The sequence below is a fragment of the Bradyrhizobium sp. DOA1 genome (genome assembly GCF_001593325.1).
Lineage (GTDB): Bacteria > Pseudomonadota > Alphaproteobacteria > Rhizobiales > Xanthobacteraceae > Bradyrhizobium.
The window spans coordinates 2,018,331-2,066,247 of the sequence record NZ_JXJM01000001.1; the positions used below are offsets into that span (position 1 = coordinate 2,018,331).

The 47,917-nt window shown below is 64.7% G+C and carries 55 protein-coding genes and 1 riboswitch; of the genes, 28 read left to right on the forward strand and 27 right to left on the reverse strand.

Going from position 1 to position 47,917, the window contains the following annotated elements:
* On the reverse strand, nucleotides 1-521 hold a 521-nt coding region (locus tag SE91_RS09360), incomplete at its 3' end, for a flagellar biosynthetic protein FliO (RefSeq protein ID WP_197489563.1).
* 353 nt (nucleotides 522-874) lie between these two features.
* Between SE91_RS09360 and flgB the strand changes: the two genes are divergently transcribed.
* From flgB to SE91_RS09410, 10 genes are all read left to right on the forward strand, one after another.
* Complete coding sequence (gene flgB / locus SE91_RS09365) at nucleotides 875-1,279, forward strand: flagellar basal body rod protein FlgB (RefSeq protein ID WP_061847381.1); 405 nt, start codon at nucleotides 875-877, stop codon at nucleotides 1,277-1,279.
* A gap of 23 nt (nucleotides 1,280-1,302) precedes the next feature.
* Nucleotides 1,303-1,728, forward strand: a complete 426-nt coding sequence (gene flgC / locus SE91_RS09370) for a flagellar basal body rod protein FlgC (RefSeq protein ID WP_060736544.1) — start codon at nucleotides 1,303-1,305, stop codon at nucleotides 1,726-1,728.
* A gap of 16 nt (nucleotides 1,729-1,744) precedes the next feature.
* Nucleotides 1,745-2,053 (forward strand): flagellar hook-basal body complex protein FliE, encoded by a 309-nt coding sequence (gene fliE, locus SE91_RS09375; RefSeq protein ID WP_061847382.1) that lies wholly within the window; start codon nucleotides 1,745-1,747, stop codon nucleotides 2,051-2,053.
* A 108-nt stretch (nucleotides 2,054-2,161) separates the two neighbouring features.
* Nucleotides 2,162-2,425: a flagellar biosynthesis protein FliQ gene (gene fliQ / locus SE91_RS09380; protein WP_060736542.1), complete on the forward strand. Its 264-nt coding sequence runs from the start codon at nucleotides 2,162-2,164 to the stop codon at nucleotides 2,423-2,425.
* A gap of 17 nt (nucleotides 2,426-2,442) precedes the next feature.
* Nucleotides 2,443-3,213: a flagellar biosynthetic protein FliR gene (fliR, locus tag SE91_RS09385; RefSeq protein ID WP_060736541.1), complete on the forward strand. Its 771-nt coding sequence runs from the start codon at nucleotides 2,443-2,445 to the stop codon at nucleotides 3,211-3,213.
* A 13-nt stretch (nucleotides 3,214-3,226) separates the two neighbouring features.
* Complete coding sequence (gene flhB, locus SE91_RS09390; protein WP_008565238.1) at nucleotides 3,227-4,306, forward strand: flagellar biosynthesis protein FlhB; 1,080 nt, start codon at nucleotides 3,227-3,229, stop codon at nucleotides 4,304-4,306.
* Nucleotides 4,307-4,460: 154 nt separating this feature from the next.
* The gene (cckA, locus tag SE91_RS09395; protein WP_061847383.1) at nucleotides 4,461-7,043 is read left to right on the forward strand and encodes a cell cycle histidine kinase CckA; all 2,583 of its coding nucleotides are present in this window, start codon (nucleotides 4,461-4,463) and stop codon (nucleotides 7,041-7,043) included.
* Between the two features lie 322 nt (nucleotides 7,044-7,365).
* Nucleotides 7,366-8,361, forward strand: a complete 996-nt coding sequence (locus SE91_RS09400; RefSeq protein WP_061847384.1) for a Tim44 domain-containing protein — start codon at nucleotides 7,366-7,368, stop codon at nucleotides 8,359-8,361.
* Nucleotides 8,362-8,617: 256 nt separating this feature from the next.
* Nucleotides 8,618-9,298 (forward strand): hypothetical protein, encoded by a 681-nt coding sequence (locus tag SE91_RS09405; protein WP_008565260.1) that lies wholly within the window; start codon nucleotides 8,618-8,620, stop codon nucleotides 9,296-9,298.
* A 140-nt stretch (nucleotides 9,299-9,438) separates the two neighbouring features.
* A complete protein-coding gene (locus tag SE91_RS09410) occupies nucleotides 9,439-10,146 on the forward strand; it encodes a glutathione S-transferase (RefSeq protein WP_061847385.1) in 708 nt (235 codons plus the stop codon).
* 27 nt (nucleotides 10,147-10,173) lie between these two features.
* Here SE91_RS09410 and SE91_RS09415 read toward each other — a convergent pair whose 3' ends face one another.
* The 3 genes from SE91_RS09415 to SE91_RS09420 all read right to left on the reverse strand — a co-directional run bounded on the left by SE91_RS09415 (nucleotide 10,174) and on the right by SE91_RS09420 (nucleotide 11,939).
* Nucleotides 10,174-10,848, reverse strand: a complete 675-nt coding sequence (locus tag SE91_RS09415) for a methyltransferase family protein (protein ID WP_061847386.1) — start codon at nucleotides 10,846-10,848, stop codon at nucleotides 10,174-10,176.
* A 118-nt stretch (nucleotides 10,849-10,966) separates the two neighbouring features.
* Nucleotides 10,967-11,140 carry a hypothetical protein gene (locus SE91_RS36100; RefSeq protein WP_193409737.1) on the reverse strand — a complete coding sequence of 58 codons (174 nt, stop codon included), beginning with the start codon at nucleotides 11,138-11,140 and terminating at the stop codon, nucleotides 10,967-10,969.
* A gap of 325 nt (nucleotides 11,141-11,465) precedes the next feature.
* Nucleotides 11,466-11,939 carry a hypothetical protein gene (locus SE91_RS09420; protein ID WP_061847387.1) on the reverse strand — a complete coding sequence of 158 codons (474 nt, stop codon included), beginning with the start codon at nucleotides 11,937-11,939 and terminating at the stop codon, nucleotides 11,466-11,468.
* 212 nt (nucleotides 11,940-12,151) lie between these two features.
* On the opposite strand from SE91_RS09420, the gene SE91_RS09425 reads away from it, so the two are divergent.
* Entirely contained in the window at nucleotides 12,152-13,807 is a 1,656-nt protein-coding gene (locus SE91_RS09425; RefSeq protein ID WP_008565274.1) for a fumarate hydratase, read from the forward strand.
* A 106-nt stretch (nucleotides 13,808-13,913) separates the two neighbouring features.
* On the opposite strand, the gene SE91_RS09430 is transcribed toward SE91_RS09425, so the two are convergent.
* From SE91_RS09430 to SE91_RS09450, 5 genes are all read right to left on the reverse strand, one after another.
* Entirely contained in the window at nucleotides 13,914-14,834 is a 921-nt protein-coding gene (locus tag SE91_RS09430; protein WP_061847388.1) for a hypothetical protein, read from the reverse strand.
* A 19-nt stretch (nucleotides 14,835-14,853) separates the two neighbouring features.
* Complete coding sequence (locus tag SE91_RS09435; protein ID WP_008566922.1) at nucleotides 14,854-15,150, reverse strand: hypothetical protein; 297 nt, start codon at nucleotides 15,148-15,150, stop codon at nucleotides 14,854-14,856.
* Nucleotides 15,151-15,249: 99 nt separating this feature from the next.
* Nucleotides 15,250-15,804 (reverse strand): inner membrane-spanning protein YciB, encoded by a 555-nt coding sequence (locus SE91_RS09440; RefSeq protein ID WP_060737814.1) that lies wholly within the window; start codon nucleotides 15,802-15,804, stop codon nucleotides 15,250-15,252.
* A gap of 172 nt (nucleotides 15,805-15,976) precedes the next feature.
* Nucleotides 15,977-16,234: a hypothetical protein gene (locus SE91_RS09445; RefSeq protein WP_061847389.1), complete on the reverse strand. Its 258-nt coding sequence runs from the start codon at nucleotides 16,232-16,234 to the stop codon at nucleotides 15,977-15,979.
* A 147-nt stretch (nucleotides 16,235-16,381) separates the two neighbouring features.
* Nucleotides 16,382-17,779, reverse strand: coding sequence for a carotenoid oxygenase family protein (locus SE91_RS09450; protein ID WP_061847390.1), 1,398 nt, complete (start codon nucleotides 17,777-17,779; stop codon nucleotides 16,382-16,384).
* Nucleotides 17,780-17,885: 106 nt separating this feature from the next.
* Here SE91_RS09450 and SE91_RS09455 point away from each other — a divergent pair, with 106 nt between their 5' ends.
* Together SE91_RS09455 and SE91_RS09460 are read left to right on the forward strand one after the other, a co-directional pair.
* Nucleotides 17,886-18,602: a TetR/AcrR family transcriptional regulator gene (locus tag SE91_RS09455; protein ID WP_061847391.1), complete on the forward strand. Its 717-nt coding sequence runs from the start codon at nucleotides 17,886-17,888 to the stop codon at nucleotides 18,600-18,602.
* Between the two features lie 43 nt (nucleotides 18,603-18,645).
* Nucleotides 18,646-19,269, forward strand: coding sequence for a DUF6321 domain-containing protein (locus tag SE91_RS09460; RefSeq protein WP_061847392.1), 624 nt, complete (start codon nucleotides 18,646-18,648; stop codon nucleotides 19,267-19,269).
* Nucleotide 19,270: 1 nt separating this feature from the next.
* Here SE91_RS09460 and SE91_RS09465 read toward each other — a convergent pair whose 3' ends face one another.
* Nucleotides 19,271-19,876, reverse strand: coding sequence for a hypothetical protein (locus tag SE91_RS09465; protein ID WP_061851065.1), 606 nt, complete (start codon nucleotides 19,874-19,876; stop codon nucleotides 19,271-19,273).
* A gap of 165 nt (nucleotides 19,877-20,041) precedes the next feature.
* Between SE91_RS09465 and SE91_RS09470 the strand changes: the two genes are divergently transcribed.
* Nucleotides 20,042-20,608, forward strand: coding sequence for an SET domain-containing protein (locus tag SE91_RS09470; protein ID WP_008564016.1), 567 nt, complete (start codon nucleotides 20,042-20,044; stop codon nucleotides 20,606-20,608).
* A gap of 73 nt (nucleotides 20,609-20,681) precedes the next feature.
* Here the strand turns inward: SE91_RS09470 and SE91_RS09475 are convergent, their stop codons facing one another.
* Entirely contained in the window at nucleotides 20,682-21,080 is a 399-nt protein-coding gene (locus SE91_RS09475; protein WP_061847393.1) for a hypothetical protein, read from the reverse strand.
* 34 nt (nucleotides 21,081-21,114) lie between these two features.
* Entirely contained in the window at nucleotides 21,115-21,345 is a 231-nt protein-coding gene (locus SE91_RS09480; RefSeq protein WP_083543385.1) for a hypothetical protein, read from the reverse strand.
* A 100-nt stretch (nucleotides 21,346-21,445) separates the two neighbouring features.
* Here SE91_RS09480 and SE91_RS09485 point away from each other — a divergent pair, with 100 nt between their 5' ends.
* Nucleotides 21,446-22,267: a helix-turn-helix domain-containing protein gene (locus tag SE91_RS09485; RefSeq protein ID WP_061847394.1), complete on the forward strand. Its 822-nt coding sequence runs from the start codon at nucleotides 21,446-21,448 to the stop codon at nucleotides 22,265-22,267.
* A 53-nt stretch (nucleotides 22,268-22,320) separates the two neighbouring features.
* Nucleotides 22,321-23,145, forward strand: coding sequence for a helix-turn-helix domain-containing protein (locus SE91_RS09490; RefSeq protein ID WP_061847395.1), 825 nt, complete (start codon nucleotides 22,321-22,323; stop codon nucleotides 23,143-23,145).
* Here SE91_RS09490 and SE91_RS09495 read toward each other — a convergent pair.
* Nucleotides 23,133-23,933 (reverse strand): thioesterase family protein, encoded by an 801-nt coding sequence (locus tag SE91_RS09495; protein WP_061847396.1) that lies wholly within the window; start codon nucleotides 23,931-23,933, stop codon nucleotides 23,133-23,135. The genes SE91_RS09490 and SE91_RS09495 overlap by 13 nt on opposite strands.
* Before the next feature lie 168 nt (nucleotides 23,934-24,101).
* Here SE91_RS09495 and SE91_RS09500 point away from each other — a divergent pair, with 168 nt between their 5' ends.
* The gene (locus SE91_RS09500) at nucleotides 24,102-24,767 is read left to right on the forward strand and encodes a DsbA family oxidoreductase (RefSeq protein ID WP_008564040.1); all 666 of its coding nucleotides are present in this window, start codon (nucleotides 24,102-24,104) and stop codon (nucleotides 24,765-24,767) included.
* A 6-nt stretch (nucleotides 24,768-24,773) separates the two neighbouring features.
* On the opposite strand, the gene SE91_RS09505 is transcribed toward SE91_RS09500, so the two are convergent.
* On the reverse strand, nucleotides 24,774-25,943 hold the full coding sequence (locus tag SE91_RS09505; RefSeq protein ID WP_061847397.1) for a GNAT family N-acetyltransferase: 1,170 nt from the start codon (nucleotides 25,941-25,943) through the stop codon (nucleotides 24,774-24,776).
* Nucleotides 25,944-26,132: 189 nt separating this feature from the next.
* Between SE91_RS09505 and SE91_RS09510 the strand changes: the two genes are divergently transcribed.
* Together SE91_RS09510 and SE91_RS09515 are read left to right on the forward strand one after the other, a co-directional pair.
* On the forward strand, nucleotides 26,133-26,561 hold the full coding sequence (locus SE91_RS09510) for a YeeE/YedE family protein (RefSeq protein WP_061851067.1): 429 nt from the start codon (nucleotides 26,133-26,135) through the stop codon (nucleotides 26,559-26,561).
* A gap of 5 nt (nucleotides 26,562-26,566) precedes the next feature.
* Entirely contained in the window at nucleotides 26,567-27,031 is a 465-nt protein-coding gene (locus SE91_RS09515) for a DUF6691 family protein (protein WP_061847398.1), read from the forward strand.
* A 53-nt stretch (nucleotides 27,032-27,084) separates the two neighbouring features.
* Here the strand turns inward: SE91_RS09515 and SE91_RS09520 are convergent, their stop codons facing one another.
* Both SE91_RS09520 and SE91_RS09525 read right to left on the reverse strand, forming a co-directional pair.
* Nucleotides 27,085-27,417: a hypothetical protein gene (locus tag SE91_RS09520; RefSeq protein WP_061847399.1), complete on the reverse strand. Its 333-nt coding sequence runs from the start codon at nucleotides 27,415-27,417 to the stop codon at nucleotides 27,085-27,087.
* Between the two features lie 108 nt (nucleotides 27,418-27,525).
* Nucleotides 27,526-27,930, reverse strand: coding sequence for a hypothetical protein (locus SE91_RS09525; protein ID WP_061847400.1), 405 nt, complete (start codon nucleotides 27,928-27,930; stop codon nucleotides 27,526-27,528).
* Between the two features lie 152 nt (nucleotides 27,931-28,082).
* Here SE91_RS09525 and SE91_RS09530 point away from each other — a divergent pair, with 152 nt between their 5' ends.
* Together SE91_RS09530 and SE91_RS09535 are read left to right on the forward strand one after the other, a co-directional pair.
* Nucleotides 28,083-28,307 carry a hypothetical protein gene (locus SE91_RS09530; protein ID WP_061847401.1) on the forward strand — a complete coding sequence of 75 codons (225 nt, stop codon included), beginning with the start codon at nucleotides 28,083-28,085 and terminating at the stop codon, nucleotides 28,305-28,307.
* 478 nt (nucleotides 28,308-28,785) lie between these two features.
* Nucleotides 28,786-29,079, forward strand: a complete 294-nt coding sequence (locus SE91_RS09535) for an HdeA family protein (RefSeq protein WP_060736529.1) — start codon at nucleotides 28,786-28,788, stop codon at nucleotides 29,077-29,079.
* Nucleotides 29,080-29,218: 139 nt separating this feature from the next.
* Here the strand turns inward: SE91_RS09535 and SE91_RS09540 are convergent, their stop codons facing one another.
* Nucleotides 29,219-29,683 (reverse strand): PaaI family thioesterase, encoded by a 465-nt coding sequence (locus SE91_RS09540; protein ID WP_061847402.1) that lies wholly within the window; start codon nucleotides 29,681-29,683, stop codon nucleotides 29,219-29,221.
* 371 nt (nucleotides 29,684-30,054) lie between these two features.
* On the opposite strand from SE91_RS09540, the gene SE91_RS09545 reads away from it, so the two are divergent.
* A complete protein-coding gene (locus SE91_RS09545) occupies nucleotides 30,055-30,348 on the forward strand; it encodes a hypothetical protein (protein ID WP_060737811.1) in 294 nt (97 codons plus the stop codon).
* A gap of 103 nt (nucleotides 30,349-30,451) precedes the next feature.
* On the forward strand, nucleotides 30,452-30,706 hold the full coding sequence (locus SE91_RS09550) for a hypothetical protein (RefSeq protein ID WP_060736527.1): 255 nt from the start codon (nucleotides 30,452-30,454) through the stop codon (nucleotides 30,704-30,706).
* Nucleotides 30,707-30,716: 10 nt separating this feature from the next.
* Here SE91_RS09550 and SE91_RS09555 read toward each other — a convergent pair whose 3' ends face one another.
* Nucleotides 30,717-30,950, reverse strand: a complete 234-nt coding sequence (locus SE91_RS09555; protein WP_061847403.1) for a DUF6894 family protein — start codon at nucleotides 30,948-30,950, stop codon at nucleotides 30,717-30,719.
* A 150-nt stretch (nucleotides 30,951-31,100) separates the two neighbouring features.
* A complete protein-coding gene (locus tag SE91_RS09560) occupies nucleotides 31,101-31,289 on the reverse strand; it encodes a hypothetical protein (protein WP_060737810.1) in 189 nt (62 codons plus the stop codon).
* Between the two features lie 217 nt (nucleotides 31,290-31,506).
* On the opposite strand from SE91_RS09560, the gene SE91_RS09565 reads away from it, so the two are divergent.
* A complete protein-coding gene (locus SE91_RS09565; RefSeq protein WP_061847404.1) occupies nucleotides 31,507-31,764 on the forward strand; it encodes a DUF2798 domain-containing protein in 258 nt (85 codons plus the stop codon).
* A gap of 743 nt (nucleotides 31,765-32,507) precedes the next feature.
* On the opposite strand, the gene SE91_RS36115 is transcribed toward SE91_RS09565, so the two are convergent.
* The 3 genes from SE91_RS36115 to SE91_RS09585 all read right to left on the reverse strand — a co-directional run bounded on the left by SE91_RS36115 (nucleotide 32,508) and on the right by SE91_RS09585 (nucleotide 33,443).
* On the reverse strand, nucleotides 32,508-32,675 hold the full coding sequence (locus tag SE91_RS36115) for a hypothetical protein (protein ID WP_061847406.1): 168 nt from the start codon (nucleotides 32,673-32,675) through the stop codon (nucleotides 32,508-32,510).
* Between the two features lie 148 nt (nucleotides 32,676-32,823).
* Entirely contained in the window at nucleotides 32,824-33,024 is a 201-nt protein-coding gene (locus tag SE91_RS09580) for a hypothetical protein (protein WP_008564080.1), read from the reverse strand.
* A gap of 230 nt (nucleotides 33,025-33,254) precedes the next feature.
* Nucleotides 33,255-33,443: a hypothetical protein gene (locus SE91_RS09585; RefSeq protein ID WP_061847407.1), complete on the reverse strand. Its 189-nt coding sequence runs from the start codon at nucleotides 33,441-33,443 to the stop codon at nucleotides 33,255-33,257.
* Between the two features lie 533 nt (nucleotides 33,444-33,976).
* Here SE91_RS09585 and recA point away from each other — a divergent pair.
* Together recA and SE91_RS09600 are read left to right on the forward strand one after the other, a co-directional pair.
* Entirely contained in the window at nucleotides 33,977-35,065 is a 1,089-nt protein-coding gene (gene recA / locus SE91_RS09595) for a recombinase RecA (RefSeq protein ID WP_018316624.1), read from the forward strand.
* A gap of 105 nt (nucleotides 35,066-35,170) precedes the next feature.
* On the forward strand, nucleotides 35,171-36,169 hold the full coding sequence (locus SE91_RS09600; RefSeq protein WP_061847409.1) for a hypothetical protein: 999 nt from the start codon (nucleotides 35,171-35,173) through the stop codon (nucleotides 36,167-36,169).
* A gap of 1,140 nt (nucleotides 36,170-37,309) precedes the next feature.
* Here SE91_RS09600 and gcvP read toward each other — a convergent pair.
* From gcvP to gcvT, 3 genes are all read right to left on the reverse strand, one after another.
* Nucleotides 37,310-40,174: an aminomethyl-transferring glycine dehydrogenase gene (gcvP, locus tag SE91_RS09615; RefSeq protein WP_061851068.1), complete on the reverse strand. Its 2,865-nt coding sequence runs from the start codon at nucleotides 40,172-40,174 to the stop codon at nucleotides 37,310-37,312.
* A 181-nt stretch (nucleotides 40,175-40,355) separates the two neighbouring features.
* On the reverse strand, nucleotides 40,356-40,724 hold the full coding sequence (gcvH, locus tag SE91_RS09620) for a glycine cleavage system protein GcvH (RefSeq protein WP_061847415.1): 369 nt from the start codon (nucleotides 40,722-40,724) through the stop codon (nucleotides 40,356-40,358).
* Nucleotides 40,725-40,734: 10 nt separating this feature from the next.
* Entirely contained in the window at nucleotides 40,735-41,880 is a 1,146-nt protein-coding gene (gene gcvT / locus SE91_RS09625) for a glycine cleavage system aminomethyltransferase GcvT (protein WP_061847416.1), read from the reverse strand.
* Nucleotides 41,881-42,024: 144 nt separating this feature from the next.
* A riboswitch (glycine riboswitch) is annotated at nucleotides 42,025-42,115 on the reverse strand.
* Between the two features lie 247 nt (nucleotides 42,116-42,362).
* Here gcvT and alaS point away from each other — a divergent pair.
* On the forward strand, nucleotides 42,363-45,041 hold the full coding sequence (alaS, locus tag SE91_RS09630; protein WP_061851069.1) for an alanine--tRNA ligase: 2,679 nt from the start codon (nucleotides 42,363-42,365) through the stop codon (nucleotides 45,039-45,041).
* A gap of 29 nt (nucleotides 45,042-45,070) precedes the next feature.
* Here alaS and SE91_RS09635 read toward each other — a convergent pair whose 3' ends face one another.
* Both SE91_RS09635 and SE91_RS09640 read right to left on the reverse strand, forming a co-directional pair.
* Nucleotides 45,071-45,574, reverse strand: a complete 504-nt coding sequence (locus SE91_RS09635) for a DUF3455 domain-containing protein (RefSeq protein ID WP_061847418.1) — start codon at nucleotides 45,572-45,574, stop codon at nucleotides 45,071-45,073.
* Between the two features lie 94 nt (nucleotides 45,575-45,668).
* Nucleotides 45,669-46,883, reverse strand: coding sequence for an NADP-dependent isocitrate dehydrogenase (locus tag SE91_RS09640; RefSeq protein ID WP_008564136.1), 1,215 nt, complete (start codon nucleotides 46,881-46,883; stop codon nucleotides 45,669-45,671).
* Nucleotides 46,884-47,223: 340 nt separating this feature from the next.
* Here SE91_RS09640 and SE91_RS09645 point away from each other — a divergent pair.
* Nucleotides 47,224-47,917 (forward strand): RNA methyltransferase (locus SE91_RS09645; RefSeq protein WP_197489449.1); only part of this gene is annotated, 694 nt, incomplete at its 3' end.

The following is a 47,917-nucleotide window of genomic DNA, read 5'->3' on the forward strand; positions in this document are numbered from 1 at the left end:
GGCTCGGGGGGGAAACCGGCCAAAGGCGGCTCGCTGCGCCGCTCGGCCAGCGCCGGTGCCGGCCGGCGTACCTCGTCGGCAAAGGACGGGCGCGAGGGGCGCGGCGGCGGCTCGGGCAATTGCGGCTCGGGATGATCGAGCAGTTCCGGCCGTGGCGCCTCGTCGGCCCAAGCGCCGGAATCGGGCATCGGAGCAAGGCGCGGCGGCGGCTCGGCGGTGTTGGCACGCTGCGGCAGCTGATCGCGGCCATGCGCGGCGCGAACGATGTTGGGCTCGACGACGATGTCGGTGGGGCCGCCGATCATCAGGAGATGCTCGACATTGTCGCGCCGGACCAGCACCAGGCGCCGCCGGCCGTCGACCGCGGCAGCATCGATCACGGCGAGCCGGGGCATCCTGCCGCGCTGGGTGTTGGCGCCCAGCCGGCTGCCGCCGAATCGGCGAACCAGCCATGCAGCGACGCCGATCAACGCCAGAACGGCGATGAACGCGACGATGAAGGTGATAGGGCTGCCTTGCATACTTGTCCCCGACGAATGGCGCTTGTCTCGTGCCCATGGTCAGATGCGCCGACCACCGGCCTACGATGCCCCAAAACTGCGATTTCTTAACGTCCCACGGCAAGTTTTGCCGTCCCCAACTCTTAATAACCCATGAATCGCCCGATCCAAAACGACTTCTTGGCCTGTGCACGCGCCGCCAAGCGGTTGGGTTAATGCTGCTTTTGGGCGTATCGAATCACGGGGCACGCACATTCATGTCCCGTCCGGGGACATATGCCTGTGACATCTTAACCAGCCGTTAACCATACACGCGGCAAATTCTGCCTAGCTCCGGACCTCGAGGTCCGGAATGGGCGGAAGGAGCCGCAACGATGTCCATCAACGACCTCCCGCTGCTGTCGGCGCTGCGAACCAAGATGCAGTGGCATCAGGAGCGCCAGCGCGTCCTGTCCGAGAACGTTTCCAACTCCGATACTCCCAAATTCCGGCCGCGCGACCTGGTCGAGCCGAAGCTCGACAAATCCGGCGCGATCACCGGCGCCATGGGACCCCTGGTGCTGACCCGCACCAGCGGTTCCCACCTACCGCCGCCGGGGGCGGCCTCCGCATTCGACCAGAACAAGAATGTGGGCTTCGAGACCCGGCCTGCGGGCAACGCGGTCGTCCTCGAAGAGGAGATGATGAAAGCGGCCAACAACCAGATGGACTACGCGGCGGCGACCTCGCTCTATTCGAAGAGCCTGCATTTGCTCAAGACCGCGATCGGCAAGGCCTGAGAGAAGCTTAGAGGAGGCGGATCATGGCGAATGACAGCAGCGACTTTGCCCGCTCGATGGCGATCGCGACCTCCGGCCTGCGGGCGCAGGCCGGACGCATGCGGGTGATCTCGGAGAACATCGCGAACGCGGATTCGACTGCGCAGACCGCGGGCGGCGATCCCTACCGGCGCAAGGTGCCGACTTTTTCGTCCGCGCTCGACCGCACGCTGGAGGCCCAGGTCGTCACCCTCGGCAGGATCAAGCCCGATCAGTCCGCCTTCCGGGTCAGGTACGAGCCCAACAATCCGTCCGCGGATGCGAGCGGCAACGTCAAATATCCCAACGTGAACTCGGTGGTCGAGATGACCGACATGCGCGATGCGCAGCGGTCCTACGAGGCCAATCTCAACATCATCAGTGCGACGCGCCGGATGATCCAGCGCACGCTGGACATCCTCAAGAGCTGAACAGGACATCTGAGCCATGGCATCACCGACAATCGCCGCCAATGCTTACGCCAATCTCGCCCGCGTGCTGGAGAACAGCGGCGCCGCCAAGGGCAGCGAGCCGAGCGGGCAATCCTTCGCTTCGCTGTTGAAGGACGCCGTCGGCAGCGTCATCGAGTCCGGTCGCAAGTCCGACGCGCAGGCGGTGGCGATGGCTTCCGGCAAGGCCAACGTGATGGACGTGGTGACGGCGGTCGCCGACACCGACGTTGCGGTGTCGACGCTGGTTTCGGTCCGCGACCGCGTCATCGCGGCCTATGAAGACATCATGAAGATGCCGATCTGATTGGGGAGGGCGACCGGCGAATGGTGAGTGGCGAATAGGCTCTCCCATTCGCCACTCGCCATTCGCTTCCCTCAGTGCCCTCAGACAAAGAACAGCGGAATTCTGCAAATGACCGGACCCGAAACCCTCGACGTCGCACGCGATGCGATCTGGACCATCGTGATCGTATCGTCGCCGCTGATGGTGGTCGGCCTCGTGGTCGGCGTCGTCGTGTCGCTGTTCCAAGCGCTGACGCAGATCCAGGAGCAGACGCTGATCTACGTGCCCAAGATCCTGGCCATCTTTGCCACGATGCTATTGGCGCTGCCGTTCATGGCCGACTCGCTCCACGCCCACATGCTGCGGATCTCGTCGCGAATCATCGGCGGCTAAGGCACAATGCGTAGATCATGCGCATCGACGTCTCGCTGCTGCCGGCGCTCGCCGCTTCATTCATGCTGGTCTTCGCCCGGGTCGGCGCGATGGTGATGCTGCTGCCAGGGCTCGGCGAAACCAACATCCCGACGCGGATCAAGTTGTCGATCGCGCTGCTGCTCACGCTGATCATCCTGCCGCTGCATCGCAACGCCTATCAGGTCGACATGGGCTCGCTTGCGCCGCTCCTGGTCCTGATGCTGCATGAGATCGCGATCGGCATCGTGCTGGGCGCGACCGCCCGCGTGACGCTCTCGGCGCTCCAAGTCGCCGGCTCCGTGATCGCGCAGCAGATGGGACTCGGCTTCGTCACCTCGGTCGATCCGACGCAGGGCCAGCAAGGCGTGCTGATCGGCAACTTCCTGACCATGCTGGGCGTGACGCTGCTGTTTGCCACCGACAGCCATCATCTGGTGATCGCGGCGCTGAACGACAGCTATAAGATCTTCTCGCCGGGCGAGACCGTCTCGAGCGGCGACATCGCCTCGCTGGCGACGCGGGCCTTCGCCGCCGCGTTCCGCCTCGGCCTGCAGCTCTCCGGACCGTTCCTGGTGTTCGGCCTCGTGTTCAACATCGGGCTGGGCATCCTGGCGCGGCTGATGCCGCAGATGCAGGTCTATTTCGTCGGCGTGCCGCTTTCGATCTTCGCGGGCTTTCTGGTCCTCGCCGTGGTGCTCGCCGCGATGATGGGCACGTATCTCGATTACTTCATCGGTGTCATGCACCAGATGATTCCGCTCAAGTGACGGGGGTCGACCGATGGCGGAAGACAACGATCCCGAAAGTCAAACAGAAGACCCGACGCAAAAGCGTCTCGACGACGCACTCGAACGCGGCGACGTCGCCAAGAGCCAGGAGATCAACACCTGGTTCATGATGGCGGGCGGCACGCTCGTGGTCTCGACCTTCGCCGGCTCGGTCGGCAGCGGGCTGCTGACGCCGATGCGCAACCTGCTCGCCAATTCCTGGATGATCAAGACCGATGGCAGGTCTCTGCTGGCGCTGACGCAGCAGATCGAAGTCGCCGTGCTCGCGGCGATCGGCGTGCCGCTCTTGATGCTGACGCTGGCGGCGATTGCCGGCAACATGCTCCAGCATCGCCTGGTCTGGTCCACCGAATCCCTGAAACCCAAATTCAACAAGATCTCGCCCGGGGCGGGCTTCAAGCGCATCTTCGGCAAGCAGGCGGCCGCCAATTTCCTCAAGGGCATCGGCAAGCTGGTCCTGCTCGCCGTGGTCATGACCATGATCCTGTGGCCGGAGCGGCATCGCATGGAGGCAATGGTCAGGCTCGACCCGGCGGCCATGCTCGGCGCCACCACCAGCATGACCATCCACCTGCTCGGCGCGGTGGTGGCCGCGCTCGCGATCGTCGCCATCGCCGACTATTTCTTCCAGTACCGCAGCTGGTTCCAGCGCCAGAAGATGTCGCTCCAGGAGATCAAGGAAGAATACAAGCAGTCCGAAGGCGACCCGCACATCAAGGGCAGGATCAGGCAACTGCGGCAGCAGCGCGCCAAGAAGCGCATGATGGCGGCGGTTCCTAAGGCCTCCGTGATCATCACCAATCCGACCCACTATTCGGTGGCGCTGTCCTACGAGCGCGGCATGTCCGCGCCGATCTGCGTCGCCAAGGGCGTCGACAATCTCGCCTTCAAGATCCGGGAAATCGCGCGCGAGCACGACATTCCGATCGTCGAGAACGTGCCGCTGGCGCGCGCGCTCTACGCCACCGTCGACATCGACCAGGAAATCCCGACCGAGCACTACCATGCGGTCGCCGAGGTCATCGGTTACGTCATGCGCCTGAAGCGCGGATTCGGCGCCGGGCGGGGATAAAATGCCCGAAAAGTACCGGAAATGGCCGTAATCTGGGAATCAGCGTACCTTTCGCGTCTGCTGCCCTTGCACCTCCGGGTCCGATTCAGGCAGGGAGGACCTCGCGCGCCCCGGAGCGCGTTGATTCTCTGCCGACAGGCTACGCCAGCGTAAAATGACTGCTGAGACCGACCACGACCTGTCACGCGAGCCCGTTGCGGCGCATGAGCCGTCGCCGCGCTCGGGCAGTATCGCGCTCGTGCTGCTGGTGGCCGCCGGCCTTGTCGCGGTCGCCGTCGGGCTGATGACGCTCGGCCGCGCGCAGGCGCAGCCCTATATTCTCGGCATCCTCGCCGTGCTGGCGATGGTCGGCCTGTTCAACCTGTTCGCCTTCGCCGCCGGCATCATCCGCTTCGCCGACCGCAATCTCGATGATCCCATCATCGGCCGGATCTCCGATCATGCCTTCGACGGGCTCGCGGTCACCGATAGCCGCGGGCATGTGGTCTATTCCAACGCGGCCTATCTGACGCTGACGGGTGCGACCGGTCCCCAGGACGTGCGTCCCGTCGAGCGCGTCTTCATCGGCAATCCCGATGTCTCCGAAGCCGTGTTCCGCCTGCTCAAGGCCGCCCGCGAAGGCAAACGGCAGCAGGAAGAGGTGCGTATCTCCGGCCATGACGGCAACCAGGGTCGCTGGCTCCGCATGCGGGTCCGCCCCCTCGGCACGGGCAAGCGCGAGGGGAAATATGCGGTGTGGTCGATCGCCGACATCACCCGCGACCGCGAGCGCCAGGAGGACGTGTTCCAGGAGCTCCAGCACGCGATCGAATATCTCGATCACGCCCCGTGCGGCTTCTTCTCGGTCAATCCGGCCGGCGAGCTCGCTTACGTCAATGCGACGCTGGCGAACTGGCTCGACTACGACCTCGCCGAGATCGGCTCGGGCGGCCTCAAGCTGACCGACATCGTCTCCGGCGACGGCGCCTCGCTGTTGACCTCGATCGTCGCGGTGCCCGGCGAGGTCAAGACCGAAGTCTTCGACATCGACCTGCGCATGCGCACGGGCAAGACCATGCCGGTGCGGCTCTATCACAAGCTCGCCTTCGGAGCCGATGGCGCGCCGGGTCCGTCGCGCACGCTCGTGATCAGCCGTGCGCGCGACGAGCGCAGCGACCCGGACCGTGCCGCCGAAGTGCGCTTCATGCGCTTCTTCGACCACACGCCGATGGCGATCGCCACCGTCGATCGCGGCGGCAACGTGGTGCGCGCTAATGCGCGCTACGCCAAGCTCGGGCAGGCGCTCGGGCTCGACAGCGCTTCCAAGTCGATCTTCCGCGCGGTCAATTCGCGCGATCGCCATCTGCTGATCGCGGCCATCAACCAGGCCGCCGAAGGCCAGGCCGACATCGCCCCCGTCGAGGTGGCGCTGGAAGGGACCAAGGAGCGCTGGGGCCAGTTCTTCGTCACGCCGGTCGATGCGGCCGAGAACGAGGCGGAGGCCGCCATCGTGCACATGCTCGAGACCACCGAGCGGCGCGCGCTGGAGAACCAGATCAACCAGTCGCAGAAGATGGAGACGGTCGGCCAGCTCGCCGGCGGCATCGCCCACGATTTCAACAACGTGCTCTCCGCCATCATGATGGCGAACGACTTCCTGCTGAACGCGCACAAGCCGACCGATCCGTCGTTCCAGGACATCATGCAGATCAAGCAGAACGCGACGCGCGCCGCCACCTTGGTGCGGCAGCTGCTGGCGTTCTCGCGGCGGCAGACGCTGCGGCCGCAGGTGCTCGACCTCGGCGATGCGCTTTCGGATCTCACCATGCTGTTGCGCCGGCTGATCGGCGAGAAGGTCAAGCTCGACCTCGTGCACGGCCGCGACCTCTGGCCGGTGAAGGTCGACGTCTCCCAGTTCGAGCAGGTGATCGTCAATCTCGCGGTGAACGCGCGCGACGCGATGCCCGACGGCGGCAAGCTGATCATTCGTACCGCCAACGTCGCCAGCGACGATGCCGGCAAGCTCGCCTACAAGGGCATGCCGGCGGCGGACTATGTACGGATCGAAGTCGCCGACACCGGCACCGGCATCCCCGCCGACATTCGCGACAAGATCTTCGAGCCGTTCTTCTCGACGAAAGAGGTGGGCAAAGGCACCGGACTCGGGCTGTCCACCGTCTACGGCATCGTCAAGCAGACCGGCGGTTTCATCTACGTCGATTCCGAACCGGGGCAGGGAACCTCGTTCCATATCTTCCTGCCGCGCCATCATGCCGAGGCGGAGGCGCAGGTCGAGCAGCCTGCAGCCGTGATCAGCGCGACCAATGGCGCATCGAAGGAGGCCAGCCCGCCAGCGGAGGCCAAGCCGCGGACCGATCTCACGGGACAGGGCACCATCCTGCTGGTCGAGGACGAGGAGGGCCTGCGTGCATTGAACGCGCGCGGTCTGCGCTCGCGCGGCTACACCGTGGTCGAGGCCGAGAACGGCGTCGAGGCCATGGAGGTGCTGGAGGAGCAGAGCGGCGCGATCGATCTCGTCGTCTCCGACGTGGTGATGCCGGAGATGGACGGCCCGACGCTGCTGAAGGCGATGCGGGAGCAGAACCCCGAGATCAGGTTCATCTTCGTCTCCGGCTACGCTGAGGATGCGTTCGAGAAGAGTCTTCCCGAGGGCCAGCAGTTCGACTTCCTGCCAAAGCCGTTCACGCTCAGCCAGCTCGTGGCGGCGGTGAAGGAGACGATGATGAAGCAGGGGTGAGGGTCTTCCTCTCGCGCGCGCTGATCTTTTTCTCCGTCATTGCGAGGAGCGCAGCGACGAAGCAATCCAGAATCTCTCCGCGGAAATTGCTTCGTCGCTGCACTCCTCGCAATGACGGCTGGTGAACAGCTGGGCTCGCGCTGATGTGGGGAAAAGCGGAAATCGGTCGTAAACCCGGCGCTAACCGTTGGCCCCTGGTTCCCCGTAAAACCCCTGCCAAATAGGAGCTTTTGCCACATCCCCGCGACTGAGGGCCGCAGCCACATTTCCCGAAACCGGCTTCACTTTTCGGGAAGTCTGCCCATCTTAAGCGCACGTCCCCATGCCGGGGATTTGGGAAACGCACATGACTTTCTCGCAACGCTCCCGCAGTGTCTTCAAGACGATTGCCGTCGTGCTGGCGCTTGCGCTGCCGACCGCGCTGACGATCTCGTCCGCCGACGCCCGCGCTGGCGGCGGCTTCTCGTCCGGTTCGCGCGGCTCGCGAACCTATTCGGCTCCGCCGTCGACCACGACCGCGCCGGGCTCGACCTCGCAGTTCAACCGCACCTACACCCAGCCGGGTGCAGGCATGAATTCGGCCGCGGCTGCGCCCGCCCGCGGCGGCCTGTTTGGCCGCGCCGGCGGCTTCATGGGCGGCCTTGCGGCCGGCTTCCTCGGCGCCGGCCTGCTCGGCATGCTGTTCGGCGGCGGCCTGTTCGGCGGCCTCGGCAGCCTGTCCTCGATCCTCGGCCTGATCATCCAGATCGCGCTCGTGGTGCTCGTGGTGCGGTTGGCGATGTCCTGGTGGCAGCGCCGTCATGCGCAGCAGCCGGCCTATGCCAATGCCGCTGCTGACACGGGCGCAGGTTCCGCACCGCAGCCGAACTATCGCAGCGGTCTCGGTGGCTTCGGCTTCGGCGCCAACAACGCCCCGCTCGAGATCAAGCCGGACGACTACGAGGCGTTCGAGCGGCTGCTCGGCGAAGTCCAGGCCGCCTGGTCGAACGAGGACGTGGCCAAGCTGCACACGCTCGCGACGCCGGAGATGGTCTCCTATTTCGAGCAAGATCGCGCCCAGAACCGCGCGCGCAACGTCGTCAACAAGGTGACCAACGTCAAGCTGTTGCAGGGCGACCTCGCGGAAGCCTGGCGCGAAGGCGAGACGGACTACGCCACGGTGGCGCTGCGCTTCGCGCTCACCGACAAGACGACCGACCGCAACACCGGCGCAGTCGTCGCCGGCAGCGAGCAGCCGGGTGAGGCGACCGAGATCTGGACCTTCGCCCGCCGGCCGGGCACCGGCTGGGAATTGTCGGCGATCCAGCAAACCAACTGATCGCTTGCGACAGGACAAACCAAGGGCGTCGTGCTTCTGCACGGCGCCTTTTTCTTTGGCCATCTCGCATCGCAGAATCGGAATAAGCTGGCCCACGTCGGGTTGACATCAGGCGGCCAAAGCTTCGGTTCTGATGGATCAGAACCGAAGCTCTGGATTTTTGTTTTACGCGTCTTCTTTACGCGAACCGGTATCCACTTCGCTCGAAAACGCCACAACGACAAGCACAAGACAACCAACACAATGGGAGGACAACATGATCCGCATCGACAGATCCGTGACGATTTCGGGCCTTGCGCTCGTAATGGCCATGCTGGCAGCGCCATCGGCGCAGGCGCAATCGGCCGACATGACCTTCTTTGTGACCTCCAACGGTCCGGGCAAGGGCGCCGATCTCGGGGGCCTCGAGGGGGCCGACGCGCAATGCCAGAAGCTCGCTCAGGCCGCCGGCGCTGGTAGCAAGACCTGGCGCGCCTATCTCTCGACGCAGGCCGCGGACGGCAAGCCGGCCGTCAACGCCAAGGACCGCATCGGCAAGGGACCGTGGCAGAACGCCAAGGGCACCGCGATCGCCAAGGACGTGGGCGAACTGCACAGCGCTGCCAATAATCTCACCAAGCAGACCGCGCTCACCGAGAAAGGCGAGGGGATCACCGGTGCTGGCGACCAGCCGAACCGGCACGACATCCTCACGGGATCGCAGGCCGACGGCACCGCGTTTGCCGGGCCGGACGATCGCACCTGCAAGAACTGGACGTCGAGCACGCAAGGAGCCGCGATGGTCGGCCATTTTGATCGCCGCGGCCTGCGCGACGACGAGCCCTCGAAGTCCTGGAACAGCTCTCACCCCTCGCGCGGTCCAGACGGTGGCTGCTCGCAGGCCGATCTGAAGTCCACCGGCGGCGACGGCCTGTTGTATTGTTTCGCGGCGAATTGAGGCGCCGAGCTCTCTCACTCGTCATTGCGAGCGCTGCGCTCGCAATGACGGAGCTTTCGGCGAGATCCGTCGCTCACTCGGCGGAACCTTCGGCTGCCTGCTTCATTGGTTCCGTCGCCCCACGCTTACGGACCTTTCTCATGAAATACGAGCTCTACTACTGGCCCGAGATCCAGGGCCGCGGCGAATATGTGCGGCTGGCGCTGGAGGAGGCCGGTGCCGCTTACGTCGACGTCGCGCGCGGGCCGCGCGGGACGGCTGCGATGATGAAGATGATGGAGGCGCATGCGGGCACGCCGCCTTTCGCGCCGCCGTTCCTGAAGGCAGGCAAGCTCGTCATCGGCCAGACCGCCAACATCCTGCTCTATCTCGGCAGCCGACATGGGCTTGCGCCGAAGACGGAGGCTGGCCGGCTCTGGGTGCACCAGCTGCAGCTCACCATCACCGATCTCGTGGTCGAGATCCACGACACCCATCATCCGCTCGGGCCTTCGATGTACTACGAAGACCAGAAGCCGCCGGCGAAAAAGCGCACCGCCGATTTCTGGAGCGAGCGCGTGCCAAAATTTCTCGGCTATTTCGAGCGGCTCCTCACCGATAGCGGCGGCGCCTATGTCACCGGCCGCAGACTGACCTATGTCGATCTCTCGCTATTCCAGATCGTTGCGGGACTGCGCTATGCCTTCCCCAAGCGCATGAAGGCGTTCGAGAGCGACATCCCGGGCCTTGTCGGTCTGCACGACCGCATCGCCGCACGGCCGAACATCAAGGCCTATCTCGACAGCGACCGCCGCATTGCTTTCAACGAGCAAGGCATCTTCCGCCACTATCGCGAACTGGACGCTTAGCGGTGCGGTCGGGAGAGTGATGTCTCCTCACCAAAGACCTGGCACCAGGCGATAGCGCACCCGCGCCGAGTACTCGGCATAGCCCCGCAGGCCCTCGCGCAGCGTGCGCTCCTCGATCCCGATGCGGACCGCAAACAAGACTGCGAATACCAGCACCATTGCAAGTCCCCACCACGCCCCCAACAGCAGCGGCAGGCCGGCGAAGAACAGGACCATGCCGCTGTACATGGGGTGGCGCACATGGGCGTAAGGCCCGGTCGAGATCACGCGCTGGGCGCGCTCGGCCTGGAGCTTCACCACGGGCGCGGCGAACGAGTTCTCGCGGAACACCCACATCGTGAACAGTGTCGAGGCCAGGAACAGCACGAGGCCGAAGACCTGCAACGCAATCGGCATCTCGGAGAATCGGATGCGTCGGTCGACGCCCATCGCGACCAGCCAGACCAGCATCGCAATGACGAAGACGATCATGAACATCTTGTCGGCGGCAGGCTGATCCTTTTGCAGGACCGGCCGCAGACGTTCGGCGAGCAGCGCCGGATCGATCCGGTAGAGCCACCAGCCGCAGAGTGGACCAAGTACGGCGGAGGTGACGAGGAACACCCAGGCCGAAGGCCAGTGCAATGTCCCGGCGGAGGCGAACAGCAGCGTGCCCATGCCGACGGTGAAGATCGTGTTCTGCAGCAGGAGGCGTGCGATCATGCGCAGGACCCCGTGGATGGCCGCGCACGAAGTTGGTCCCGCTATCCGGCAAAGATGCGGCGGAACGCGCGAGGCCCGGTCGACCGGACCGGGCGCTTTCCGCCTTCGGCAAGCCCGATCAGGCGAGCTGATCGATCCGCGTCCCCTGACCCGGAGGCAGCGGCGCAGGCGGCTGCGGCTTGAAGGTCGGATCCTCGTCCCTGACCTTGGCCTGATCGTTCTGCTGCTTGCTCGTGTCGTAGTTCGGAACCACGATCGCGATCGGCGGGGGCGCAACGGTGGAAACCTTCATCCGCAAATCCTCACACATGGAAGCAATCGAGCCTGCCCTGCAAGGAGCGAAATTTCCTTCAAGGCAATCGCTAAAATGCGAGGGAATGGGGGCGGTGGATGAGGCGGCTTTCGCGCCTCATCCGCGTTGTCACGAGACCTCTCAGCGTCATTGCGAGGAGCTCTTGCGACGAAGCAATCCAGTCTGTTTCCACGGAGGGACTCTGGATTGCTTCCGCCTTCGCCAAGGCTTCGGCGGACAAGTCGCTGCGCTCGCAGACGGAATGCGTGGCGAGCTGCGTCGCGCCACGTGAGCGCCTTGTCCGCTGCAATAGCGACGAGCGCCCCTACTCGTCCTTGCCGCGCGTGATCGCGATCGACGCTTCCGTCTTGGTCCTGGTGCACTCCATGTTGAGGCGCCGGTAGCGCATGGTGACCTTGTCGCCGCGCAACAGGCCCATCCGCTTCAGGCAGCGTGTGGCGCCCGTCGTGGTGTCGTCCTTCGTTACGGTGAAGACGATCGCCGCCATCGATCCCACCAACGCATAGAATTCCGGCTTGGGCTTGCGGTCGCCCTTGGCATAGAGCTCGATCGAATATTTGTCGCCGCGGCAGCCGACAGACAGCTCCTTGGCCGCCGGGTGCGTCAGGTAGACGACGTTGGCCGCCCGGAAGTTCACCTTGAGACGATCGACCTGGCTCGCCAGCTCCTTGGCGCTGTCGTCACAGCGGTCGGCACGCGCGGGCGAGGTGAGGGTCACAAGTCCGCTGATGGCGGCGGCGACCAGGATCGCGCCGCGGACGTTCAAGTTCAATGTCATGATGAAAAGCCCCTTAGGACGCGCATTCAAGCGTCGGCGGACCGGAAGCGCAAGGGTGGGGACTGGCCTTTCCACGTGCTGTGTCAATGCTTTCGCGGGGCTCGGCCGGCCTCTCCCATGCGCGCCGCTCCCTTTCTTTTCCGCCCAAAATGCGCTTAGAACGCTTCTACGCCGAGGGCCCGCCAGGGCCCCAAAACCCCGAGATCCGCCCCATGAACGCTCCAACCGCCTTTCCCGACCAGTCAAAGCCCGTTCCGCCCTACAAGCACACCCCACTGTTCCCGCTGGGCAAGGACGAGACGCCATATAAGAAGATTTCGTCCGAGGGCGTCAGGGTCGAGAAGGTCCTCGGCAAGGACATGCTGGTGGTGTCACGCGAGGCGCTGCGGGCGCTGTCGGAGGCGGCTTTCGGCGACATCAACCATTACCTGCGTCCCGGCCATCTGCAGCAGCTCCGCTCGATCCTGGAGGACGGCGAAGCCAGTCCGAACGACAAGTTCGTCGCGCTGGACTTTTTGAAGAACGCCAACATCGCGGCCGGCGGCGTGCTGCCGATGTGCCAGGACACCGGCACTGCGATCATCATGGGCAAGAAGGGCTGCAACGTCATCACCGACGGTGACGACGAGGCGGCGCTCTCGGAAGGCGCGCGCGATGCCTATCTGCGCCGCAATCTCCGCTATTCGCAGGTCGCGCCGCTCTCGATGTATGAGGAGAAGAACACCGCCAACAACATGCCGGCGCAGTGCGAGATCTACGCCGAGGGCGACGACGCCTACAAGTTCATGTTCATGGCGAAGGGCGGCGGCTCCGCCAACAAGAGTTTTCTGTTCCAGGCCACGCCCTCGGTGCTGACCAAGGACCGGCTGCTGGCGTTTCTCAAGGAGAAGATTCTGACGCTGGGCACCGCGGCGTGTCCGCCCTATCACCTCGCCATCGTGATCGGCGGCACCTCGGCCGAGCTCTGCATGAAGACGGTGAAGCTCGCTTCCGCGCGCTATCTCGACGCGCTGCCGACCCACGGCTCGCCCGACGGCAACGCCTTCCGTGACGTCGAGATGGAGCAGGAAATTCACAAGATGACGCAAAGCCTGGGAGTGGGGGCGCAGTTCGGCGGCAAATATTTCTGTCACGACGTGCGCGTGATCCGCATGCCGCGCCATGGCGCTTCGCTCCCCATTGGCCTCGGCGTGTCCTGCTCGGCCGACCGCCAGGTGCTCGGCAAGATCACCAAGGACGGTGTTTATCTCGAGGAGCTCGAGCACAACCCGGCGCAATATCTGCCCGAGGTCGAGCAGTCGCTCGGCGGTGAGGTCGTGAAGATCGACCTCAACCAGCCGATGAAGGACATCCTGGCGACGTTCTCGAAATACCCGATCAAGACGCGCGTCTCGATGACCGGCACCATGATCGTCGCGCGCGACAGCGCGCATGCCAAGCTGCGCGAGCGGCTGGAGAAGGGCGAGCCGCTGCCGGACTATTTCAAGAACCACCCGGTCTATTACGCGGGCCCGGCCAAGACGCCCGACGGCTATGCCTCAGGCGCGTTCGGTCCGACCACCGCCGGCCGCATGGATTCCTTCGTCGACCAATTCCAGGCCGCCGGTGGTTCGATGGTGATGGTGGCCAAGGGCAACCGGGCGCCGGCCGTGCGCGAGGCCTGCAAGAAGTATGGCGGCTTCTATCTCGGCTCGATTGGTGGTGCCGCGGCCAACCTTGCCGAACACTGCATCAAGAAGGTCGAGGTGCTGGAATATCCCGAGCTCGGCATGGAAGCGATCTGGCGCATCGAGGTCGTCGACTTCCCCGCCTTCATCATCGTTGACGACAAAGGCAACGACTTCTTCAAGGAGTTGAACCTGGGCTGAGTTGTCATGGCCGGGCTTGACCCGGCCATCCATCGCACGTCAGAAGATGGATACGCGGGTCAAGCCCGCGTATGACGCAGAGAGATCGGGGACGCTTCCGTCTGATCTAGCTGCAATTCGTAACCTGGTTCGAGCACAGCGCGCGCCACCAGCCGCGGACGCCGTCATGGCTCTCGACCAGGCCCCAATATCCGCTGCAGGCGAGAAGTCGCTTCGGTCCGCCGTCGCCGTCGATCGGGCCGCCGAGCTCACGCTGTGCGGGCATCCATTTGGCGTCGATGAAGGGGGCCTGAAACAAGCCGCCCGCACGTGTGGAGCCGTTGGCATAACTCGCGCCGACCTTGTTGGCCGCGACCCAGCCACGCCCGGCATAGGGTTTTGGCGCGTTGCGCGGGTATCTCTTCTCGTCTTCGTAGTCTTTGCCCGGCGGCTTCGCGCCCGCGATCAGAAACCAGCCATCCCGGAAGCCGATGATGCGGAATTCGGTGAGCCAGCCGCCCTCGGGCGTGTTCTCGGCTCCGCCGAGCTTGAGCCGGTAGGGCGGCGGCAGGGTGCCGAGCACGCGCGCTTTCACCGAGGGCTCGGCGCGCACGTTGAGGCCGTTCGGATCCTTGTCGATGGACCAGGCGCCGAGAGCGCAGGGTTCGGTACCTGCGGGCAGGATGGAGCGCTTTGCCGCGAGATCGGCGTGCATCTCGGCGAAATCGGTGTCATCGCTGCTCGGAGCCGGCTCGGTGTGCGGCTTTAACTCGGCTGAGACTGCCCGCGTCGCGTCCGGAGTCAGCGTGACGACGAGGCTCTGACGGGCCGCGAACACGCTGGCCGGAGCTTTCGGATCGTTCGATGTTGCGGCATAGACGGCGAGGTACCCGGTCGCGCCTTCGGTCCGATAGGCTGCGCCGGCGACATAGCCTGCCGGCACCAGGGCGAGCGCGCTTGCGCGCCACGCCGGTTCGGTGTCGTCCGCGCACGCCGCCTGTGTCGCGACAGACAGGATCGTTGCCGCGATGAGGCGGAGCGCACGCATGGCCATTCGACGCGCGGCGTTACGCCCGCGCGCCGGTGAACGGGAAGCTGCCCATCGGGCCGATGCCCATCTCGCCGCTGATGTTGTCGCCCGCGACCGTACCGGTGAATTCCAGCGTGAGCGGCATCGGGTTGTCGATCGAAACCTTCCAGGAGACGTTGTCGCCCGAGACGGTGCCGTCGAAAATTTCGGCGGTATTACCTTCCGCACCTTGCGTGCCCGTGAGCGTGCCGCCCTCAGCTTTCAAGCTCAGCGTCGCCTGGCGCTCGCCCATCGGCGTCGTCATGGTCAGATTCCAGTTGCCGTCCACGGCCATTCCCGTCTCCCGAACAAATCACCGGCGGACCGCGACGATCCGCGGCCAGTCCCTTGGCGAGCCTATAACCCAACTCGACGCGCCTGCGTAACCCCGCATTCAGGCGCGGGCAGCGGCGCGTCGGCGGCTGCTGACGATGAGCCGCAGAACGATGTACTGCACGGCAAAGGCCAGGATCTTGCCGCCGCCCGCGACCACCGTGAGATAGAATGCCCACAGCTTCAGATCACCCGTGGAAGCGACCACGATCATGCCGGCGCCAATCACGAACATCAGCGCTGCCCAGGCATAGCCCGCGGCCGTCACATATTCCGGAACGGTCTCGACGACGATCGGCGGCATGTAGCGCAACATCCAGCCACGCTTGAGCATGATCAGGCCGATCGCGAAATGTGCGATCGCGGGCTTCGCCAGCATGAAGCGGGCGTCGTTGGTCAGCAATGTGATCGCGCCCAGTCCCACGACCAGTGCGAGGCTCGCATAGGTCATGTAGTTGAGCTGCTGCCCCTTGACGCGGGCATAGATCACTTGCGCGAACGCACCGGCGATCGCCACCGCCGTCGCTAGGACGATATGGTCGGTAATGAGGTAGACGGCCAGGAAGAGGATGGCGGAGAAAAGATCGGAGCCGAGACGGGCGAATACATCCTTCATCGTGGTCCTGTTCAGCGGGCGTTGGGCATGCGCGGCTGGACGTACCATACTTGGTCTGACGATGCTCGGGATACCATTTTGTGGATGAACCGGTGTTGCGGGAGAAATCAGGGCTCGGTTGGAACCAATTCAATGGGAGTGACTGCTCCGGGCGAGACAGGTCAATGAACCGTCACAGCGTCAAAACCGTATAGGCGACCTCCAAAAAGTGAAACAGCGCAACCACGTGGTCTAGCGTGTGATCGACCCATCCCGTCCAAGTCAGGTGGGACAGGATCGGCAGCGCCGAGACGATCAGAAGGCCCACCGCGAGCAGGATGCCGCCGTTGAAGATGGTCTGGCTGCTCCGCTGCAGGCGGCTCGTTGGCAATACGAGCACGGCGCAGGTGAGGGCGGTCAAACAGCCTACGACGATCCAGGGCAAGTGCATGTGAAACTCCTCTGTCTGTCATTCCGGGGCGACGCGAAGCGTCGCGCTACGGTGCGCAATTGCGCACCTGAGAATCCATTTCGCTTCGCGTCATGCTGCGCAATGGATTCGGCCTCGCGACTTCGTCGCGCTCCGAAATGACGGCTGCTATGCGGCACCCACCCAATTGCCGTGAAAGCCGTCGGGCACGCGGTGGCCGAGCTGCACCAGCGCGGCAGGGCCGGCCTCGACGTCGGCGGCGTTGAACACGGCGAGATCGCTGCGGTTCTCGCGCGCGCGCCAGACCACCGCGAGCAGCCAGCCGTCGCCCTCAGGCGCGTCCTTGGACCGCTCGACGAAAACGGGCTCGGAGATGGTGTCGCCGGCCGGCAGCAGATAGGGGCCGAGCCGCCTGCCGTTACCATCGACATGGACGATGCCCGAGAGCGCGCCGAACATCGGCAGCCGTGGATTGGCGCAGGCGTACCAGCCGTGACCGCTCTTCAGCCCGGCACGACGATCGTCGATGCGCGGGAATTCGCCGGTGAGATCGTCGAGATAAGTCTGCTGGAAGCGGTCGGTGTTGCCCGAGAGATCGAAGGTCCAGCGGCAGTGCCGGGCGCGCGACTTCTCCGGATCGGTCGGCCGCCCGTCCGGATGCGGAAACAAGGGCGCTTCCTCGAACTGCATGACGTCGGCGACGATGCGGTTCTCCTCCTCCCACGCATTCATGATGTGGAAGACGTAGCAGGCTTCACCGCGAAACCAGACGATGTCCTTGGCCGTGCCGCTGCGCTTCATCACGCCGACATAGGCGCCTTTGTCCGGCTCCCAGGCATATGGCGGCCGCCCGCTCATCGCGCGCTCCATGCTGCCGGTGATCGGCAAGATCGGAAACAGCACATGGTTCGCGGTGACGATGAAGTCGTGCACCATGCTGGCATAGGGCGCCTCGAACCGCTCGAAGCGCGTCGCCTTGCCGGCGGCATCGATCGATCCGTAGGAGAGAGCAGGCGTCAGTGGGCCTGCGGCGTTGTAGCCGAAGAACACGAGCTCGCCGGTGACGGGATCCACCTTCGGATGCGCTGTGAAGCTGCCGGCGACGCGCCCGTGATAATCGTGATAGCCGCGCGTCGTCAGCGTCCCCGGCTCGATCTCGGTCGGCAAATGCGCTTCTTCCAAAGCGAGCAGCTTGCCGCCATGGAAGATGATGTTGGTGTTGGCGACGCCGCCGTCAGTCAGGTTCGCCGGTGCATCCGGCAGCTTGCGGCCGAAGCCGCCGAACAAGGCGCGGCCGGCATCGTGCTCGGCCAGCCATTTCGGTGTGCGGACCCAGCGGTTGCGGTAGCTGGCGCGTCCATTCTCGAGATGAAAGGCGTGCAGCATGCCGTCGCCCACGAACCAGTGCGCCCCGGGCGAGGAGAACTGCGGATTGGGGCCGTTGCGATACAGCGTGCCGTTCAGCTCGCGCGGCAATTCGCCGATGATCGTCAGGAATGGCGCGTCGGCTTCGAAAGGTATCGGCGCGATGTTGTTGTAGCAATCGGTGACGGCGTCCTGCTGCACGGCGTACCCTCCTGATCTTTACATCGTAAAGATGAGATATCGCCGCTCACCGCTCCGGTCAAGCGAAATCTTTACACTGTCAATATTGCGTCATATTGCTTGTCCCATGGGCAAGAGCGAAACGGCGCGGAACCCGCGCACTCCGAAAAAGATGGCCTCGAGTACGCGTGCGCGTCCTGCGCATCGCCCCGCGGCTGCGAAGACCGAGACCCCCTACCATCACGGCGCTTTGCGCGAGGCGCTGCTCCAGGCCGCCGAGCGGGTGCTGGAGCGAGACGGGCTTGCCGGCCTGACATTGCGCGCGGTGGCCCGCGAGGCGGGCGTCTCGCATGCCGCGCCGACGCATCATTTCGGCGATCTCACCGGGCTTCTCAGCGAACTCGCCGCCGTCGGCTTCCGCCAGTTCAACACCGCGATGGCCTCGGCCTGCGATGCCGCCACGACGCCGCTCGAACGCGCGCTGGCGAGGCCGAAAGCCTATGTCGCCTATGCGCAGGCTCATCCCGGCATGTATGGCATCATGTTCCGCACCGAGCGGCTTGATTACTCGCGACCCTCGCTGCACGAGGCTGCCGAAGCCTCCTTCGCCGGACTGGCGAACGCCATCGGCGCGATGCGACAGGAGCAGATCAGCGAAGATGCGCTGACGCTCAACCAGGGCGCGGCGATCGCGCGCGCCTGGTCGATGGTGCACGGCTTCACCATGCTGCTGCTCGACGGACGGCTGAAGGACATTCTGGAGCGGCTTCCTGAAGGGACCAGCGCCGAACGGCTGCTCGAGGCGATGCTGACGGCGCCCGTGGCGGAGAAGCCTGGTCCCTGACGCCGCGGACGCAACCCTTGCCATGCTGAGGCGTTGACGCCGCATGGCAAAATCGTCCCGCGCTCCCTGGAAACGCCAGAACCCGCGCAAGCGAGCGGGCAAGGCGTCCAAGCATCTCAGTCCCGCGCAGAAGTCGGCCGCGAAGGCGCGCGCCCGCCGCGCCGGCCGCCGCTATCCCAACCTCGTGGACAACATGCGCATGGCAGCGAAGAAGACGTCTAAGTCGAAATCGAAAGCCAAATCTTCAAAGGCTAAAAAATCCACGAAGAAGTCGGCGAAGAAGACCCGAAAGCGGACAGCGAAGACAGCCGCAAAGGCTAAGCGTCGCGCTTCGGCCAAAGAAAAAGACCCGCGTGGCGGCCTGACCGCCGCGGGCCGCAAGGCGTTCGCACGCAAGCAGGGCGCGCATCTGCGGCCCGGCGTCACCAAGAAAGCGTCGGAGATGACGCCGCAGGAGATGCGTCGCAAGGGCAGTTGGGCCGTGCGCTTCTATGGCCGCGCGAAGCTGCCGCCGTTGGTCGATGCCAAGGGGCAGCCGACCCGGCACGCGCTTTCGGCGCATGCCTGGGGCGAGCCAGTTCCGAGGACGGTGGCAGCGGCACGGCGCATCGCGGCGAAGGGAGAGCGCCTCCTGGCACGCTATCGCCGCACCAAGGCGAGAGGCTAGACTAGCGCATCGTCGCCAGCTCGACGGCGCGGCCGGGTGCGCCGATGATCTTCACCTGATCCTTGCCGCAGGTGAAGCCGCGGGCGAAATCGTCGGCGGCCTTGCGGGCGAGCTCATTGGCGGTCGGATTGGCGATCGCGTCGACATAGGCGACGTGGCAGACCGGGCCTGGGGGCAGCCGGGTCACCACCAGCATGGCCTTGGTGTTTGGCCGTCCCTGCTTGTCGGGATCGCCATTGTCGGCGATGTGCCAGCGCTGGATGATCGCAAACGGCTTGGCGTCCGAGCTGCGCCATTCCACGGTGTTTTCCGATGAATTGAACGGGGCGAACCAGACATTGGCCGCCGGTTCCTTGGCCGCCTGCTTGTGGTTGCGGCCGACCGAGACGATTTCGCGCAGATCGTCCTCGGCGATCAGCACCATCAGGCCGTCCTTGCCCGGGCACACGCGCGTGGTGCTACCGTCGAGCTCGCTGGGCTTGCCGACCGGGCGGCAATCCTTCGGCGCCGACGAGGTGTAGCTGCTGCCCACCGATTGGGCGTGGGCGCAGCCGAGGCCGGCGCAGATCAGCAGCGCGGTGAGGGAGAGAGCGGTAATACGGATCATGATGACGCTTCGGTGCGGCTGGAACTCCGTCCCATCAGACGCCTTGATTGTGGGCAAGGTTCAATCAACGCCGCCGGACACCTGACAGCGACGCGGAATCGTTCTAGAAGAGCGGCTTCGCTTTAAGCCGTTCCGGCCTCGTTCGCGTCCTCGTTCCCTCTGATCATGCCAGCCACATCCACGAACAAACCCTATCGCGTCGGCCGCTCCAAGACCGGGCTCGGCCTCTTCGCCACCAAGCCGATCAAGAAGGGGACCCGGATCATCCGCTATTTCGGACCGATCCTGGATTCGCGGATTCCGGCGCATGACGAGATCGAGAACAAATATCTGTTCGAGCTCAACGGGCGCTGGACCATCGACGGCTCGGTGCGCAAGAACCTCGCCCGCTACATCAACCATTCCTGCCGTCCCAACGCGGAATCCGACGTCCGCCCGCGTGAGCGCAAGGTCTTCATCCGCGCGATCAGGAACATCGAGCCCGGCGACGAGATCAACTACGATTACGGCACCGACTATTTCAAAGCCTATCTGAAGCCGATCGGCTGCAAGTGCGACTCCTGTGAGAAGAAGCGCAAGAAGCTGCGCGCCGAGGCGCGGGCGGAAGCCGCCAAGGTGAAGGCGCGCAAGGCCAAGAAGGCGGGCGCGACGAGCCCCAAGAACAAGGCCGCCAAAAAGAAGAAGCTCAACGGTCACACCTTCGCCAAGGCGAACGGACGCGCGCGAGCCTGAGCTTAGGCATTTTCTGGAATAGTCGGTCGCCCGGCCGGGCCGGGCGACGACTGCGCGTGGTGAGCGGGTCTAGCTACGCCGCCACGACGCTCCCGCTCTTCCGCAATCCCACATATTGCAGCTCGGCGAATACGCCGGTCGCGATCGCCTGTGCCACGACCATCAGCACGCCGGCAACATTCGGCGACACCGCGCCCGAAAGCAGCAGCGCGATACTGCCGATTGTCCAGGCCGCATTGCCGATCACGACCAGCAGCACGAGCGCCCTGGGAACGGACGCGCGTGCGGCGAGCCAGCCCACCAGCGCGGTGTAGGCGATCAGGAACAGGCCGGCTTCGCGCAGCAGCACCTCGGGCAGGCTGAACAGCGCGCCGAACGTGCTTGCGCCGAAAGTGAAGTCGAGCGCGGCGACGCCGCTGAAGACGGCGTCCGCGAAGAGTGCACGGCGCAGGAAAGTGGATGCTTCGATCATCGTGGTTCTCCTTGGTTGAGGTGGGGAAGGGACGTCAGCGCACGCCGCGCCACCAAGCGCGGACGATGCGGGCGAGGCGGAACGGGCAGAGGCTCTTGCCGACGCCATGCTCGAAGGCGACGACCTGCGCGACGACGTAGTCACCGGTCGAATGCACGAGCGGCTCGGGCATGTTGAGGCTCCGCGCCAGCATGCGGGTTGCGAAAGCCACGGCCCAGGGCAGGACGTGGTCTGCGATGGTCCGGTAGAGCAGCAGCGCGATCATGGTCATCTCCTGTCGTGATGGAAGATGAGCCGGCGCGAGGGGAATTCGATTACCTTGCTGGTAATGGAAGCACCGAAACCCGCATGCTAGGTTTTTGGTCATGAACGCACATGCATCCACCGCACGCACCGAACGTAGCCAGCCGGTCCATATCGGCGACCATTTGCGCGAATGGCGGCAGCGCCGCCGCATGAGCCAGCTCGATCTCGCCGGCGAAGCGGAGATCTCGGCGCGGCATCTGAGCTTCGTCGAGACCGGCCGTGCCGCGCCCTCGCGCGACATGGTGCTGAGGCTCGCCGAACGCCTCGACGTGCCCTTGCGTGAACGCAACGTGCTGCTGGTGGCCGCGGGCTACGCGCCGGCCTTCCAGCAGCGTCCGCTGGAGGATCCTGCCTTGAAATCAGCCCGCCAGGCGATCGACCTCGTCCTGAAGGCGCATGAGCCCAATCCCGCACTCGCGGTGGACCGGCACTGGAACCTGGTGTCCGCCAACCGCATGGTGGCGCCGCTGCTCGACGGCATCCCGCAGCATCTGCTCGGCCAGCCCGTCAACGTGCTGCGGCTCGCCTTCCATCCCGAGGCGTTGGCCCCGCGCACGGTCAACCTCGCGGAATGGTGCGGGCATCTCCTGGAGCGGCTGCATCGGCAATGCGAGGCGACGGCCGATCCTGAACTGATCAAGCTCTACAACGATCTCAAGAGCTATCCCATGCCGGCGCGGTCGGCGCCGCTGTCGAGCGACAATGTCGCGATCCCGTTCAAGCTGCGCCACGAAAGCGAGATTTTGAGCTTCTTCTCCACCACCATGGTGTTCGGCACGCCCGTCGACATCACCCTGTCGGAGCTGGCGCTGGAGACCTTCTTCCCGGCGGACGAGCGCACCGCAGAAAGGCTGAAGCAGATGGCGGCGAGCCTTTCCTAACTGGCTTTCCTAGCGGCGTTTACAGCGCGCAGCGGCGCTCGCATAATCGGCGGATGGATACACGCTCCTCCCGGCCGTTGCGGCCGGCCAATCCGGTCGGCGATCTCTTGCGCGCCTGGCGCATGCGCCGTGCGTTGAGTCAGGCGGAGCTGGCGTTCGAGGCCGGCATCTCGGTCAAGCATCTCAGCCATGTCGAGACCGCCAAGGCGGCGGCCAGCCGGGACATCCTCCTCCAGCTCGCCTCAGCGCTGGATCTGTCGCTACGCGACCGCAACGCGCTGCTCGAGGCCGGCGGCTTCGCGCGGCAATATGGCGAGCGCGATCTCGCCGCGCCGGAGCTTGCGGATGCGCGGCGCGCCATCGATCTTCTGCTGCGACGGCACGAGCCGTTCCCCGCCATCGTGACCGACCGGCGCTGGAACGTGAAGCAGGCCAATCGCGCCGCCTCGCGCCTGATGACCATGTTGCTCGGCCCCGAGCGCATGCAGCGCCCGCTCAATCACATGCGCATGTTTCTGGCGCCGAATGAGCTCAAGCCATTCGTCGAGAACTGGCCGATTGTCGCGGCAGCGCTGCTGTCGCGGGCGCGCCATGAAGCCATGGCTGCGCCGCTCGATGAGGCCCTGCAATCGACCTGGCGCGACTTGATGCGCTTGCCGGACCTGCCTGCGCCTCAGCTCGAGGACAACGCCGTGCCGGGGCCGCTTTGCGAGGTGCGGCTGCGCAGGGGCGAGGTCGGCATCGGCCTGATCGGCGCGGTTCTGACGCTCGGCACGCCGCAGGACGTGACGCTCCAGGAGCTCCGCGTCGAGATGTTCATGCCTGTTGATGCCGCGTCCGAAGCCACGTTGATCGCGCTAGCCGCTCAGGACGCCTGAGCCTGCACGGCCTCGCGCCGCTCGAAGGTCATCGCCTGCATCACCTCCGCGAACGGACCCTTGCGATCGCTCAGTGTCGCCGTGGTGAGGCCCGCGCCATTGGCGCCGACGCGGGTCGCGGCGCGGATCAGGATCCAATCGCCCTCCGGCGGACGGAAGAAGTAAAGGCTGATCTCGGGGTTGATGAAGGTCCAGCTGCGCATGTCGACGATCTGCGCGACGCCGCTGGAAAAGTCCGCGGCCTGCACGGCCTGGAGCATCGGCGTGTTCGGCTCGCCTTCGACCAATGCCGCGTCGAGCCGCATCCAGGCGGCCGCGGGGCCCGGCTTTTCCAGCGCGCCCTCGATCAGCCGCACCGACACGTTCTGGAAATAGCGACTCCATTTCTGCGCGAAGGCCGGCGGCGGGCTGCCGTCCTCCGGCGCCTTCTCTGGCGCCGCTGGCCCGGCGAAGGGATCGGGCGGCGACTCGCCGGCCTGCGCCGTCAGCAGCGCCGTGCAGCGGCCGATCTCGGTTTCGCCGTCTATCAGCCGCACCTGCACGGTCTTGGCCTTGCGGCCGTCGCGCAGCCATTCCGTTGCGGTCTTGAAGGCGCGCAGGCCCGCCGGTCGCCACAGGTCGAAAGTCAGGCGCCGCACCGCAAAGCCTGATTGGGTCGCGAGCCGCTCGACCTCGCGGGCCATCAGCGCGGTGGTGGCGCTTCCCTGCAACATGTCCGGCGACCACGGTCCGCCGGCATGCTCCGTCGCCCGGAAATGATGGCCTTCTGGCCTGAAAATGGCTGTCATGGCAGTCTCCCGCTGGCTCGATCGTGGCCGCGAGTATCGGAGCAGGGCGGGCCCCTCACAATAACCGCAGAGGTGAAGTCGTGAACCATGCGGGGCGGGCGGCTTGCGCAGCCTCCGGTTCGGCTTATCTTCCGACGGACCCGCAGAATGCCCGAAGGAGGCGCCGCCATGAGCACGCTGAAACCGCTCCAGATCGACGTCGTCTCCGATGTGGTGTGCCCCTGGTGTTATATCGGCAAGCACCGCATCGAAAGCGCGCTGGCGCTTGTGCCAGACGTTCCGGTCAAGCTCAATTTCAGGCCCTTCTTTCTCAATCCCTGGGTGCCGCGCGAAGGCATCAGCCGCGAGGCCTATCTCACCCAGAAGTTCGGCTCGGTCGAAGCCTACAAGGGCATCGCCGGGCGCGTCGTTGCGGCGGCGGGCGAGGAGGGGCTGATTTATAAGCCCGAGCTGGTGGCGCGTCAGCCCAACACCACCGATTGCCATCGCCTGATCCTCTGGGCCGAGGCGATCGGTAAGGCCCCGGAGATGAAGCAGCGTCTGATGGAGCTCTATTTCCGCGACGGCGGCGACCTCACCGACGTGAATGTGCTGGTGCAGGCGGCTGCCGATATCGGTCTCGACCCCGAAGATGTGCGCAAGCGCCTTGCCACCGACGAGGATGTCGCGCGCGTGTCGGCCGATGCGCAGGAGGCCGCCGAGAAGGGCATCTCCGGCGTACCCACCTACGTCTTCGCGCAGAAATACGCCGTCTCCGGCGCGCAGGATCCGAACCTGCTCGCCCGCGCCATCCGCCAGGTCTCGGCAGAGATCAACGCCGAGGCGGCGGAGTAAGCTGGCCTATTTGCGAAGTAAGCGAACGGCGCGGCGCGCGGCCGCGTAGGCGGCGTCGTGCGCCACCAGCGCCCCGTGAATCAGTGCCACTACCGGATCGTGCCGCCGTAGCGGGATCAGCACGTCGCCGATCGCGAAGCGTCCGCGCCAGATCGGGTTGATCATGGGATGATCGGCACTCGCGGTCGAATCCGCGCTTGTAATGGCCGGATCGGCGCAGAGATGGCGCGTGAGGTCGAGCGTGAGCTGCACGCCCGGCGAATATTTTGCAAAGCGCTCGTCGATGCCGAGCTTGAAGAAAAAGGCGCGATCCTGGTGACGCAGCACGATGCCGGCGGCGACCGCTGTCGTGCCGGCTCGAAGCGTGATGATCTCGACTTGCGCGGTTTCCGCCAGCGCCGGCACGGCCCGGCGGATGAAGGTGGCATCGCCCGCATGCTGGATCAGCGCGGTGCCGCGCTTGCCCTTCCAGCCGCTGGCCTCAAGTTGCAGGAACGTTTCGAGCGCCGGCCCGATCTCGTCGCGCCCTCGCGCGATTTCGAACGCGACAGGACCCTTTTCTTCGAGCCGGTGGCGCTGCCGGCGCAGCTCCTTGAGCTTCCGCGCGCCGAGGGCTTCGCGTAGCAGTGCATCGCCGTCCTGCGTCGCATCGAGGCTGGCGCGGACATAGGAGCCGAGCACGCGCGGCTTCAGGCCGTCGCGCTCGAGAACTCGATTGAGCGCGCTCATCGCCGCGCCGTCGAGCGCGACGTCGTTCAGCACGAGCGCATGGGCGCCGGCCGCGCGCGCCTGCTGCAACAACTGCGTGGCGCTCTCGATGGAAGCGTCGCGGTCGATCAGCGGGCTGCACAGCGTGCCATAGGGATGCGCACTCACCAGCGCGGGCAGGGGAATCTTCCAGGCGCGCCAGAGCGAGGTCACCGGCATCAGCCCGATCAGGCGCGTCGAAGCCGCGTCGTATGCAGTCAGCGCCGAGGCGTCCGTGCGGCCGCGGGCCGTTGCGCTGACGGCGAGCTCCCAGCCGGGCAGGTAATATCCGTTCGGTTCGATCGCGCGTTGCGCGAGCGCGCGCCATTGCCCGGGATCGATGGAGGTGAGCGGAACGCGCGCGCGGCCGGCCATGGCATCGCTTGCCGATGCCGGATTGATCGCTGCCTGCTGCGCGATGTCGACCACGTCCCATCATCCCCATTCACGCGGGCCAAGACCGCGTTACGGTCATTCTTAGCGTAAAGATTGGAAAATACCGTTGGGACGCCGCGTCAATTCGAATGGTAGTATTAACGTCTCGTTGAGCATCCGTGCGCCCGATCGCTGGTCGTATCGATGGATGCACAGGGATTGTTCTGGACCTGGAGAATCACGATGATCGCGACGCCTTTCACGCCAATGGCATCGCTCCTGGGCGGCGCGCTGATCGGGGTGTCCGCCGTTCTGCTGATGTGGGCGAGCGGACGTATCGCCGGCGTCAGCGGCATCGCGGCGCGGCTGTTTCCGCCTTACGAAGACGGCGAGTTTGCCGGCCGGCTCGCCTTCGTCGCCGGTCTCGTCGCCGCCCCCGTGCTAGTCCTGCTCGTCACCGGACGACTTCCTGCGCAGACGATCGCGACCGCGCCGGCCGTTTTGATCGTCGCGGGATTGCTCACCGGCTTCGGTTCGGTGTGGGGCAGTGGCTGTACTTCCGGCCATGGCGTCTGCGGGCTGTCCCGCCTCTCGGCGCGCTCACTGGTCGCGACCATCACCTTCATAACGACGGCCGTTGCGACGGTCTTCGTGATGCGGCACTGGAGCTGACGGCGATGGCCGTTCTCGTTCAATTCGCTATCGGCCTGATCTTTGGTCTCGGCCTCATCGTGTCCGGCATGTCGAACCCGGCCAAGGTTCTGAACTTCCTCGACCTCGGCGGCATTCCGGCAGGGACGTGGGATGCGAGTCTTGCCTTCGTGATGGCCGGTGCCGTCGCAGTGACCTTCATCGGCTTCAACCGGGTTCTGAAGCGCGCGCGTCCGGTCTTCGCCGAGCGGTTTTATCTTCCCACACGAAGGGACATCGATGTCAGGATCATTGCGGGTCCCGCGATCTTCGGTGTCGGCTGGGGATTGGCAGGCTTCTGTCCGGGACCGGCCTTGACCGCGCTCGGACTTGGCTCGACTTCGGCGTTCATCTTCGTCGCGGCGATGTTTGCCGGCATGGTGCTTGCCCGGTTCATCGCGCATTCGCCGGCGGCGCGCATCGTCACGCCGGCCGACTCACTTGAAGCCTGATCGAATGGGACCGGGCGAGTGTCTCGCCCTCCCGCCCATCGTGACGTCATCGATTACCAGCGGTCGTTGACACCGACGCCAACGCTAACTCCAGGCGCGCGGATGCCGACTCCGGCGCGCGGACCGTCGTCATAATGACGATGATAGGTCCGTCGCTCGTAATACCGATCGCTCGGCATGGTCGCATAGGAGTCGCGCACGATCACGCGCGAGCGGCTGCGGCTGCGGTAGCAATTTCCGTCCTCGTCGCAGACCATCCGCACTTCCTGGATGAGATCGGGATTCATGTATTCGCTGGTCGCATAGACGTCGGCCGCTTTGGCGCCCGTTGCTGCGGCCAACGCACCGACGCCAGCCAACAGCGCAATCGTGAATGTCCTCATCATGTCCTCCTCGAAACTGCCCTCGGCGGTAACAAGAAGGGGAGGCGGCGATCGTTCCCCGCTTTGATGCTGGTTTTTCCCGGAACCCGGCGTTTCGCGAAGCGGTTGTTCCTAGATCGGCTCGTAAGTCTCGGTCCCGCAGATGTCGTCGCCTTCCGCGCGTCGGCGATCGACGACCTTTCCGCCCATGATCGTCACGATGTAGGTCTGAGCGCCCAGCGGCGTCCCGGTTGCCGAGGTGAGCTGCGCGCGGACGCATGCCGTCCAGCCCGCTCCGCGCACCTCACGATGGGGCGGTGCAACGTGCACCTCGCGCGGATAGGACGTGCTGAGGAAGACGACGTCGATCTGCTCACGCACCACGCGCTTGACGTCGGGGACCGGCTCGGGGAGTGGCTGCTCGGCCTCCTTCATGCGCATGAACTCGGGCACCGGTGCCCGGCTGTCGGCAAAGCCGCATCCACCGAGCGCGAGCGCGCCGGCGAACAGCGCCGCATGAGCAATGATCCGCAACATCCGTGGAGGTCCCCTGCGGGCCAACAGATAGGCACGAATGCGATCCGGCGAAGTCAGGCCCGATCAAGTTTTGCTGAAGCCTTGGAACCCGCGGCATTTGCTAATACGGGAATGCAGGCTAGTTTGTACCCTAGGCGAGGGGGATTGCATCCATGAGGGTTTTGGTCATAGCCGCCGCATTGCTGGCGTTGGCGACCGGAGCGGCCGAGGCGCAGGGTCGGCGCCAGCCCAATGAAGGGACCAAGCAGGGGGACAACAAGCCTAAGGTCGACGAGAAGGCCTACAAGGCCGCACTCGAGCGCATACCCGAGCCCAAGGACAAGTATGATCCGTGGGGCGGGGCGCGCCCGAGCGAGCCCGCCAAGAAGACGAAATAGAACGCGGCGACTCCGATGGCTCCCGCTCCTCGCCACTGCGAGGGATCGCGGCACCTCGATCGGCGACAGCGTCGCAGCGCTTCGGCTGAGCTGTGCCGACATTGTGGTCGCGCACCATCGATCGTCCTGGCGGACGATTTCTCGCGGTCTCATCGATGATCGTACTCGCGATCGTCGTGCTCGCGATCGCAAGCCTGCGTTGACGTCGCCGCCGTCGTACCACGCAATCATAATCGTATTGTGGATGTGATGCGAACGCGTGTTCACATCGCGTACGTCATTGCACGAAGCGAGGCCTACGCGCCGGTCGCTGCGCCAAACAGGGCGGCAATTCCGCACGAAATTGTCGCACGCAATTCTGGCGTTACTTGCACAGCGCTTCAGACTTCGTTTACGACGTCGAAGCGGCGAGTCACTTCCCGCAGACTTTTCCTGCAAGCCCTTTCCTTTATGGCGTTACGCGCCGATGGAGATTCCGATGAAGACCACGCTTTCGCTTCTGTTCGCCGCGGCGCTTTCGCTGTCGTCGATGCCCGCCCAGGCCGCCAAGTGGGACCTCTCGACCATGAGCTGCAAGCAATTCCTCGATAGTGGGGAAGACAACATCGCGGTCGTGCTGACCTGGATGGACGGCTGGTACAAGGGCGACGAGGACAACGCGATCATCGACACCGAGGTGTTCATTGAGAATGCCAAGAAGTTCGGTGCCTATTGCGGAAAGAATCCGACCGTCAGTGTCGTCACCGCGGCCGACGAAATTCTCGGCAAGTAGTTCCTAGGAGCGTACCGCCTGAAGCGCGGCCGCAATCGCGCTTGTCTCTCGCTTCGATGCAAATGTGTTCGACAAAAACGTGATGGAGAGCCGCGGTGCGCCTTGCGCTGCCGCGGCTCTCTTTTTTTCGGGAAGATGCTCAGCCCGGCAGCATCGCGAACGCGCTCGACACCATCGCGACCGGCTTGTTGTCGGCGGCCGACAGCAGGGTGACGCGGCCAAAGCTCATGGTGCGCCCGAGTCGGACCACGCGGGCATCCGCAAGCACGTCCGAGGCGCTGGCGGCGCGCATGAAATGGGTGGTCTGGTCGACCGTGGTCATCGGACGATAGCCGCGATTGGCGGCGAAGATCGCGATCACCATCGCGGTGTCGGCGAGCGCCATCAGCGCCTGGCCGCAGACGATGCCGCCGTTGCGGCACAGCCGCTCCGAAAACGGCATGCGCAAGACCGCGCCCGGCTGCCAGTCCGGCGCGTCCGCAGGCTGTGCGATCTCGATGCGCTCGACCGAAAGGCCGAGATCCTGAACCCAGGGCGCAAAGACCTCGCCGAGGATGCGTCCGGCCTCCGTGATGCCGAACTCGGCGTTGGGCTGCATTGGCATTACTGTCGTTCCCTCCATTGTTGCCAGATGTTTCCGCGGCATTCTGCGCGTATCGGCGTGGCAAAGTCACCCGGTCCGGCGCCGGCCCGGTCGGCTTGAAAATGCCCGACTTCGCCCGATATGATGCCGCGCTTGGGTACGGGTGGATGATGTTGCGTCGATGTGTCCTGGTCTTTTGTCTGGCTGCGCTCCGCCTTGTGCTGAACGGGTGCACCAGATGCGGGCCGATCTGGGACGACTGGCTGCATGCGCCGAAATCGTGCAGATCGGACCGGTTGTAACGGCCATGCAGCCCTGGGGTTGCGCTTCGCCGCGACAAGGACGACAAGGCGCGGGCGATCCGCGCTTCATGGATGATCAAGGAGTGGATGATGAAATTTTTCCGTTTGGCCGCGGTGCTGGCCGTGCTGGCGGGACCTGCCTATGCGCAAATGCCCCAGCTCAATTTGCTGCAGGATGCGCCGAGCAAGACCCCCGAGGAGAAGGCCGCCGAAGCCGAACGTGACAAGGCTTACAAGGAAACGCTGAAGAAGATTCCGGACACCAAGACGTCCAACGATCCCTGGGGCGGCATGCGCTCCGATCCGCCGAAGCAGTCGGCGGCGCCGAAGGCCTCGGCCGCGACCAGCGCACCGAAGAAGAAATCCGGCACGGCCGCCAATTGACCCTGCGCCGATCGGAGGCGGCTGAGGCCTCCGATCGGGACTCCCCTTTGCCCTGCCGGCCTCCTACATTCCGCGAAAGCGTATTGCGTCAAGGAGGCGTGACATGGCCGATCGCCCGCGGGATCTCGCCGAGCGCATGGCGCGCCGGCGCAAAGCAGGCGGCAAGGCGGGCCATGCGACCGGCGACGGCTATCTGCGCGAGACCTTCACGCTGCCGCGCGCGGCGGCGCGGGCGAGGGCGGAGGCCTTCTTCGCCCGCTATCCCAAGGCGGGTTACATGAGCGCGGTCGAGACCTGGCGCGAACTGCCCGGCGGCGACATCGAATTCACCATGCGCCGGCTGCCCAGCGCGGATTAGGGCCGCACTCCTAGTCTAGCGTTTCCGAGACGATGCGAATCCGGAACACCGGCTCCTTGGACTCGTCCAGGAGCTCCATGTGCCATTCGGAATTTTCCTGGAGCTTGCGGGCAATGCCGGCGGCCATGTCGGCGCAGACGTTGGTCATCTCCTTCCAGGCGGAATCGCGATCAGCAAATTCCGACGCTTGTTCCGCGCAGCCGGAATAGCGACCGTTCCGGATTCGAAAAAAATAGAGCGGCATGGCTGGCACCGATCGCGCGTGATGGCCCGCCCTCCAAGGCCACGGGCGCGCAGTGCAATCCCAAATCCCGGTCAGATCAATTCCGGGCGGCTACGGGCGTGGCCATCCGGATCGCGCCGCCACCCGCTGATCGCGCTCAGGCCAACTTGCTCAGGCCGTTTTGCGCTCGATGGCCTTCAGCTCCCGATCGATGCGCAGCTGCACCCGCCGGATCGCGAGCAGGTCGATCTTGGTCTCGGTCCTGCCGGTCTTGATCTGCTCGCCGATGCGGAACTGCCACTGCCAGATGCCGGGAATGGCCGTCTTGGCGAGGGTGAATTCGACGCCCCTGTGATTCATGGTCATCTCCCACGATTCACCGTCCGTGACCTACAACATGATGGGCGTCATGATATTCCCCGGACAAGCGAAATATGTCGACAAACCTCCTCGCCGTTCACGGAAAGCGCAAACCGGGACGGGGGCGGGAACTCTGTTCATGGTCGGAGAACCACGGAGTACCACCGTGTGACGGCACATGCCTTGCTTGGCTTGGAGAGGCAACCATGGACCTTTCATGCTCGGCATTCCCCGCCGCTACTCCCATCTCGTCTTCGGCGTCATCCAGTCCGGGCTGACCTCGCTGATCGCCGCCGGCATCGCCAGCTTTCCCGCCGCAAGCGCCATGGTCTTCCTCGGGCACTGGATCGCGTCGTGGCTGATCGCATGGGCCGCGATGCTGCCGATCGTGCTGCTCGCTGCGCCCGCCATCCGCGCCGTCTCGCTGCGGCTGACGCGGGAGGATGGCGAGTTGCGAACCCGCCGCCAGGCATGAAAAAACCCCGCTTGGGGAGAGCCAAGCGGGGGGAGAAAGTTATTGGAGGCTGAGGTGCTGGGCTGCAACACCTAGCAAGCCGACCATAGCCGCCTGCGCTTACGTCAGCCTGACAGTTCGGCAGATCGAATCATCCCGTGCCCCGCCATGCCCGCAAACAGAAAACCCCGCTCGGGGAGAGCGGGGTCCTCGGTTGAGTATGGAGGCCCGGTGTTGGTCCATCGGGCACCGCGATATTAGGCGTTCCGGCTTACATGCGCCTGACGGGGACGCAGCAAATGGCAGGGATCGCGAGGCCTCAGACTGGCCCCTGGCCGGTCCCAATTTCGACATCCGGCCGCACGACTGGCGACACATCGGTCGGCAAGATTCCGGATCGTCCGGCGCAGCCATGGGGGAAACGTGGCGCGGCGGCGATGGGGTGCATCATGGATAACGTAGAGCGGTCATTCGCCGCCGCGACGGCGGCTGGCTTCGTCGTGCTGGTCATCGGCCTCGTGCTGTTGGCGCTGCTGTAGGGTCGGCACGGTAGGCGCGCTCGCGCCGCCATCGCCAAAAAAGGGCGAAAACAACCCCATGCACAGTAGAGCGCCAGGGGATTCAGTCATGGAATCAATGAGTTAATCAAGGTACTTCGATACCTTAATCGCGCATGAGCCATACCGGGACCATGCTGGTTCCCGAGAGCGCGGGCTTGGGGTTGGCGGCAGCCCAGACGGGTCCGGACGACCACCCCGGCCGGCTTAATGGACCTTGATCTCGTCCAGGGGCAGCCGGAGCTCGGCGGCGCGCTCGTCGCGATCCTTCTTGCGGAATGCGTTTTCCCTGCGCTCGAACTTGAGCATTTCCTCCTGCGCGGCCTCGAGCAGGGGGTTGCGCCTGATGGCGCCGGGCTGCGTGTTTTCGGTCATGACAGAGATCCCCAGAGTTGCGGTCCCATCCCGACAGAAGGCCGCAGGCCGCGAAAAGGTTCAGTGCCGTAGGATTGCGGAATTATGACGGCGCGCAGGCCGCGCGTCTTTGATGCGCATCAGCTTCACGGCGAATGAGAACGCACCGCTATTTCGGCGGCTGCAGCCCGGGAGACTTGACCCAATCATGCAGATGATTGGCGATGTCGGCTCGTCGTGCCTTCTTGAGCAGGGCGTCTCGCTCGGGGCCAGGCGGCAGCCTGGAGGCCTGCTCCTCGACCTGCTTCGCCCATGCGGCCAGCCGATCCTGGAGGGTCAGCTGCTGCTTGAATCGCCGTCGCCTGAACATGACGCGCTCATTTCCATCGGAGGAAGGCGGGAGCGCGATTGGCGTTCTCGTCACCGGTCGTCGCCAGGATTCGTGCGGTGATGGTGCATTAGGGTTCAGAAACGAATTCGGGTCTGTTCAGTTGTACACGCACGGAGATCGACGATTGTTGGCCATTTGAGGCCAGGCTCCGAAGGTCCTCAACTCGAGGCCGCCAACCGCGGCGGCCTCTGGAGATTGAGCCAGCAATGTCAGTGGCAGGGCTTGCCCAGCATCTGGGCGTACCGGCTGTGGCAGCCGTCGTGCAGCTGAGACTTCTTGGTGATTTTGGCACCGGCTTTCGGCGCCGCGGATGTCGGCGTGTTCGCCGACTGCGCCTGCACCGATGGCGAGCCGGCGAGCACGGACAGCGCGAGAACGATCGTGGCGATTGACCTCATCTGTTTCTCCCGGGGCAAGTGAGACGGTGTGTAGCGTTACTTTCTGTAGCACATAAGCCCGAGCTTTTCAAAGTGCTGTGCGGCGAGGGCTCTGGTGCTGTCCGGAGGCCGCCAACTGAGGCGGCCTTACTCCCGGGTTAGTTCTATTTCCAAGGCGGCACGGCCAATGTCCGTGATCCGATAGAAGCCGGGGCGACTCTCTTCAAGAATTCCAAGCGCCAAGCAATCTTCCACCATCCAATCCGGAAGATCGGCGTCTTCCGCGCCACCTCGCAAAGCCTGAAGCACCCCCACTTGGTCGCTAGTTAGCGGAGGCGGAAACATCGTCCGCAAGTCTCGGGGCGGCTTAGTCATCGCGGGGATCCTAAATCGAAACCAGGACACTTCAAAAATCAACTTAGGACACAGCCCCCCCAATCTGCAAAGAACATATTGCGAACCTAGAACAAATAGGGTACATTGATTTTATCGACGACCCGCTGCCCCAATCGTTTGTCCCGCACCCGAATCCTCGCCATAAGGAGCACGACCCAATGTCCGCCACTGCCCTGCGTATCGTCGAAGGATCTTCCATGGACAAGAGTAAAGCCCTGGCCGCCGCGCTCTCTCAGATCGAGCGCCAGTTCGGCAAGGGCTCGGTGATGAAGCTCGGCAAGAACGACCGCTCCATGGACATCGAGGCGGTGTCCTCGGGCTCGCTTGGTCTCGATATCGCGCTCGGCATCGGCGGCCTGCCCAAGGGGCGCATCGTCGAGATCTACGGGCCGGAATCATCGGGCAAGACGACGCTGGCGCTGCATACGGTGGCGGAAGCGCAGAAGAAGGGCGGCATCTGCGCCTTCATCGACGCCGAGCACGCGCTCGACCCGGTCTATGCCCGCAAGCTGGGCGTCAACATCGACGAGCTCCTGATCTCGCAGCCCGACACCGGCGAGCAGGCGCTGGAAATCTGCGACACGCTGGTGCGCTCGGGTGCGGTGGACGTGCTGGTGGTCGATTCGGTCGCAGCGCTGGTGCCGAAGGCCGAGCTCGAAGGCGAGATGGGCGATGCGCTGCCGGGTCTGCAGGCGCGATTGATGAGCCAGGCGCTGCGCAAGCTGACGGCGTCCATCAACAAGTCCAACACCATGGTGATCTTCATCAACCAGATCCGCATGAAGATCGGCGTGATGTACGGCTCGCCCGAGACCACCACCGGCGGCAACGCGTTGAAGTTCTACGCCTCCGTCCGCCTCGACATCCGCCGCATCGGCGCGATCAAGGAGCGCGACGAAGTCGTCGGCAACACCACGCGCGTCAAGGTGGTGAAGAACAAGCTGGCACCGCCCTTCAAGCAGGTCGAGTTCGACATCATGTACGGCGAGGGCGTCTCCAAGATGGGCGAGATCCTCGATCTCGGCGTCAAGGCCGGCATCGTCGAGAAGTCCGGCGCCTGGTTCTCCTATGACAGCCAGCGCCTGGGTCAGGGCCGCGAGAATTCGAAAGCGTTCCTGAAGGCCAACCCGGACATTACCGCCAAGATCGAGACCTCGATCCGCCAGAACTCCGGCCTGATCTCCGAGCAGATCCTGGCCGGCACGCCCGAGAGCGACGCCGACGGCGAGGAGCCTGCGGACGAGTAAGACTTAGCGCGAAAATTTTTCGCGAGGAGCGGGCGCTGAGGACGTTGAGTTGCCGACGTCTGCGGCGCCCGTTTCGTTGATCGCTGAGCGAGACAAGTGATTCCGGTGAAGCGCCTGATTCTGACAACAGATTCGTCCGCTGCCGGCGCCTTGCAACGCGCTGGGCTCGCCGATCTCGTCATCGCCATCGAGCACCGGCTTGTCTGGGGGCCGTTGCCGTCCGAGGAGGAGCTGGAGGCATTCTTTACCCCGCGTAGGATTCAGCCTCGAGGCCTTCATTGGCTGGACGACACGCCGTCGTGGCGTCTCGAAGAGTCGAGATTGAAAGACCGTGGACTGATCGACCTGCTGTCGGAATGTGATCTAGCCGAACTGTGGGTCGGGCCAGAGCCAAACGCACAATTGGTTTTGCTTTGGCTGCTCGACCATTGCGGCAGCAAGGGAGCGGCAGTCTCCAAACTCGCGATATGTTACCTGGACTTGGCCGTTGGTGGCGCCGAGCCGGAGCGGCTTACCGAGCTGAACCCGCCGATCGTTAAGGTCACGCAAGAACACGTCGAACTGGCGGCGCGTGCGTGGCGGGCCTATCGCGCGTCGACGCCGCAGGCTTGGTTCGACCTTCTCAAATCGGATTTGAGTTTGCTTCCGCAGCTTGAACGGTGTGCCCTCGACCTGCTCGATGAGCTTCCGAGCAGGACTACCGGTCTTGCAGCGACTGAGACGCGAATGCTCGAGTTGATCTCACCAGGGAATGTGCAGCCCTTTGACGTCTTCCCCGGTCAAGAGAAGCGCAACGAGCGGCGCGTGTACGATTATTGGGAAGTCGGAACCCTGCTCGATGGGCTCGCGCGATGTCCAGTACCGGCCGTAGCCGGGTTGGAGGAGGGGCCATTCACGCTCGACATGCATGACGATGCTCGCCGTTTCGCGCAATACAAGCGGTCCCGCTTGTCGCTCACCGATTTCGGGACGGCGGCGCTGGCGGGAGAAGAGGACTTCCGGCGCCATAATACGATTCGCCGCTGTTGGGGTGGCACGCTTCTCACCAGCGAACGGCTTTGGCGATGGGACGCCGAGAGCCGCGCGTTGATCGCGCCTGAGTGAGGCGTACGCATGCTCTCAGCGTTCCTGTATTGCGTATCAATTTTTGAGAGGCGACCGTGTCCCATTTGATCTTAGCCACGAACCATCTTGACGAAGACCTTCTTCGCCAGTCGTGCCAAGCGAATGTCGTGCTTGGGTTCTATCCACGCTTCGTGTGGAGGAAATTGCCTTCCGACGAACAGCTTCTGATGGGGCTGGAGCGCCGATCGGCAAAGCATGGCAATTCCGGCGATCATTGGCTCGATGACGCTTGTCGTGGCTCGCTGGAGGGGTTCGGAACGCGTGATATCGGTTTCTTCGAGCTATGTTCGAAGTTCGACTCAATTGAAATATGGGTCGATCCTCGACCAAACGATCAGCTTGTGCTGGTCTGGCTGCTGGACTTGCTTCGCCCCTACAAGGAGATTACGACGAAGCTCAGTCTGGTGCACACGGATGACCATGTTGCGCGCTACCCTCCCGAATCTGTCGCAAAATGGAAGCTGGCGGCCTTCAAGGTGACCGAAAATCATTTGGTCTTGGCACGCCGCGCCTGGCAAGCCTATCGGGCTGAAACGCCAAAGCCATGTTTCGATCTTCTGATGACGGATCTGACGATCCTGCCGAGACTTCGGCCGGCGCTCATCGCGTTGCTTGAAGAGCTTCCGGACAACGTGACGGGCCTAGGTGCCAGCGAAATGGATATTCTGGACTTTGTGAACGATGGGCACACCGACCCAAGACGCGTCACCGAGGCGTGTTGGCTCCGCGACGTGTTCGACGAAGACGACGCGCGCGAAGCCTTGCTCGAACTGGGGGCATATTCGGCGCCGCCGATCTTGTTGGGCGATCCGGCGTTCAACAATGAGGATCGCTACTTCGGCAGGAGCGAGTGGAAGGTCACGCTGACCGAACTCGGTCGTTCCATTTTTGCGCGTGAGGACGATATGTGGCGCCACAACCGGATCTATCGCTGGTGGGGCGGCACCGAACTGACCACGAGAAGCTCTGGCGATGGGATCGCGAAAGCCGTTCGCTGGTTGCGCCATAGATTTACGCTCAGTGCCGTAGGATGGGTAGAGCGCAGCGAAACCCATAGCTTTTCTTGCGCGCAAGCGAGCGCAGTGATGGGTTCGCTGCGCTCTAGCCATCCTACAAAGCTTACTCCGCGGCTTCTGCGTAATCGCTCACCGGCGGGCAGGAGCACACGAGATTACGGTCGCCGTAGACGTTGTCCACACGCCCCACCGGGCTCCAATATTTGTCGGTGCGCGATGTGCCCGCGGGGAAGCAGCCTTCGCTGCGGGTGTAGGCGCGATTCCAATCATCATCCGCAATGTCGTGCACGGTGTGTGGGGCGTGGCGCAGGGGCGAGGCTTCGATCTTGAAACGGCCGGCCTCGACCTCGGCGATCTCCTTCCGGATCGCGATCATGGCGTCGCAGAAGCGGTCCAGCTCGGCCTTGGATTCCGACTCGGTCGGCTCGATCATCAGCGTGCCCGGCACCGGGAAGCTCATGGTCGGCGCGTGGAAGCCGTAATCGATCAGTCGCTTGGCGATGTCGTCGACGGTCACGCCCGACGTCGTCTTCAGCGGGCGCGGATCGACGATGCATTCATGCGCGACGCGCCCCCTGGCGTTCTTGTAGAGCACGGGGAAATGCGGATCGAGGCGCGCTGCGATGTAATTGGCGTTGAGGATCGCGATCTCGGTGGCGCGCTTCAAGCCTTCGCCGCCCATCATCAGGATGTAGATGTAGGAGATGGTGAGGATCGAAGCCGATCCGAACGGCGCGGCGGAGACGGGACCCACGGGCGCGTCTGCTTGCGTTGCCGGATGGCCCGGCAGGAACGGGGCGAGATGCGCCTTCACGCCGATCGGGCCCATGCCGGGGCCGCCGCCGCCATGCGGAATGCAGAAGGTCTTGTGCAAATTGAGATGGCTGACGTCGGCGCCGTAATCGCCGGGCCTCGACAGGCCGACCTGCGCGTTGAGGTTGGCACCGTCGAGATAGACCTGGCCGCCATGGCTGTGCACGATGTCGCAGATCTCGCGGATGTGCTCCTCGAACACGCCATGCGTCGAGGGATAGGTGATCATGACCGCGGCGAGATCGTTCGAATGCTTCTCCGCCTTGACGCGCAGATCATTGACGTCGACATCGCCGTTCTTCTCGCAGGCGACCACCACCACGTCCATGCCGACCATCGCGGCCGAGGCCGGGTTGGTGCCGTGGGCGGAGGAGGGGATCAGGCAGATCTTGCGGTGGCTCTCGCCGCGCGCGGCATGATAGCCGCGGATCGCGAGCAGCCCGGCATATTCGCCCTGTGCGCCGGAATTGGGCTGCAGCGAGATCGCGTCATAGCCGGTGATGTCGCACAGCCATTTTTCCAGCCGCGCGAACAGCGCGTGATAGCCGGCGGCCTGCTCGCGCGGCACGAACGGATGCAGCGAGCCGAATTCCGGCCAGGTCAGCGGCATCATCTCGGTGGTCGCGTTCAGCTTCATCGTGCAGGATCCCAGCGGAATCATCGCGCGATCGAGCGCGAGGTCGCGATCGCTGAGCTTGCGCATGTAGCGCAGCATCTCGGTCTCGGAGCGATGCGCGTGGAACACGGGATGGGTGAGGAAGGCGGTGGTGCGCTTCAAGCCGTCCGGCAGTGCCTCGCGCGTCTCGGCGTCGATCTCGGCATAGGCGAGTGTGCCGCCGAAGGCGCGCCAGACCGCTTCCACCGTCGCCGCCGTCGTGGTCTCGTCGAGTGCGATGCGAAGCGCCGTGTCACTGACGCCGAGATTGATCTTCTCGGCTGATGCGCGCGCGATGATCTCGGCACGCCCCGCGCCGGCATCGACGCTGAGCGTGTCGAAGAAGCTGTCGGACTTCGGCGCGAAGCCGAGCTTGCGCAGGCCGCTCGCGAGCACGGCGGTGCGGCGGTGGACGTTGCGCGCGATCTGCGTCAGGCCCTCGGGGCCGTGATACACCGCATACATCGAGGCAATCACGGCGAGCAGCACCTGCGCGGTGCAGATGTTGGAGGTCGCCTTCTCGCGGCGGATGTGCTGCTCGCGGGTCTGCAGCGCGAGGCGATAGGCCGGCGCGCCGCGGGAATCCACGGAAAGGCCGACGATGCGGCCCGGCAGCGAGCGCTTCAGCGCATCGCGCACCGCCATATAGGCCGCGTGCGGACCGCCATAACCCATCGGCACGCCAAAGCGCTGCGCCGATCCGATCGCGATGTCGGCGCCCAACTCGCCGGGCGAAGCAAGCAGCGTCAAGGCGAGCAGGTCGGCCGCGACGATCGCGAGCGCACCCTTGGCCTTCAGCGTCGCGATCGCAGGCCGCAAGTCGCGCACCGCACCGGAAGAACCCGGATATTGCAGCAGCGCGCCGAGCACGTTGGCCTTGTCGAGATCGGTGAGGGGATCGCCGACGATCAGTTCCCAGCCCAGCGGCTCGGCGCGGGTGCGCATCACAGCCAGCGTCTGCGGATGCACGTCCTTGTCGACGAAGAAGGCCTTTGCTTCGACCTTCGAATGCCGCTCGGCCAGTGCCATGGCTTCGGCCGCCGCGGTCGCCTCATCCAGCAGCGAGGCGTTGGCGACGTCGAGCCCCGTGAGATCGCAGATCATGGTCTGGAAGTTGAGCAGCGCTTCCAGCCGGCCCTGGCTGATCTCGGGCTGGTAGGGCGTGTAAGCCGTGTACCAGGCCGGGTTCTCCAGGATGTTGCGCTGGATCACCGCGGGCAGGATGGTGCCGGAATAGCCTTGGCCGATCAGCGAGGTGAAGACCTGGTTCTGACGCCCCAGCTCAGTCATGTGCGCGATCGCCTCGGTCTCGCTGAGCGGCTTGCCGAGATCGAGCGGGGCGGCCTGCCGGATCGAGGCGGGCAGCGTCTCCGCCATCAGCGCGTCGACGCTTTTCGCGCTGACGGCCTCCAGCATCGCGGTGACATCGCGCGTGGAGGGGCCGATATGGCGGCGAACGAAGCTGGCGGTGTCGCCGTTGGATTTGCGGTGCGCGGTCATCATTGGGTCCTCGCTTAGATTTCGCTGTCGCCGTCATGCCCCGCCTAGTGCGCAATTGCGCACGGGGGCGGGGCATCCAGTAAACGCAGGCAGCACGGCTTGAACCGAGAGGCTGCGGCGTCCTGAATCGCTCGCCTGCGCGGGCGATGACACCGAATATGAGGTCAGAGTTCTCGTCATCTCACGCCGTGTGGGCCTTGTAGGCGGCTTCATCCATGAGGCCGCCGAGCTCGCTCTTGTCGGTCATCTTGATCTTGAAGAACCAGGCCTTGCCCTGCGCGTCCGAGTTCACCAGCGCCGGCTCGGCGGCGAGGTCGGCGTTGGTCTCGAGCACTTCGCCCGTTACAGGCGAGTAGACGTCGGACGCGGCCTTGACGGACTCGACCACCGCGGCAGCTTCCGCCTTCTTCAGCGCGCGGCCGACCTTGGGCAATTCGACGAACACGACGTCGCCGAGCTGCTGCTGCGCGTAGTCGGTGATGCCGACGGTCGCGACATCGCCCTCGATGGCGAGCCATTCATGGTCGGAGGTGTACAGCGTCGTGGTCATTTTCTTGTCCTCAGCGTTTGTAGGTGTTCTTGACAAAAGGCATGGCAGCGACGGTGAGCGGCAGGCGCTGGCCGCGCACTTCGGCGAAGAGTTTCGTGCCGAGCGCGCTCAGATTGGTGGGCACATAGCCCATCGCCACCGGCGCGTTCAGGCTCGGGCCGAAACCGCCCGAGGTGACCTTGCCGATCGGCTCGCCCGCGGCCTCGTCCGCGAAGAGCAGCGCGCCTTCGCGAACCGGCGCGCGACCCTGGGCGAGCAGGCCGACGCGGCGGCGCGCTGCGCCGTTGTCGAAATGGGCGAGGATCTTGTCAGCGCCGGGGAAGCCGCCGGCGCGCGCGCCGCCGCTGCGGCGGCTCTTCTGCACCGACCATTCCAGCGCGGCCTCGACCGGCGTGGTCGCGGTGTCGATGTCGTGGCCGTAGAGGCAGAGCCCGGCTTCCAACCGCAAACTGTCGCGGGCGCCCAGGCCGATCGGCAGCACATCGGGGTTTTCGAGCAGCATTTTGGCAAGACGCTCGGCATCCCCTGCGGGAATGGAGATCTCGAAACCGTCCTCGCCGGTGTAGCCGGAGCGCGAGACGAAGCACTTGATGCCGGCAACCTCGTGCGGACCGGAATCCATGAATTTCATGGCGGGCGCATCTGCACAGAATTTCGTCAGCACCGATTCCGCCTTTGGGCCCTGCAAGGCGATCAGCGCGCGATCCGCCAGCTGCTCGATGACGCAATCGCCGGACAGATGTGCGCGCAGATGTGCCTCGTCCTCGGACTTGCAGGCGGCGTTGACGACCAGGAACAGGTGATCGCCGAAATTGGCGACCATGAGATCATCGAGAATGCCGCCATCCGCATTGGTGAACTGGGCGTAGCGCTGCCGCCCCGGCGCAATCGCCACGATATCCTGCGGCACCAGCCGCTCCAGCGCGCGGGCGGCGTCCTCGACCTTGCCCGACTTGGCCCGAAGCGCGAGCTGGCCCATGTGTGAGACGTCGAACAGGCCGGCCTTGGTGCGGGTCTGGAGGTGCTCTTTCAGCACGCCCGCGGGGTATTGCACGGGCATGTCATAGCCCGCGAACGGCACCATCTTGCCGCCGAGGGACACATGAAGCCCATGAAGGGGCGTACGTTTCAGGGAGTCTTGGTCGTGTGCAAGCATCAAGGGGCCCTCGGCGGTTCCCCGGGGAGAATTCCCCGAGACAACCCATCGAAGCCCCATCTGTCGCTGTGCCTGAGAGTATTATCCCGTCGGCGGACGCAATCCGGACCTCAAGCCCGTCGGCGCCTCTTTCCAGATGCTGTCAAAGCCACGCGGTCCTTTTGCCTGAGAGTTTCCGGGGCGGTTGCTCCTTCGGCGCCGGCTGCCTAAAGCCGGTCTCTCCCGACGTGGCCGTACGATACAGATGGGTACAGACCACAGGGCAGCCAAGCCTGTCAACGCGGCGACTTGGCCTTTCAACCGGGATTGCAACCGGGATTGCGCGGCGATTGCGTGCCTTGGGCAACCCTCTGATCTCTCTGCACAGTTTCTGGACAGCGAAGCTGGCCTTGTCTAAAAGCGCTTTGGCCCGCAGATATCTGCCTTAACGTCCGGTTTTTATGGCGAGAAGCGCGGGTCCAAGCACACCCGATTGGATGAACATGAGCGGCGTCAACGAGATCAGGTCGACCTTTCTGAACTTCTTTGCCGAGAACGGCCACGAGATCGTGCCGTCCTCGCCCTTGGTGCCGCGCAACGATCCGACGTTGATGTTCACCAATGCCGGCATGGTCCAGTTCAAGAACGTCTTCACCGGCGTCGAGAAGCGGCCCTATCAGCGCGCCACCACGTCGCAGAAATGCGTGCGCGCCGGCGGCAAGCACAACGACCTCGACAATGTCGGCTACACCGCGCGCCATCTCACCTTCTTCGAGATGCTCGGCAATTTCTCGTTCGGCGACTATTTCAAGGAGCGCGCGATCGAGCTCGCCTGGAAGCTGATCACGAGCGAGTTCGGGCTGAAGAAGGACAAGCTGCTCGTCACCGTCTACCACACCGACGACGAGGCGGCGGGCCTGTGGAAAAAGATCGCCGGCTTCTCCGACGACCGCATCATCCGCATTCCGACCTCGGATAATTTCTGGGCGATGGGCGACACCGGCCCGTGCGGCCCGTGCTCGGAGATCTTCATCGATCGCGGCGAGCACATCTGGGGCGGACCTCCCGGCTCGCCCGAGGAGGACGGCGACCGCTTCCTCGAATTCTGGAATCTGGTGTTCATGCAGTTCGAGCAGGTGACGAAGGAGGAGCGCCAGCCGCTGCCGCGTCCCTCGATCGACACCGGCATGGGCCTGGAGCGCATGGCCTGCATCCTCCAGGGCGTCGAGAGCGTGTTCGAGACCGACCTGTTCAAGAATTTGATCGATGCCGCGGCGTCCGCGCTCGGCACCGGGCCGAACGAGCAGACCGTGGCCTCGTTCCGCGTCATCGCCGACCACTTACGCTCCTCGGCCTTCCTCGTCGCCGACGGCGTGCTGCCCTCGAACGAGGGCCGCGGCTATGTGCTGCGCCGGATCATGCGCCGCGCGATGCGCCACGCGCAGCTGCTGGGCGCCAAGGAGCCGCTGATGCATCGCCTGGTCTGGGCGCTGGTGCGCGAGATGGGCCAGGCCTATCCCGATCTGATGCGCGCGGAAAACCTGATCGAGGAAACGCTGCGGCTCGAGGAGACCCGCTTCCGCAAGACGCTGTCGCGTGGCCTTGCCATCCTCGACGAGAAGAGCGCGGGCCTGAAGAAGGGCGACATGTTCGATGGCGACGTCGCCTTCACGCTCTACGACACCTACGGTTTTCCGCTGGACCTGACCCAGGACGCGCTGAAGTCGCGCGGCATCGGCGTCGATCAGGCTGCGTTCACCGACGCGATGGAGCGCCAGAAAGCCAAGGCGCGCGAGTCCTGGAAGGGCTCCGGTGAAGCGGCGTCCGAGGCGATCTGGTTCCCGCTGCGCGAGAAACTCGGGGCGACCGAATTCCTGGGCTACGAGACCGAGAGCGCCGAAGGCGTGGTCTCGGCGCTCGTGAAGGACGGCGCGGAGGTCACCAGCCTCAAGGCCGGCGATACCGGGGCGCTCGTGCTGAACCAGACGCCGTTCTATGCGGAGTCGGGCGGCCAGGTCGGCGATACCGGCGTGCTCTCGGGCGAGGGCGGCATCAAGATCCGCATCACGGACACGCAGAAGAAGCTCGGCGATCTCTTCGTTCATATCGGCACGGTCGAGAGCGGCGAAGTCAAGGTCGGCACCGCGCTGCAGCTCGAGGTCGATCACGGCAGGCGGTCCTCGATCCGCGCGCATCACTCGGCGACGCACCTCATCCACGAGGCGCTGCGCCAGGTGCTCGGCGATCACATCGCCCAGCGCGGCTCGATGGTTGCGCCGGATCGCCTGCGCTTCGACTTCGTGCATCCCAAGCCGATCAGCGTGGACGAGCTGTCCCGCATCGAGGACATCGCCAACGACGTGGTGCTGGAGAACGACGAGGTCACCACGCGCGTGATGGGCGTCGACGAGGCCCGCGAGGCCGGCGCGCGCGCGCTGTTCGGCGAGAAGTACGGCGACGAGGTTCGCGTCGTCTCGATGGGCAGGACCGCGCGCGAGCGCGGCGCCAACGCGCTCGGCTGGTCGGTCGAGCTCTGCGGCGGTACCCATGTGAAGCGCACCGGCGACATCGGCCTGATCACGCTGACGGGCGAGAGCGCGGTGGCTTCCGGCGTGCGCCGCATCGAGGCGCTGACCGGCAACTACGCGCGAAAACACGCCAACGACACCATGGCGCTGGCGAAGAGCGCGGCGAACGAGCTGCGCACCTCGCTCGACGACGTACCGGCGCGTATCACCGCGCTGATGGAGGAGCGCAAGAAGCTCGAGCGCGAGCTTTCCGACGCCCGCAAGAAGCTGGCGATGGGCGGCGGTGCATCCGCGAGTAACGGTGCCGCCGCAGGCGTGCGCGAGGTCGGCGACGTCAAACTGATGGCGCGCGCGGTCGAGGGCATCGAGATGAAGGATCTCAAGAGCCTCGCCGATGACGGCAAGAAGCAGATCGGCTCCGGCGTCGTCGCCATCGTCGGCGTCACCGAGGACGGCAAGGCCGGTGTCGTGGTCGGCGTTACGCCTGATCTCACCGCGCGCTTCAACGCCGTGAATTTGGTGCGCATCGCCTCCGAAGCGCTGGGCGGCAAGGGCGGCGGCGGCCGGCCCGACATGGCGCAGGCCGGCGGCCCCGAGGGCGCCAAGGCGTCCGAGGCGCTGGCAGCGATCGAGAAAGCGATGGCGGGCGCTTAAGGCTCGATGTCACCCGAAGGGCTGAGCGCTCAGCCCTTCTTCAGGAAGACGTAGTCGGCGGAGTAGGGCGCGCTCCTGAAATCGCCGGCCTTGTCGCAGGCGCCGTCGAGCTTGCCGCCCTGGGTGTCGATGCGCTGGACCGTGGTGACTGATGTGAGCGCGCCGCTGCCGCGGTGAGCCGTCACGTCCAGCTTCAGCCAGGGGATGTCCGCAGCTGTTGCGCCAGGTGCGTTGCCGATGGCCTTGCCGACCACCGCGCTGCCGTCGGCGAGCTCCCAGTTCGGGCCGGCATAATGCCGGCCGACGGTCTTGCCTTCGGACAGCAGCGTCGCGATCGGCTCGCGAAAAGCCCAGGCGAGCTTGCCGTCAGCGCCGGCCTTGCACTCATAGACCTGCGCGCCCTCGGCGTGGATGCTGAGCACGACGGTCTCGCCCGGCGCGGCAATCGCCTCGGGAAGCGGGGCTGCGGCTCTGGCTTGCCCGGCCATGGCGGCGAGCAACAGCAGGCAGGGGATGGCAGGTTTGATCGGCATGGTCGCTTCTCCGCGCGAGGGCACAAAAGAAAAGGGCCGCGCTTGGCGCGGCCCTTGATGATGTCTGGCCCAGTCGGGCGAAATTGCGGACGGCTCAGGCCGCCAACTCTTTCGTGAGGTTCTCGGCGACCTTGTCGAGGAAGCCGGTGGTTGAGAGCCAGCGCTGGTCGGCGCCGACCAGGAGCGCGAGGTCCTTGGTCATGTAGCCGGCCTCGACGGTGTCGACGCAGACCTTCTCCAACGTGTTGGCGAACTTGGCCAGCTCGGGGTTGTTGTCGAGCTTGGCGCGATGCGACAGGCCGCGGGTCCAGGCGAAGATCGACGCGATCGAGTTGGTCGAGGTCTCCTTGCCCTTCTGGTGCTCGCGGTAGTGGCGGGTCACCGTGCCGTGGGCGGCTTCGGCTTCCACGGTCTTGCCGTCGGGGGTGAGCAGCACCGAGGTCATCAGGCCGAGCGAGCCGTAGCCCTGCGCGACCGTGTCGGACTGCACGTCGCCGTCGTAGTTCTTACAGGCCCAGACGTAGCCGCCGGACCATTTCAGCGCCGAGGCCACCATGTCGTCGATCAGGCGGTGCTCGTAGGTCAGGCCCTTGGCGTCGAACTCCTTCTTGAACTCCTTGTCGAAGATCTCCTGGAAGATGTCCTTGAAGCGGCCGTCATAGACCTTGAGAATGGTGTTCTTGGTCGACAGGTAGACCGGGTAGCCGCGCAGCAGGCCGTAGTTGAAGGAGGCGCGGGCGAAGTCGATGATGGAGTCGTCGAGATTGTACATCTCCATGGCGACGCCGGCGCCGGGCGCCTTGAACACTTCCTTTTCGATCACGGTGCCGTCCTCGCCGACGAACTTCAGCGAGAGGGTGCCCTTGCCCGGGAACTTGATGTCGGTGGCGCGGTACTGGTCGCCATAGGCATGGCGGCCGATGATGATCGGCTTGGTCCAGCCGGGAACGAGGCGCGGCACGTTCTTGCAGATGATCGGCTCGCGGAAGATCACGCCGCCGAGGATGTTGCGGATGGTGCCGTTCGGCGACTTCCACATCTGCTTGAGATTGAACTCCTTCACCCGCGCTTCGTCCGGGGTGATGGTGGCGCACTTGACGCCGACGCCGACCTTCTTGATCGCCTCGGCGGCGTCGATCGTGACCTGATCGTTGGTGTGGTCTCGGTATTCCATGCCCAGGTCGAAATAGAGCAGCTCGACATCCAGGAACGGGTTGATCAGCTTGTCCTTGATGTACTGCCAGATGATCCGGGTCATCTCGTCGCCATCGAGCTCGACGACGGGATTGGATACCTTGATTTTTGCCATGATCGGGGAAGCCTCTTTCGAACGGCGCTTTTGACGCGCCACGGGAATATCCGCCGCCTCTTAGCACCGCCGCGCGGCGGGCGAAAGCCAAGGGATTATGCACTTTTAGCTCATCCAGCTTCCGCAGACGGGAAGCGGCAGCCGGCCCTCGGGCGGGCCCCGGGAGCACGTTCCCAGCACGATTCAAAAGTCGAATCCAACCCGTTATTTCCCTTGAGAATTTCGTCAGGACAGGCAAACGACAGGCGAGCGGGACGGAGCCGGCCGGAACTGGCGGCTTGAATCAATTCCTGAGGCGGCTCGGCCAAGGCCTTGAGAGACAGTGTGAAAGCGAAACGAGATGTCGGGGACTGACAAGAGCAAGGCCGGGCTTTCCCTCGACGGTCCCATCGTGATCCTGGTCGAGCCGCAGCTCGGGGAAAACATCGGCATGACCGCGCGCGCCATGGGCAACTTTGCCCTGAGCGCCTTGCGCATCGTCAATCCCCGCGACGGCTGGCCCAACATCGCGGCACAGCGGGCCGCCGCCGGCGCCGACCACATTCTGGAAAAGGTCGAATTGTTCGACACGGTGGAGCAGGCGGTTGCCGATCTCGATCTGCTGTTCGCCACCACCGCGCGCCCGCACGACCAGGCCAAGCCGGTGGTGGGGCCGGAGGCGGCCGCAGCCGAGATCGCCGGGCATGTCGCGACCGGCGGCAAGGCAGGTATCCTGTTCGGCCGTGAGCGCTGGGGCCTGACCAACGAGGAGGTCGGGCTCTCCAATCGCATCATCACCTTCCCGGTCAATCCGGGCTTCGCCTCGCTCAACCTTGCTCAAGCCGTGCTGCTGGTGGGCTATGAATGGTTCAAGCGGGCCACCTCGGGCGAGCTGCCGCACGCCATGCCGGAGCGATCCGAGCGCGCCTCGCAGCACCAGATGCAGGCCTTCTTCGACAATCTCGTGCGCGAGCTCGACAAGGTCGAGTTCCTGCGTCCGGCCGAAAAGCGCGACACCATGCTGGTGAACCTGCGCAACATCTTCACCCGGATGG

Excerpts from the sequence above, each read along its gene's own strand:
- SE91_RS09445 (WP_061847389.1), bottom strand. The coding sequence starts at position 16,234 with ATGCACTTGCCCTGGATCGTCGTAGGCTGTTTGACCGCCCTCACCTGC.
- SE91_RS36115 (WP_061847406.1), bottom strand. The coding sequence starts at position 32,675 with ATGACCGAAAACACGCAGCCCGGCGCCATCAGGCGCAACCCCCTGCTC.
- recA (WP_018316624.1), top strand. The coding sequence starts at position 33,977 with ATGTCCGCCACTGCCCTGCGTATCGTCGAAGGATCTTCCATGGACAAG.
- SE91_RS09515 (WP_061847398.1), top strand. The coding sequence starts at position 26,567 with ATGGCCGTTCTCGTTCAATTCGCTATCGGCCTGATCTTTGGTCTCGGC.
- gcvT (WP_061847416.1), bottom strand. The coding sequence starts at position 41,880 with ATGCTTGCACACGACCAAGACTCCCTGAAACGTACGCCCCTTCATGGG.
- SE91_RS09580 (WP_008564080.1), bottom strand. The coding sequence starts at position 33,024 with ATGTTCAGGCGACGGCGATTCAAGCAGCAGCTGACCCTCCAGGATCGG.
- SE91_RS09460 (WP_061847392.1), top strand. The coding sequence starts at position 18,646 with ATGGCAAAATCGTCCCGCGCTCCCTGGAAACGCCAGAACCCGCGCAAG.
- SE91_RS09555 (WP_061847403.1), bottom strand. The coding sequence starts at position 30,950 with ATGCCGCTCTATTTTTTTCGAATCCGGAACGGTCGCTATTCCGGCTGC.
- SE91_RS09435 (WP_008566922.1), bottom strand. The coding sequence starts at position 15,150 with ATGGCCGTGGACGGCAACTGGAATCTGACCATGACGACGCCGATGGGC.
- gcvP (WP_061851068.1), bottom strand. The coding sequence starts at position 40,174 with ATGACCGCGCACCGCAAATCCAACGGCGACACCGCCAGCTTCGTTCGC.
- flgB (WP_061847381.1), top strand. The coding sequence starts at position 875 with ATGTCCATCAACGACCTCCCGCTGCTGTCGGCGCTGCGAACCAAGATG.
- SE91_RS09430 (WP_061847388.1), bottom strand. The coding sequence starts at position 14,834 with ATGCGTGCGCTCCGCCTCATCGCGGCAACGATCCTGTCTGTCGCGACA.
- SE91_RS09510 (WP_061851067.1), top strand. The coding sequence starts at position 26,133 with ATGATCGCGACGCCTTTCACGCCAATGGCATCGCTCCTGGGCGGCGCG.
- SE91_RS09495 (WP_061847396.1), bottom strand. The coding sequence starts at position 23,933 with ATGACAGCCATTTTCAGGCCAGAAGGCCATCATTTCCGGGCGACGGAG.
- flgC (WP_060736544.1), top strand. The coding sequence starts at position 1,303 with ATGGCGAATGACAGCAGCGACTTTGCCCGCTCGATGGCGATCGCGACC.
- SE91_RS09480 (WP_083543385.1), bottom strand. The coding sequence starts at position 21,345 with ATGATCGCGCTGCTGCTCTACCGGACCATCGCAGACCACGTCCTGCCC.
- SE91_RS09550 (WP_060736527.1), top strand. The coding sequence starts at position 30,452 with ATGGCCGATCGCCCGCGGGATCTCGCCGAGCGCATGGCGCGCCGGCGC.
- SE91_RS09405 (WP_008565260.1), top strand. The coding sequence starts at position 8,618 with ATGATCCGCATCGACAGATCCGTGACGATTTCGGGCCTTGCGCTCGTA.
- SE91_RS09560 (WP_060737810.1), bottom strand. The coding sequence starts at position 31,289 with ATGAATCACAGGGGCGTCGAATTCACCCTCGCCAAGACGGCCATTCCC.
- SE91_RS09470 (WP_008564016.1), top strand. The coding sequence starts at position 20,042 with ATGCCAGCCACATCCACGAACAAACCCTATCGCGTCGGCCGCTCCAAG.
- gcvH (WP_061847415.1), bottom strand. The coding sequence starts at position 40,724 with ATGACCACGACGCTGTACACCTCCGACCATGAATGGCTCGCCATCGAG.
- SE91_RS09545 (WP_060737811.1), top strand. The coding sequence starts at position 30,055 with ATGAAATTTTTCCGTTTGGCCGCGGTGCTGGCCGTGCTGGCGGGACCT.
- SE91_RS09490 (WP_061847395.1), top strand. The coding sequence starts at position 22,321 with ATGGATACACGCTCCTCCCGGCCGTTGCGGCCGGCCAATCCGGTCGGC.
- SE91_RS09540 (WP_061847402.1), bottom strand. The coding sequence starts at position 29,683 with ATGCCAATGCAGCCCAACGCCGAGTTCGGCATCACGGAGGCCGGACGC.
- SE91_RS09535 (WP_060736529.1), top strand. The coding sequence starts at position 28,786 with ATGAAGACCACGCTTTCGCTTCTGTTCGCCGCGGCGCTTTCGCTGTCG.
- fliR (WP_060736541.1), top strand. The coding sequence starts at position 2,443 with ATGCGCATCGACGTCTCGCTGCTGCCGGCGCTCGCCGCTTCATTCATG.
- SE91_RS09520 (WP_061847399.1), bottom strand. The coding sequence starts at position 27,417 with ATGATGAGGACATTCACGATTGCGCTGTTGGCTGGCGTCGGTGCGTTG.
- flhB (WP_008565238.1), top strand. The coding sequence starts at position 3,227 with ATGGCGGAAGACAACGATCCCGAAAGTCAAACAGAAGACCCGACGCAA.
- SE91_RS09565 (WP_061847404.1), top strand. The coding sequence starts at position 31,507 with ATGCTCGGCATTCCCCGCCGCTACTCCCATCTCGTCTTCGGCGTCATC.
- cckA (WP_061847383.1), top strand. The coding sequence starts at position 4,461 with ATGACTGCTGAGACCGACCACGACCTGTCACGCGAGCCCGTTGCGGCG.
- SE91_RS09440 (WP_060737814.1), bottom strand. The coding sequence starts at position 15,804 with ATGAAGGATGTATTCGCCCGTCTCGGCTCCGATCTTTTCTCCGCCATC.
- SE91_RS09415 (WP_061847386.1), bottom strand. The coding sequence starts at position 10,848 with ATGATCGCACGCCTCCTGCTGCAGAACACGATCTTCACCGTCGGCATG.
- SE91_RS09455 (WP_061847391.1), top strand. The coding sequence starts at position 17,886 with ATGGGCAAGAGCGAAACGGCGCGGAACCCGCGCACTCCGAAAAAGATG.
- fliQ (WP_060736542.1), top strand. The coding sequence starts at position 2,162 with ATGACCGGACCCGAAACCCTCGACGTCGCACGCGATGCGATCTGGACC.
- SE91_RS09640 (WP_008564136.1), bottom strand. The coding sequence starts at position 46,883 with ATGGCAAAAATCAAGGTATCCAATCCCGTCGTCGAGCTCGATGGCGAC.
- SE91_RS09585 (WP_061847407.1), bottom strand. The coding sequence starts at position 33,443 with ATGAGGTCAATCGCCACGATCGTTCTCGCGCTGTCCGTGCTCGCCGGC.
- SE91_RS09485 (WP_061847394.1), top strand. The coding sequence starts at position 21,446 with ATGAACGCACATGCATCCACCGCACGCACCGAACGTAGCCAGCCGGTC.
- SE91_RS09475 (WP_061847393.1), bottom strand. The coding sequence starts at position 21,080 with ATGATCGAAGCATCCACTTTCCTGCGCCGTGCACTCTTCGCGGACGCC.
- SE91_RS09425 (WP_008565274.1), top strand. The coding sequence starts at position 12,152 with ATGAACGCTCCAACCGCCTTTCCCGACCAGTCAAAGCCCGTTCCGCCC.
- SE91_RS09530 (WP_061847401.1), top strand. The coding sequence starts at position 28,083 with ATGAGGGTTTTGGTCATAGCCGCCGCATTGCTGGCGTTGGCGACCGGA.
- SE91_RS09410 (WP_061847385.1), top strand. The coding sequence starts at position 9,439 with ATGAAATACGAGCTCTACTACTGGCCCGAGATCCAGGGCCGCGGCGAA.
- SE91_RS09500 (WP_008564040.1), top strand. The coding sequence starts at position 24,102 with ATGAGCACGCTGAAACCGCTCCAGATCGACGTCGTCTCCGATGTGGTG.
- fliE (WP_061847382.1), top strand. The coding sequence starts at position 1,745 with ATGGCATCACCGACAATCGCCGCCAATGCTTACGCCAATCTCGCCCGC.
- SE91_RS09525 (WP_061847400.1), bottom strand. The coding sequence starts at position 27,930 with ATGTTGCGGATCATTGCTCATGCGGCGCTGTTCGCCGGCGCGCTCGCG.
- SE91_RS09420 (WP_061847387.1), bottom strand. The coding sequence starts at position 11,939 with ATGACATTGAACTTGAACGTCCGCGGCGCGATCCTGGTCGCCGCCGCC.
- SE91_RS09465 (WP_061851065.1), bottom strand. The coding sequence starts at position 19,876 with ATGATCCGTATTACCGCTCTCTCCCTCACCGCGCTGCTGATCTGCGCC.
- SE91_RS36100 (WP_193409737.1), bottom strand. The coding sequence starts at position 11,140 with ATGAAGGTTTCCACCGTTGCGCCCCCGCCGATCGCGATCGTGGTTCCG.
- SE91_RS09635 (WP_061847418.1), bottom strand. The coding sequence starts at position 45,574 with ATGCCGATCAAACCTGCCATCCCCTGCCTGCTGTTGCTCGCCGCCATG.
- SE91_RS09400 (WP_061847384.1), top strand. The coding sequence starts at position 7,366 with ATGCCGGGGATTTGGGAAACGCACATGACTTTCTCGCAACGCTCCCGC.
- alaS (WP_061851069.1), top strand. The coding sequence starts at position 42,363 with ATGAGCGGCGTCAACGAGATCAGGTCGACCTTTCTGAACTTCTTTGCC.